This window comes from Idiomarina sp. T82-3 (assembly GCF_001577655.1).
In the GTDB taxonomy this organism is placed as follows: Bacteria; Pseudomonadota; Gammaproteobacteria; order Enterobacterales; family Alteromonadaceae; genus Idiomarina; species Idiomarina baltica.
The window spans coordinates 1-57671 of the sequence record NZ_LSBQ01000016.1 but is presented as its reverse complement, the minus strand read 5'-3'; the positions used below and the strand labels follow the sequence as shown (position 1 = coordinate 57671).

Here is a 57671-nt window from a genome sequence, read left to right as displayed (position 1 = left end):
TTGGACTTGAATCGGCGCGCTAGATGCCCGCGAATCAAGGTAGTCAATCGCACGCTGCATGAGCTCTCTTCCTAAGCCTAATTGTCGCGCGTCTGCGGTCGTGAGAACGCGACCAATTTTTGATACGGGACTCACGTCAGAGGCTTTAAAAATGCGTGCGTAAGCAAGCATCTTGCCTTGATTGTTGCGAGCAAAAAGATGCTCGGCATCAAAGTCAGTTCCGTCAGCATCTAAATATGGACAGTTTTGCTCTACAACAAAAACGTCTTGGCGAATGCGCAGAATTTCATATAGCTGATGGGTGTTTAATTCTTCAAAAGTTCTTAAAAACCAGTTCATGTCCCTACTTTTTTAATGTCACGTTTAATCGGAATCACATTTTGCTGATGTTCATGGGAGAACAATGCCAATAATTCGGCGACGGGTTTTCGTGCATCACCCTTTTGGCTAATATTGCGAGCTACTTTAAGACTACTAATTTTTGCTCGCTCGTACAATGCGCGTGTAAGCGGCGTATCATGATTACTAATTAGTACAGGAATATGACGTTTGCAAGCGGCCCGTATGGCATGCCGAGCGAGTTCACTTTGCTCATCTAAACTAAAGCCACCCGTCGCATAACTTGTGAAATTGCTTGCTTGTACAAGTGGTGCATAAGGAGGATCGCAGTAGATAACATCGCCTTTTCGGGCTCTCCTGAACACTTGTTCAAAAGAGCTGCAGACGAATTTAGCACGCTTTGCCTTTTCTGCAAAAACTTCGATTTCCGCCTCTGGAAAATAGGGCTTACGATAATCGCCAAATGGGACATTAAAAATACCGCGACTATTGTAACGACAAAGGCCGTTGTAACCATGCCGGTTGAGATATAAAAAGAGTAGTGAACGGTAGTAAGGATCATTGCTTTCGTTAAACGACTTACGGAGCGCGTAGTATGCGTCTGATTGATTATTACGTGCGGTAAAAAGTCTACGCGCATCGGCAATAAACGTCTTAGGACGGCGCTTTACAAATTGATACAAGGTGATGAGATCGGGGTTGATATCGTTCAGCAAATAGCGATCATAATCAGTATTTAGGAACACTGATCCTGCACCCACAAAAGGTTCAATTAACTTACGCCCCTCGGGCAAACAAGCTTTTATGGGCTCGACAAGGCCGTACTTGCCTCCTGCCCATTTTAAAAATGCCCGATTTCGTTTCATTAGCCGGCCTTTAGTGGATTGAACGGCTAGTGTACCCGAAAGCTAAAGATATGAAAATTACTCTCCACCGACGGAAACCTGTTCTCGTTGAACTGCCGCAAATGACTTAGGCCAAGGACCGCCGGCTTTTAATGCCTCGGGGAGTGATTCTGCATAAGCGCGTGCCGCCGCGATAGTGTCATAGCTGCCAATAATGACGACATAGCTGTTGTCCTTTTGACGTTGATATACGCGTGCGGTTTGTTCAAGATCGTGATGCTTGATAAATTCGGTCAGTGTGGGCTTATTGCTGGCGATAGTTATTTGTACTGCGTAATTTGTTGCAGGCTGCTGACGAATCCACTGGCTATCGGTTAATTGACTGGGTTCACTGCCAGAGGCCGTGTCGGAGTCCGCAACTGCAACAGGGACGCGCTTATCGTTAAATAATGCTATCTCGACCTCGCGTGGGTCGGCGTCCGCGGCCGCGACACGATTAAGTGAATGCAGTGCAGCACGATAGGAGGCAGCTAGCTCAGCCGGAACAAAATCAAACTGATTGACCTCAATAGGTTCAAATTCTACCGTCGCGTTGGCAGTATTGATATCGGTGTAAGCCTCAGGTTTTGCTTGTTCATTGGTTTTAGCTTCAGCTTCAGTAATTGATGACTCTGCCGAACTGGTTGGCCCAAATGCAGTCATAATAGCTTCATGTTTTAGTGCGGCAAGACCCAATAAAGCGAGTATGGTACTGGCTAATAAAATCTTAAAGAGTGGCGTGCTCGGTTTCGCTTTTACAGATTCAAGGTTGCTTTCGGCGTGTTCTAAAGAGGCTGAGAAGGTCTCTTCTTCTTGCGTTTCTGGCTCCACATAACGTTGAGCTTGCGTCATGAGTTTGAGCTGCAGGCGCTGCTGAATTTCACCTGGATAACCATTGATGGTGGCTAAAAACTGTTGGACTTTGTCGAGACTCCACAGCGGGCGCTGACGTTCGGGCAAAAGTGCTTGAACAAAGCGCATCTGCTCCTCTTTGCCGAGCGGCGGTACTTCCACTAACTCGGGACGTTTAACACGTAATTGTGGGGGCGGGGTTTGTTGAAACACCCAACGCGATTCTGCCGAAATGATAATGCTAACACGTTGCCCTAATGCACATAGTTGATTGACAGTATTAACGCATTCAGCCAAAAAACTGTCAGGCATCAGTTCGCCATTGTCGATAACAATAACGGCATGATTTAAGGGGCGTTGACGCTGTATTTCGCGGCTTAACGTATCGTCATTTAAACTAATGGTACCAAATAATTGGTTGAGAATTTGTGCCCGTAATCGCTCGACCGATGACCGCTCAGAGACTTGCACCCATGCACATTCTGCATAATTAGAGGCTTGCTCAATAAATAGCTCACTAATGGTCGATTTCCCGCTACCCTGTGGACCGTGAAGTAAGACCAGCGTGTCACTGTGTTGACAGTGTTCATGCAACCGATCAATAACGGCCTGCTGAGAGGGTTTTGATTTTACAGGTGCTGCGACAATATGTGTTGAGTAGGCGTGAGCCGGCATAATTTGCTTCCTATGTGATGCGTGTTAGCAACATTCAGTCAGCACAGCGGCAATTTCCTCATCAGTTGTTGCGTTCGTTACTTCCGCTCGGCCAATGCCGACGGGTAATACGAAGTTAATCCGATTGTCTTTGACTTTCTTATCGCGTTGCATGTAACTCAACCAGTTTGCCAAAGGCATATGTGGCGCTTTTATCGGCAACTTCAATGCTGACAAAAGATTCAGAACGCGACGGAAATCTGACGAGGACATCCGCTGTGTTTTCTCTGAAAGCTTTGATGCAATAATAGTGCCAGCTGCCACCGCCTCACCATGAGTCCATGTGCCGTATTCAGTCGCTGCTTCAATCGCATGACCGAATGTGTGACCTAAATTTAACCATGCACGAATGCCTGATTCGCGTTCATCTTGAGCAACAATTTCGGCTTTTATTTGGCAGCTCTTCTGAATAGCATACTGAAGCGTTTGCTCGTCTCGTTGCGATAGTTTGTCGGTATGTTTCTCTAGCCAGCAAAAAAATTCAGCGTCATAAATGATGCCGTATTTAACAATCTCGGCTAAGCCACTGCGATAGTCACGTTCGTTCAGCGTCATTAAACAGTTGAGATCAATGACGACGGCTTTGGGTTGATAGAAGGCGCCGATAAGATTTTTGCCTTGAGGATGATTGATCGCGGTTTTTCCGCCAACTGAAGAGTCAACTTGTGCAAGCAAAGTCGTTGGAATCTGATAGAAATCAACTCCGCGATGATAGGTTGCGGCGACAAAACCTGCTAGATCACCGACTACACCCCCACCGAGAGCAATAATTGCACAATCCCGACTAAACCCTTCTTCAATCAATCTATTTGTAATAGATTCGAATGATTTGAGACTTTTGTACTGTTCGCCATCTTCCATATTAAACAGGACAACACGGTGACCTGAAAGCGACTCTCTTAGTTGTGAGAAGTAGAGTTCTGATACGGTAGAGTTGCTGACCACAAGTATATTCTGCTTTAAATCAGGCAATAGGCTGGTCAAGCATTGTAAGTTATTTGAGGCAACATGAATGAGGTAGCTGCGTTCGCCCAATTCGACATGTATATTGGCCATAACACAGCTCCCTAGAGAGATTAACCTAGACCGTTAACCCCGAGTTTATCAATGATTTCATTGACTACGACTTTGGCGCTTTGTTCGTCAGTGCGTACAACAATGTCCGCTATTTCTTCATATAGCGGATTGCGTACTTCTGCTAAATCTTCGAGCACCTTCCGTGGATCGTCTGCCTCAGCAATGAGAGGACGACGCTTATCACGTTGTGTGCGCGCCAATTGTTTATCGATAGTCGTTTCGAGGTAAACCACAACGCCACGAGCGGAGAGACGGTTACGGCTCTCTTTGCTCATTACCGAGCCTCCACCTGTCGCCAAAACGATCCCCATATGCTCAGTCAACTCTTCGATAACTTTTTCTTCACGCGCACGAAAGCCTTCTTCACCTTCCAGCTCAAAAACCCAGCTGATGTCAGCGCCGGTGCGTCGTTCAATTTCTGTATCTGAATCGTAGAAATCTAAATGAAGTTGTCTGGCAATTTGACGACCAATCGTACTTTTGCCGGCGCCCATTGGGCCGACAAGAAAAATATTACGTTTCTCAGCCATATTCCTGCTTACATCACTGTTAAATTAGCTGTAAATCACGAATCCGGAGTGTCTGGAGACGTCCCCCAACTCAACGAAAAGAAGCGGGATTATCTCAATTAGATTGCATTTTAGCAAATTTATTCCGATTCACTTAACAGCGTGGGTGTAACGAAAATAACCAGTTCACGTTTTTCTGATTGTTCACGCTGATTTTTAAAAAGATTACCGACAAACGGCAACGACGACAATATGGGGACGCCTGTATCGTCCTTCAACTCATATTGCTGAAAAATTCCACCTAAAACTATAGTTTCTCCACTTTTTACCAAAACGCGTGTGGCCATTTCTTGAGTATCAATGGCCACAGCAGGTCCTGTCGGTGTTGATACCGTATCGCCACGCGTATTCTGTGTAATAGTTAAATCTAGCATGACATAGTCGTTAGACGTAATTTGTGGTGTTACGCGTAAACCCATGACTGCCTTTTTAAATTTGACCGCAGTCGCCCCCGATGCGGCACTCTCTACGTAGGGGATCTCAGTTCCTTGCTCTATATAAGCAGGCTGTTGATTAGAGGTAAATATTTTTGGGCGCGCGATAATTTCAGCCTCGTTATCTTGCTCCATCGCGGACAACTCCAAATCCAATAGTAGGCCTTCCGAGAGTTTACCGACGTTTGCTTTCAAGCGTCCTGCGGCTGGCACGGCCGGCAACTCAACTCGCATACCGTCTATTACATCTGCAATGACTTGATCGTCGTTGCGTGGGGTCAGATCGCCCCAGCGCACTCCGAACTGTTCAATGGCGTTACTTTTCATGGTCACCATTCGCGCTTCGATCATTACTTGTTTAACAGGTATATCAAGTTGTGTGATGAGTTGCTTTATCCCGCTGACGTTGTGAGGTGTTTCTTTTAGAATAAGAGTGTTGGTTCGAGCATCAATAGATACCGCCCCCTGATCTGAGAGCAAGCGCTGCTCGCTTTGTGACAATAATGCCGCTATATCTTCGGCTTTGGCATGATTGAGCGGAATTAAAAGTGGCAATGTGACAGATGTATTTGCCTGTTCGTCAGTTGGAGAAGTTTGAGATCGTGTCACCCGAATGAGGTTATCCGTCATCCGTAGCGTTAAGCCATAGCTGTCGGCAAGCTCACGCATTAATTTGAGTGCATCAACATGACTGACGGATAAGCTGACCGTCTCGTCAATTGCCTTATCAGCGATCAGGTTTAAGTCGACTTTATCAGCAATAATTTCGAAGGCGGTCACTAAATCGACATTTTTTAGGCTCAACGTGATTTTAGGCAATTCATCTGCCACAGCGCTGGTCACATTGAGTTGCCATAACATGTAAAAAAACAACACGCTCGCAGGTGTCAGAAAGCGATTGCATTTGTGTGTTTGACCTTGTTTTGAAGTGTTGTAACAACGCACGGAAATGACTCCAATTGTTTGAAGGTGACGGACTCGCGAGAAATCGCCGTAATCATCGTGGTTGGTGAGCTAAAGTAGTCGCCAACCTTGGCCGTTAGCCATTGCTTATCACTACCTTGAAAGTAAGCTGAGAAGTTGCCTTCAGTGGCGAGGGTGGCAAGAAGTTGGTAATCGTGCCAGTCACCGAGTAATTTGCCCGCAGGCGATAAGTCACATGGCTTTTGGCTTCGCGGCGCGATAGAGAGTGCAAGCATGGGTAGGCCATTTTCAACAAAGCTAAGTATCAGCTCATTCTTATCATCTGTGTGCCGAGTCATAATGAGACTGTCTAGTACAAATGGATGCTTATCTTGGCTTGGCCATGAGGTAGATACATCAGCCCACCACTCAATTAATTGTTTCGACTGACCGCGTAACTTAATCCGCAGTTTTACATCCGATGCTATGGGGATCTGCTGGGTTAGCGAATAACGTTGAGCTGCCGCTAAGGCGAGGGTCAGCCAACGCGCTATTGGGCGTCGCTCTACTGACGGTTGATGAGCGATGAAGGTGAGTTTACTTTTCTCTGTCTGTTGCCAAAGTATCTGAGTTTCATGGCGAGTCTCCCGTTGGTTAGATTCGAAATACCATGAAGCTAAGATAAAGCTTGCTGGTACAGGTACCAATGTTAAACATAGCGCTAAATAGAAACCTAATGTACTTTTCATCGGCACTTCTACTATGGTTTATAAACATCGAGTTGTGCATGGTTATGAGCTTTTAATTGCAGTTGTACGCTCTGCGTTCCATCGTGCCGCAAACGCTCACTCAATTGTGTCAGCTCAGCGGGGCTATGGTATGTACCACTTAATGATAGTTGGGAAGATGTCCAATGAGCGCGGTCGATGTTTAACCCCGTCAAATTACTCAACTCTAAAGTTAATATCTGGCTAACTTGGTTGACTTGTTGTTGGATAGCGGATGAATCTTGCTGGTAACGTGTTGCCGCTGATAACTGATTTTGTTGGGCTGTTTGCCATTGAGTCACGCGTGAATGGACTACATCTAAGTTGTGAAGGGTAAACTGACTGTATAAGGGGTCCACCACGGCGGTGATATTAAGTAGGCTAAATAGGCTTAAAAGAACAACGGCGATAAGACGTTGTCGCTGATTTCTGCGCCTGTTAGCCGAGCGCCAGTCACTGAGGTTTAACCACGCCATGGGAAAAAGCCTCTCAGAGCTGCACCGATTAACGCGGGTGACGCCTCGCTTGCAAATGACTGTGTCGCTGAGCACAGGTTCTGCCAAAGTCCCGAGAAATTAAATAATCGTGCTTTTAAAATGTCATCCTCTTCCGTACTTAGGTAACTCATCACCACTGAATCAAGCTCTTCGATGTTGATGGCCTCAAGGAGTGAAATTGAGTGTAAAGACACTAGAACACCTCGTGTCACTCGTAGCACAATATACAGATGTTGTTCGCGAAAAATGATGGTCCACTGTGTTGCCGGTTTTGCGAGTCTCGCGTAGGCGGGCAGGCCCGGAAGGAAGTAGTTAGTACAGCGTACCCATGCCTGAGGTGCAGGCTCCAATACACGGGGTTTCAGTGGTAGCTTTTCGGTCAGTCGCTCGATAGCGTCCTCATGACCATTGATTTGTTGGCTACCGAGCATCGGGACGATGTGACTGTCCTGATAGAGGTTGCTTGGCTGTGAGCTGATTTCTGTCTGCAAGTATACAAACTGACACGGGATTAAGAGGCTTAAACGGGACTTATAGTATCGCCAGTTCATTTGATCAATTGCGTCAGTTAGGTAATGTTTGGTCGCGAGTTGTCCCTTTTTTATTTCTAGCGTCAATAGCCTTATGTCATTGTTTTCAATCATTGCAGCGGATAAATAAGGCTTCATTTATTTACACCATCTTGGGTTATAAAATTTTGTCTTGGGTTGAGGGTTGCAAGCGTAGTGTTTAGTTTGAAAATCAGCCATAATAGTTAGTTATACAAAGGTGTCAGATATTCAACAACGTCACAGAAGTGGGGTAGGTTTTTGAGGTTTTTAAAGCGATTCGCGTGGATAGTCGCCGCTTTGGGCGTATTGGGGATCTTGACCGTGGGAGGGCTCTATCTTTATGTTAAGCCCGAGCTCCCGAGTGTTGAAACGCTAAGGGATGTCAAGTTACAAACGCCAATGCAGGTATTCACCAAAGATGGGCAGATGATCTCGCAGTTTGGTGAAAAACGCCGAATTCCTGTTAAGCTTGAGGATGTCCCACAGACCATGGTTGATGCTTTTCTCGCAACTGAGGATAGCCGTTTCTACCAACACTTTGGCGTTGATCCTATCGGTGTCGTGAGAGCTTTTGGTGTCCTTATTACGACGGGTGAAGTGAAAGAAGGTGCCAGCACCATCACCATGCAGTTGGCGCGAAACTTTTTCCTAAGTTTTGACCGAGCTTGGATGCGTAAGATAAAAGAAACATTTATTGCTTTGCATATCGAGCAGCTACTGACAAAAGACGAAATTCTAGAGCTTTACCTAAATAAAATCGCCTTTGGTCATCGCGCTTATGGCGTGGGTGCCGCTGCCCAAGTTTATTACGGTAAACCTTTAAATGAGTTGAGTTTGGCACAGATCGCAACTATCGCAGGGTTGCCCAAAGCGCCATCTAATTTAAACCCGATTAGTAATCCACAAGCTTCTAAAGCACGCCGTCGTGTAGTATTACTGCGGATGCTGGATGAGAAGAAAATCACCCAAGCACAATTTGATGATGCTGTGAACGCACCTGTAACCGCGCGTCGTCATGGTGCTGAAGTAACAGTGAACGCTCCTTACCTTGCTGAAATTGTGCGCCAAGATATGGTCGAGCGGTTTGGTGAAGAGGAGGCCTACAATGGCGGCTACAACGTTTATACGACTGTCCGTAGCGATGTCCAGCAAGCCGCTCAACAGGCTATTTGGAATAACCTACATGGTTATGATGAGCGTCATGGCTATCGGGGACCTGTCAGCGTACTTTGGAACGAAAAAGAGGGTAAACCGGCATTATCGCAGGCCGAGGTTATTGACTATTTAGCGCGTGTCGATCGCATTGGCGCTGTCGTTCCCGCAGTAGTTATGGGCGTTGATGAACAATCAGCGCAAATCCTAATCAAAGGTGATGAACAAGCAACGACCTTAAACTGGGATGCGATGAAGTGGGCGCGTCCGTATCTTAATGAGGAGCGCCAAGGTGAGGCGCCTAAGTCTGCTACAGATATTATGCAGCCGGGACACGTTATCTATGTGCGTTCGGTGGGTGATGAGCATCAACTTCGATTAGCACAAGTGCCGGAACCAAGTTCTGCGATTGTTTCCTTAAAGCCGCAAGATGGTGCCGTAGAGGCAGTAGTTGGAGGCTATAGCTTTAATCTCAGCCAATATAATCGCGCCTTACAAGCAGCGCGACAAGTAGGCTCAAATATCAAGCCCCTGATTTACTCGGCAGCCTTCGAGCAAGGTTTTACCTTGGCTACCTTGGTGAATGACGCACCTATTAATCAGTGGAATCCGGGCGCGGGTATCGCCTGGCGTCCTAAAAACTCTCCGGACGTCTATGAAGGCCCTATTCGCCTTCGCAAGGCATTAGCTAAGTCAAAAAACGTGGTCTCTGTTCGCCTAATACGGGAACTTGGCGTTAAAACCGCCGCCGATCATATCGCGAAGTTTGGTATTCCACGCGATACGATTCCAGAAAATGAATCTATCTCGCTGGGCTCGTTATCTATGACACCAATGGAAGTTGCGCGTGCCTATGCGACTTTCGCTAATGGCGGTTTCTTGATCAACCCCTACATTATCGAGCGAATAGAAGACGGTGATGGAAAGGTGGTCTACGAAGCACAACCGAAGCTAGCTTGTGAAGACTGTGAGAATGGAGCGCCCCGTATAATTTCTGAGCAGAACGCTTTTTTGGTTGCCCAAGCGATGAATTCAGCGGTATGGGGTGGAGGCAGTTGGGCTCATAAAACAGGCTGGAATGGTACTTCATGGCGCATCCAACGTTCTAAACCTATCGTTAATGTCACGGGACGATCGATTACAGGTAAAACCGGTACCACCAATGATGTTAAAGACACCTGGTTCTCTGGCTTTACGACGGGGTTAGTGACGACCACATGGGTGGGCTTTGACGATGTATCACGCGAGTTGGGTCGGACTACGATGAACCCGTTGCTGAGTAGTAAAGAACAACCAATCTCAGGAGGTGAAGCGGGTGCGAAAACCGCATTGCCAGGGTGGATCTTATTCATGGAAAAAGCGGTCGGCAAATTTCCAGCCGATGACTTTACCATTCCACCCAACGTGGTGAGTGTGAGAATTGATATGGAAACGGGTAAGTTATCGCATCGAAACGACTACACGAGCCGCTTCGAGTATTTTATCAGTGGCACCGAGCCAACTGAATATGCTCAAGATGAGCGCGATAACAAAGATATCTTTAATAACGAAGACGGGTTGTTCTAACCCGTCACCGTTAGTTTTGCCAGTAATTGGTTGAGATCAGATTGTACGCCGCCGGCTGTGACGTGCTTACCTGCGCCTGGGCCGCTAATAACCAGTGGCATTTCTGAATACCAATCGGTGTATATCACAAAGATATTCTCGCCAGGGATCAGGTTGGCCAGCATATCGCCTGCTGGAATATATTCGACACCTATTTTCGCACTGACCCGCCCTTCTTCAGAGACCGAGAAGCTGGCGAGTAAGCGCGGCACATTACCGTCTTTGGCTGCTTCCTTAAGCATGGTATCCATTGGCTCGTCTAACTCGTGAGCTCGTTGTAAAAACTCACTGGCAGAGATATCGCGAAGACTTTCAGGCACCAAACTGCTCACGCTGATATCTTCCCAATCAAGTTTAAGACCAATTTCGCGAGCTAAGATTAATAGCTTACGTACCAGATCCTGACAGGATAAATCCTCACGTGGGTCGGGCTCTGAATAGCCGCGCTTTTTAGCTTCTAATACTAAATCACTGAATTTAACACCGTCCGTGAAGTTCTCGAATAGCCAAGACATGGTGCCGGAAAAAATCCCCGAAATGCTACGAATTTCATCGCCGGAGCCCCGTAAATCGTTAATCGCGTAGTTAAGTGGCAATCCTGCACCGACCGTGGTGTTATAAAGCCACTCACGTTTATACTCATGCTGGATCGTGCGAATTTCACGGTATAAAGATTCCTCAGCTGAGCCAGCGCGCTTATTCGCACTAATAATGTGCAACCCATTGGCAAATAAGCTGGGATAGAGTTGCGCAACGGCTTTAGCATCGGTTAGGTCAATCATAACCAATTCATCGTAAGGTGCATTGGGCAACTCTCGAAGCAGCTCGGTTAGTACGTATGGGCGTGATAAACGGTCAAACCCTGCTTGCCACTCATTCAATTCGACGCCACTATAGTCAAGCCAGAGCTTCTTAGAGTTAGCGATACCTATTACTCGGACATCCATTACTTGGTTAATGCGGTCGCGCTGTTGACGGAATAAGTCCAACCAAGCTGTACCAATGTTACCGCGACCAATGACTAGCACGCCTAAGCTGCGGCGATAGTTAAATAACTGGCTATGAAGCCGGTTGAGTAAACGGTTATCAAGCTTTTGTTCTAATATGGCGACCGCAGAACACCCGTCTTCGCTGACCGCAAAGCGACGCACCTTCTGTTCGCCTAACTGTAGTTTGAAGGTATTATATTGATCCGTCTCTTGAATGCGATTACCAACCAGTGCCACCATTGAATAGCCGTGGATTTGCGTGACTGCATTACCCGCATTGATGCGGTCGAGCCAGTGGCTGATGTAGTTCAAGTGGTTTTGGTGGAAAACCAAGTATTGCTGATGTTTTTCGGGTTCGGTCCAGCTTACCAATGGCGTTAAATCCAGCGCGTCAAGTTGTTTGACGAGCTCGCGGTCGTTGAGTTCGACCTTAAACAATACAACTTCGGACAAAGATGTGAATACTTTACCCTTAGGTTCTGTATGTTCGAAATTGCCAATACGGGTCTGCTGATTTTCAACTTTTAGGCTTGAGCGCACCGAAATGACCATACGATCGCGGTCAACAGGTTGGAATGTGCGAGGGTGTAGCACCGGGCTGCCTAATCGAGCCAGCTCTTCTGCTTCGCTCCAATCTAAGGTCGACAAACTGACGACACGTTCTATCTTACGCGGATCGGCTGAATAAACACCGGCGACGTCTTTCCAAATAGTGACTTGCTTTGAATTAAGTAAGCTACCAACCAAAGTCGCAGAATAGTCACTGCCGTTACGACCTAGTGTGAGGCTCTCACCGTTTAAACCGCGTGCAATAAAGCCCGTAACAATAAATCGTGTGCCGGGAAAAGGTGCTACGCGATTTAATAAATTATGGCGCGACTCTAACTCCTGAATAACGGGCTCAGGGGCGTCTTCAGCCTTTAGGAAGTCACGTGCATCAATATGGTCTGCTTTAGTACCTTGTTTCCTTAATAATGCCGCAAGGAGTCGAGCTGACCAAAGTTCACCGTAAGACAGTAGTTCTGCCTCGTGTTCGATAATTTCTTTACCCGCAACGAAGTCGCGGAAGCGTTGAAAATCCACAGTCGACTGCTCAAGGATAGGTGCCGCAAACTCGCTACCGAGAAGTTCGTGGATTAATCCTTGTTGGAACCGCTCCAGTTGGTCGAGTAAAATATCAGCCGTATCGCCAGACTCCTTTTGAGCTTTAATAATTGCTAAAATACGGTTAGTGGTATCACCCGCCGCCGAGACCACCACAACATCGCTTGCGCCTGCATATTCGGTTACAATGCGTGCCACGCGACGATAACAAAAAGCGTCAGCCAAACTACTGCCGCCAAACTTATGCACTTGAACGTTATCGGCTACCGTCCGAATCTGATCTAAGCTCGGCTCTGCGGTCATTGGCGATACCTCTCAAATAAATGAATTAACTGATGTAATGACTAAGGCTAAAACATCAAACGCCAAATGTCAGCAAATTTTAGCCATCTAGACGGATAAAATTTGACCTTCATCTGGGATTGAGTAAAATTCAATATAACTTATATGGTTTTTGACTAAGGCAGGACTCTCACGATGAAGTGGAATGGTGATTATATCTACCCCTATGCAGAGCACGGGCGTAAAAGCGAACAGGTAAAAAAGGTAACCGTATCAATACCGACTCGCGTGCTTAAAGTACTCACCGATGAGCGAACTCGCCGTCAAGTTAAGAACTTACGTCATGCTACGAACAGCGAACTACTCTGCGAAGCCTTTTTACACGCTTTTACGGGCCAACCGTTGCCGACGGATACCGATTTAGAAAAGACCAATCCAAATAAAATACCTAAGGCAGTACGCGAAGAATTAGAAGCACGAGGGCTTCCAATTCCTGCAGATGATGAACTCGATACGCCTTAATCTTGCATATAGTTTTCAGGTAGCGGGATTTTGGCAACACCAGAATCGACCGCTGCCTCTGCCACTGCCTTAGCTACGCGCTGACACAAGCGAGGGTCCATGGGTTTAGGAATGATGTAATCAGCGCCGAAAGTGAGTTCATCAATACCGGCTGCTTTTTTGACCTCATCAGGCACTTCCTCTTTTGCGAGCTGGCGGATGGCTTCAACCGCTGCAATTTTCATCTCATCGTTAATTGCGGTTGCACGCACATCTAAAGCGCCGCGAAACATGAACGGAAAGCACAACACATTGTTGACTTGGTTAGGGTAGTCAGAACGACCAGTGCCGATAATAATGTCGTCGCGAGTTTGCTGAGCTAATTCGGGCTTAATTTCTGGATCCGGGTTAGAGCAAGCGAACACGATCGGCTTATCAGCCATCAGTTTAAGCGTTTCTGGCGAGAGTAGGTCAGGTCCTGAAACACCGAGAAACAGGTCGGCCCCTTCAATGACTTCTTCGAGCGTCCGTTTGTCAGTGTTGTTTGCGAAGAGCGCTTTATATTCGTTGAGATCCTCGCGGCGAGTATGGATGACACCTTTGGAATCCAACATGTAAATATGTTCGCGTTGCGCACCACATTTGATAAGTAGCTCCATACAGGCGATGGCGGCGGCCCCCGCACCCATGCAAACAATATGGGCATCTTTAAGGGACTTACCTTGGATTTCAAGTGCATTCAACATGCCTGCAGCGGTCACAATAGCCGTGCCGTGTTGGTCATCATGAAACACAGGTACGTTACATTTTTCAATAAGCGCTTGCTCGATTTCGAAACACTCAGGCGCCTTGATATCCTCAAGATTAATACCACCAAATGTGTCGGCTATATTCGCCACTGTATTAATGAAATCTTGAGTAGTGCGATGGGAGACTTCAATATCGATGGAGTCTAATCCTGCAAACCGCTTAAATAACAGTGCTTTCCCTTCCATCACGGGCTTTGATGCCAGCGGCCCCAAGTTACCCAAACCAAGAATCGCGGTACCATTAGAAATAACAGCGACCATATTGCCTTTCGCCGTATATTTATAGGCATTGTCGGGATCTTCAGCTATGGCTCTCACTGGTTCCGCAACACCCGGACTGTAGGCAAGCGCTAAGTCTTTCGCAGAGTCAGCTGGCTTGGTGAGTTCAACTGAAATCTTACCTGGTGTGGGGTATTGGTGATAATCCAACGCTTTTTGGCGGAAATCTGACATTTAGGCAACCTGAAAAAATGAATAAAGGATGATGTATTAGGATAAAGGCAATTAGGAAAATAACAAATCTTACCTGCTTATGTGGACTCACTCAGATCATGCTAACTTTTGATGTGTTTAAAAACACACCAGTCAACTTTTCTTTAACAATGGTGTCTCTGAGCAGAGTAGATATGAAAAAAGGCGCCATTTGGCGCCTTTTTTGTAAAAATGGGCTGAAAAGCTCATTTTTATACGTTTTGCGTACCGGCAATTATTTTTTGCCCAAAGTACCAAAACGTTTCTTGAATTTGTCGACACGACCACCTGTGTCCATTACACGTTGCTTACCAGTGTAGAATGGGTGGCACTCTGAACATACGTCGATGTGTAGATCTTCTACGCGAGTAGAGCGAGTTTCAAATTCGTTACCGCACGAGCAAGTTACTTTGATTGCTTCGTACTTAGGATGAATACCTTGTTTCATGGGAATACCTCGAGTTAGGCCACATCGCTATCCAGTCGCCTCGTCTGCGCAGGACACCATGTGTAAAAAAACAACAATGTTTAAGAGCGCGGCATTTTATGCGATCTTCACTGATCATTCAAGAGGCTTATTACGCTTGTTTTATCGCTCATTGCGTTTCAGAATAGCGCTATGATAGACAGCCCTCACTACATTGAAGTGGCGTTACCGTTGCCGTTGCGGCGCAGCTTCACTTACCAATATGATTTGTCGGAACCGGCAGTGCTCGGTGCGCGTGTGCGGGTGCCTTTTGGTCAACGGCAATTGGTCGGCATTATAACGCAACTTAATGTTGCAGCGCCGAGCACGTTTGAAGCCAAGTCAGTGCTGGCACAACTAGATACCACCGCGGTATGGAAAGCCGAGCTGTGGCAACTTTTAAATTGGGCGTCAGATTACTATCAGCATAGTCTGGGTGATGTATTTGCTAATGCTTTACCCATATTGTTGAGACAGGGGAAACCCATCGGCTATGCGCCCGTTACTTATTATGAGTTGGCGCAGGATGCACCGAGTTCGAGTGATACTGCGCTTGACCGAGCGCCCAAGCAGAAGCAGTTACTCGGGCTATTAAGACAAGGTCGAGTCAGCGCAGCGCAACTTAAGCAGGCTCAGATTAGTACCACAGTCAGTAGCGCTGCTTGCGATAAAGGCTGGGTTAGACGCATTGAAGAAAGGCCTGAGCTTAATGCAGAACAACATTGGCAGATGGCGCTCAGCGAAGAACCACTCGCGGTTAACCAAGAACAAGCGGTTGCGCTTAGCGCAATTAAGCAAATATCTGGTCATGCAAGCTTTCTACTCGAGGGTGTAACCGGGAGTGGCAAAACCGAGGTGTATTTACAAGCTATCGAGCATGTCTTAGCAGCAGGTCGGCAAGTGCTAGTCTTAGTACCTGAAATTGGCTTGACGATGCAAACGATTAAGCGCTTTCGGCAACGTTTTGATGTTCCAGTCGAGGTCTTACACTCTAACCTTAATGATACAGAACGTCTTCATGCTTGGCTCAACAGTCGATCGAATCGGGCAGGCATTGTCATTGGCACACGCTCAGCCATTTTCACTCCGTTCGCTGATTTAGGCATGATCGTCGTCGATGAAGAGCACGACTTGTCCTATAAGCAGCAGGATGGATTTCGTTATCACGCTCGCGATATTGCGATTAAACGTGCGCAATTACTTGATATTCCGATCATTCTAGGCAGTGCTACGCCTGCGCTCGAGACCCTTAATAATGCCGTTAATCAGCGCTTTCACTGGTTGCAACTAACTCAACGCGCCGGTGTTGCAGAAAGCGTTGAGCATGAACTTATAGACTTGAAAGGTCTACCGATGCAGGCGGGCTTGTCGGAACCCTTGCTACAACAAATAGAACAGGAGCTAAGTAAGCATAACCAGGTGCTACTGTTTTTAAATAGGCGTGGCTTCGCACCTGCGCTGATGTGTCATGAGTGTGGGTGGATTGCTCAGTGTAAACGTTGCGATGCGTATTATACGTTGCACCAAGCACAACGGCGCCTACATTGTCACCATTGCGATAGCCAACGGCCTGTCCCAAAGCAGTGTGAGCAATGTGGCTCAACGCATTTAATATCGCATGGTGTGGGTACCGAACAACTCGAAGATTTTCTTAATCAACGATTTCCCGAGCACAGCGTTTTGCGGATAGACCGGGACTCTACACGACGCAAAGGCGAGTTAGACGCACACTTAAAATCGGCCTCCGAGCATAAACATCACATTTTGGTGGGTACCCAGATGCTCGCCAAGGGGCACCATTTCCCCAATGTGACTTTAGTCGCGCTGTTGGATGTCGATGGCGCTTTGTATAGCGCTGATTTTCGCGCGCCAGAGCGGTTGGCTCAGCTGTTTACACAAGTATCGGGTCGCGCGGGTCGAGCTCACAAACGCGGCCGAGTCGTGCTACAAACGCATCATCCCGAGCACGACTTAGTGCAAGATTTGCTAAATAATGGATACCAACACTTTGCGCTAACCGCTTTGGCTGAACGGCAGGCGACAGCGCTTCCCCCGTTCAAGCATTGGGCGCTGGTGCGGGCCGAAAGTACCGACAAAGCGCAAGTTGTCGAGGCATTGAATCATATGGCTGCTTGCTTACCCGAGGTTGCGGGCGTCATGGGCGTCGGTCCGATTCCCGCGTTAATGGAAAAACGAGCAGGTCGTTATCGTTATCAATGGATACTGCAGACGACATCGCGTAAACAACGCTATCAAGTCGTTAAATATTTACTCAGCCAGTGGGAAAACCTCAGTATTCTCAACCGTATACGATGGTCGTTGGACATTGATCCACAAGACTTCACATAAACGCGCAAAAACAGGTAAACTAACCCTCTTATTGTGAATCACTTTTTCTTTCCTTTTTAACGTTAATACAGGTAGTCGTGTCGATGAAAGAGCAACTTGAACAGTTAATTACTGATGCTGTGGGCCAATTAAAAGCTGACGGTATTCTTCCTACGGATCTAACCGTGAAGATTCAGTTGGACCGACCACGAGATAAGTCACACGGCGACTTTGCGTCCAATCTGGCGTTGATGCTGGCAAAGCCTGCAAAAATGAATCCGCGTCAATTAGCGGAAAAGGTTATTGAAGCGATTCCGGCGAACACGCTGATTGCCAAAACCGATATCGCTGGACCTGGCTTTATTAACTTTACGATCGCACAGGACCAGTTAAAGAGTCAGTTAACCACCATGCTGAGTAGTGCTGATCTCGGTATTCAGCGTGCTGAAAAGCCAATGACCATTGTTATTGATTATTCATCACCTAACCTAGCGAAAGAAATGCACGTAGGTCATTTGCGCTCGGCGATTATTGGCGATGCGGTATCGCGTACCGCCGAAATGTTGGGCCATAAGGTGATTCGCCAAAACCACGTAGGTGATTGGGGCACTCAGTTCGGGATGTTGCTGGCGCACATGGAAGAGCTGGATAGCGAAGCGGCTAACTATGAGCTCAGTAATTTAGAAACTTTTTATAAAGCTGCCAAAAAGCGCTTCGACGAAAGCGAAGATTTTGCCGAGCGGGCACGTGAATTAGTCGTCAAGCTACAGTCAGGTGATGACTATTGCTTGAAGCTGTGGAATCAATTTATAGATGTGTCGCTGACGCACTGTCAGGAAGTGTATGATCGTTTGGGTGTGAAGTTAACCCGTGACGATGTGATGGCCGAAAGTGCTTATAACGACCGTCTGCCCGGTGTTATCGAACATCTCAAAGAGCAAGGGCTGTTAGTAGAAGACCAAGGTGCGCAGTGCGTATTTTTAGACGAGTTTAAAGGTAAAGAAGGTGAACCCCTTCCAATTATTGTGCAGAAAAAGGGCGGCGGTTATTTGTATGCGACCACTGACCTTGCTGCAATCCAGTATCGTCAAAAAGAACTCGGTGGCGACTACCTGATGTATTTTGTCGATGCGCGTCAATCTTTGCACTTCGAACAGATCTTTACCTTAGCGCGTAAAGCCAAGTTCATTGAGGGTGATATTAAAACTCAGCATTATGGATTCGGCACTGTTATGGGTAAGGACGGGCGTCCTTATAAGAGTCGCGACGGTGGTGTGACTAAACTTGCTGATTTATTGGATGAAGCTGAGCGCAGAGCACTCGAACTGTTACAGCAGAAGAACTCTGACCTGACTGCTGAGCAGCAAGAGGCGGTCGCGAAAGTGGTCGGTATTAGCTCAGTTAAATATGCCGACTTATCAAAAAACAGAACATCGGATTATATTTTCGATTGGGATTTAATGCTCACGTTTGAGGGCAATACAGCGCCTTATCTACTTTATGCATTTACTCGCGTGAATAGTATTTTCGATAAGTTAGGTGAACGTTCGTTTGATATGGACGCTGACTGGCTGCTCGAAGATGAGCGTGAGCTTGCGCTCGCAAATCAACTGATTCGGTTTGAGGAAGTGGTGAACCGTGTATTCGATAAAGCCATGCCGCACTTCTTATGTGGTTACTTGTTTGAACTCGCAGGTTACTTCTCGAGCTTCTATGAAGCCTGCCCTATCCTCAACCAAGAGGACGAGGCGGTGCGTAATAGTCGTCTTAAACTAGCCCGTTTAACGGCTAATACGCTTGAAAAAGGCTTAGCATTATTGGGTATACCGACGTTAGAAAAGATGTAAGTCATGGATTACGCTAATCGTAAACCCAAACCTAAAAAGAAGTCTGGCAAATCGTCCGGTCAACGGGGTAAACCGTCGGCTCGCGGTGCTGCCGCTAAGCAACCCAAACAAGTTCCGTGGGTTGCAATTGTGCTTGTCTTGGCTTTAATGGCCGCATTTATTTACGGTTTGCTGAGTATTAATGGTGATGGTGATAAGTTGCCAGCGAAACAAACAGACCAACAGGCGGCTGACGAGTTACCCCCAAAGCCAAAGGAAAAGTGGCAATATATTCAGGAACTAGAAAGTAAACAGGTTGAAGTCGATGTGCCTGAGCGCGAACTCGGACCTCCCAAACTGATGCAGTGTGGGTCATTTAGAAAGCAATCTGACGCCGAACGTCTAAGGGCTGAAATTGCAATGGCCGGCTTAGAGAGTCAAGTACGAAGCTCTGAGGGTAAAAACGGTCTTTGGTATCGCGTGATTCTTGGGCCTTACGAGACCAAGCGCGCGGCTGAAAGAGAGCGGCATAAATTGCAACGAGCTAAGATTTACGGTTGCGCGATTTGGAACTGGAACCTCGACTAAACTCGTTAAAACTGCAAAGGCATCGTTGGATGCCTTGAAATCTTATCAATACACCCTCAAATAGCTAATAATCGCATTGCAACATCGCTTGCAGTTCACCGTATTAGCTAGAGAGGGTTTTGTTTTGACCACGATAGTATCCGTAAGACGGGGCGACAAAGTCGCTATTGGTGGTGATGGCCAAGTCTCGCTTGGTAACACCGTCATGAAAGGTAACGCTAAAAAAGTACGCCGCCTTTACCACGATCAAGTATTAGCCGGTTTTGCTGGCGGAACCGCAGATGCATTTACATTATTTGAGCGTTTTGAATCAAAGCTAGAGCAACATCAGGGTAACTTGATGCGAGCTGCCGTAGAACTCGCGAAAGATTGGCGAACAGACCGCGCTTTACGACGCTTAGAGGCATTGCTCGCAGTTGCCGATAAAGAAACGTCGCTCATCATTACCGGTAATGGTGACGTAGTTCAGCCCGAAAACGACCTGATTGCTATCGGTTCCGGGGGGCCGTATGCTCAAGCAGCGGCAACGGCCATGTTGGAGACGACCGAGTTATCGGCGCGCGATATCGTAGAAAAGGCACTCACCATTGCAGGCGACATTTGTGTTTACACGAATGGCTACCAGACCATCGAAGAACAGCAGTCAATCGCTGCCTCAAAAAATAAGTAGGGGATAAAAGATGTCAGATATGACCCCAAGAGAAATTGTAGACGAACTCAATCGTCACATCATCGGTCAAGATAAAGCTAAACGAGCGGTAGCCGTAGCGCTTAGAAATCGCTGGCGCCGGATGCAGTTAGATGATGATTTGCGTAATGAAGTAACGCCTAAAAATATTCTAATGATTGGCCCAACGGGCGTGGGTAAAACTGAGATTGCACGTCGCTTGGCTAAGCTCGCACGCGCACCTTTTATTAAAGTAGAAGCAACCAAATTTACTGAAGTGGGCTACGTTGGTAAAGAAATTGAATCCATTATCAAGGATTTGACCGATGTAGCAGTGAAGCAAAAGCGCGAAGAAATGATGCAAAAAGTGCGTTATCGCGCAGAGGAAGCTGCCGAAGACCGCATTTTAGATGTGCTACTACCGCCTGCGCGTACCTCAGGAGGCTGGGGTGCAGAAGAAGATAAAGGCAATGATGAGCAACGTCACTCACGGCAAGTGTTCCGTAAAAAATTACGCGAAGGTAGCTTAGACGATAAAGAGATCGAAATTGATTTGGCGATGCCGCAAATGGGCGTTGAGATCATGGCGCCGCCAGGCATGGAAGAAATGACGTCACAGCTACAAAACATGTTCCAGAACATGGGCAATGACAAGACCAAGAAGCGCAAAATAAAGATCAAAGATGCGTTTAAGCAATTAATCGATGAAGAAGCAGCTAAGTTGCTTAATCCGGACGAGGTCAAGGAAGCGGCAATTGAATCTGTCGAGCAGAACGGTATTGTCTTCCTCGATGAGATCGACAAGATCTGTAAGCGTGGTGACAGTAGTGGCCCTGATGTTTCGAGAGAAGGCGTACAACGCGACCTGTTGCCGTTGGTGGAAGGTACGACGGTCAATACCAAGCATGGCATGATCCGTACTGATCATATCCTATTCATTGCATCAGGCGCCTTCCAGATGAGCAAGCCATCGGATCTAATTCCAGAGCTACAAGGTCGTCTACCAATTCGTGTTGAGTTGGATGCACTGACCAGTGGTGACTTTGTACGCATTTTGACAGAGCCGAATGCTTCACTAACGACTCAGTATAAGGCCTTGTTGAATACCGAGGGTGTTGAAATTGGCTTTACAGACGATGGCATTCAACGGATTGCAGAAATCGCCTTCCATGTGAATGAGACCACCGAAAACATCGGCGCACGTCGATTACACACAGTGCTAGAGCGTCTGATGGAGGAAATCTCCTTTAATGCTACTGATCATAGCGGTGAAAGCATTAGCGTTGACGCTTCGTATGTCGATAAACACATTGGTGAGTTATCGCAAGACGAAGACCTAAGCCGCTTTATTCTATAAGTGGTGCCTTTATGCCGTTGCCAAAGATGCTGGCAACGGCTCTCTTCCTAGTTTGAGTTCGTTCTCGATGAGCTGCTCTGCCAACTCAAGCTTAATGGGCGGTGAGTAGAAATAGCCCTGCATCATGTCGCACCCAAGCTGTTGCAGAATATCTTGTTGGTCTTGTGTTTCGATACCTTCTGCTATGACACGTTTACCAAGACCATGAGCCAAGCGAATCATTGCTTTTAATATTGTCGCATCGGTGCGATTAACCTGCAGCTCGCTGACAAAACTTCGATCAATTTTAATCTTATTAATGGGTAAAGAGCGCAAGTAGGCAAGTGAGCTATGACCTGTGCCGAAGTCATCTATAGCGACTTTAAAGCCGAGGTCTTTAAGTCGACGAATGACATCCATGCCATTACTTAAATCGGACATTGCGACAGTCTCGGTAATTTCTAACTCGAGATAACTGGCATCTAATTGGTAATTGTCGACTAATCCAGTGAGGTGTTCGACGAGTTTAGACTGTTGGAACTGTTGTGCCGATAAGTTCACCGCGATAGGCCACACGTGACTAAAACGTTTGTTCCAATCTGCGAGTATTTCGGCAGCGCGTTCAAGTACCCAATTATCAAGCAACTCGGTTAGGCCTAACTGTTCGATGTGCGGAATAAACTCAGCTGGCGAGAGCAAGCCTCGTTCGGGGTGCTGCCAACGGATTAGTGCCTCAAAGCCACATAATTGCTGGTAGTCGAAATCAAACTGAGGCTGAAGATAAATAACAAATTCGTTATTTTTAAACGCCTTTCTTAGAATCGGCTCCATATCAATAAGTTGAGAGAACGCGTCATCCATCCCGCGCTCATAAAAAGTAATATTGGAGGCGTTTTGGCGCTTCGCATCGGTTAGGGCTAGTGTTGCTTTGTTCAATAAAATTTCAGCATTTACACCGTGTTGAGGGTAGCGTGAAATTCCCACGCCAACCGACAGCGTGATCTGTCGCTGATTCACCTCGATAGGCCGAGACAACTCGTGCTGGAGCTCTGTGGCAAGTTCAATGATATGACGACGACTTTTTAAGTGATCGAAGATGATTGCAAATACGTCGCCACTAATTCGAGCTACGGTAACGGGTTTACGCTTAAATTGTTGTAAGCGTCGGGCAATTTCTTTTAATACTTGATCGCCCCCCCGAATACCCAACCGTTCGTTGACGGACTTAAACCGTGAAACGCCAAGTAACATCACGGATAGGTGACGGTTATTTGAACGGCAGTAGTCGACTAAAACGGGGATTTTACTGACTAATTGATGACGGTTAGCGACACCGGTTAAGGCGTCGTGTGTGTGTAAATATTCGGCGCGCTGCACAGCATAAAACGAGGTCGAACGCTCCGATTCCAACAGCCAGATTACGATACCGACCATTATGATAGTCAGGAATACGATGGTAAATAAGCCCTGAGTGCTGATAACCCAATCTAAATAAATGGTATTAGTGAATAACAACACCGCCGACAAAATAAGATTTTTGATTGCTAAAAATGTAAATGCGGAGGCGACAATTTTGGGACCTAAGCCAGGTGGGATGCGCAAAAACATGAAGAGCGCAATACCTAAGAACAATAGGGCCGGCACGATAAAGCGTGGCAATTCAGATTCAAATAATGACAACTCACCGGTTTGATTTGAGAACATCCAGGCAATTGTGGCTGAGGCAGCTAACGTAGTTATAAGGAGGAGTAAATGCCGAGTTGTTTGGCTTAGGTGACGTTCCTTAATGGCGTTGTAGGCGCCGAGAGCAATATAGGTGAGTGCCAAGTAGTGAAGAAAAATCGATCCTGTATAAAGACTCTGTGTAATCCACTCAGGATAGTTTGTCCCGATGAGTGCGCTCGATGTTAGAACAGCGCGAATAAGCTCGCTTGCACCATAGCTCAAGCATGCGACCGACCAATCCCCGAGGTATGCTTGCTGATACGATTTAAGATAAAACCGCAGTAAGCCAGCGAATCCCAGCAACATCAGAGTTTGAATGACATGAGTTAATGTTTCGATCGCCAAAGAGGTGACCAAATCGAGATCAGGCATCAGAAAACAGTAATAATTATTGTTATATTTATATTAGATTACGCGCCATTGGTGGGATAATTCAAGTATAACCGTTCAAAGATTTTAACAAAGCGGCTATTGAGCATTTTTAAAACCACAAATTACCGTTATACTTACCTGAATTCGCACTGTCTAACGCAGGATACAGTCATGGAATACAATACCTCAGAACTTTGTGATTTATACCCCGATATGGTCGATGTCGTTGAACCGATGTTTGAATCCTATGGCGGGCGCTCTTCATTTGGCGGACAACTCGTCATCGTTAAATGCCATGAAGACAAAGGGCTGATTGAAGAGACCCTGAACCAAGATGGTGGGGGCAAAGTGTTATTGATTGATGGCGGTGGATCTGTGCGCCGCGCTTTGATCGACCTCGCCATTGCAGAGCAAGCGTTGGATAATGACTGGGAAGGTATCATTTGTTATGGCTCAGTGCGTGATGTTGACTCACTTGAAGAACTGGATATGGGCATTTTGGGTGTTGCCTCGATTCCCGTAGGTGCGTCAAGCGAAGGAATTGGTGAAATAGATATTCCAGTGAATTTTGGCGGAGTAACGTTTTTACCAGAAGATCATATTTACGTGGATAGCACCGGCGTTATTTTATCTCCTGAGCCACTTGATATCGAATAATGCAAAAGCCTGAGTTTTTAATTACTGACGATTTAAGCCGCTACGTTAAACTTCGGCCACATGAAACAAAAGTCGGGCAGGCCATGAATGGTCTGCCTTCGGGGTCTTACTCTGAGGCGTTAGACAAAGCGTGGGAATTAGGACAACGCGTTGCACTTGTAGGTGTGCCTGAGAGTATCGGTGTTAAAGGAAACCTCGGTCGCCCCGGTGCAGAGGGTGGCTGGCAGGCTTTCCTAGGTAGCTTTGCGAACTTGCAACATACGGGCTTACTTTCCACGCACGAATTGCTACTTGTCGGATCCGTCGACTGCAGCGATCTTATGAGTCAGGCAGAACCCTTAGACGCCAATAATGAACATGACTTACAAACGATTCGACAGCTTGTTGAACGTGTTGATGCGCGCGTTCGCGAAGTGGTTGAGCCGTTATTCGTACGCGGATTTGAAGTTGTTTTAGTCGGTGGTGGACACAATAACGCGTACCCGTTACTTAAAAGTCTCTCGACTGCTAAGCAGCAGCCTTGTGGGGCTATTAACCTCGATCCCCATGCGGACTTTAGAGCTCGTGAGGGTCGGCACAGTGGTAATGGTTTTAGTTACGCCTATGTCGATGGGGCTTTATCGCACTATCATGTTGTGGGCTTACACCAAGCCAAAAATTCAGCCTCAAGCCTGCGACAAATGGCTGATGCCGGTATGCGCTATCATGCGATCCACAGTATTATCGGGCGTCCTTTTGCGGAGGTCATGGATGAAGTCGCAGCTAAGTCAGTCAGTTGGCAACGTCCACTGGGTATCGAGGTCGATGTTGATTGTTTAACAGGCGTTCCCGCCAGCGCAGTTAATTATAGTGGCTTGAGCCTTGCGCAAGGATTTAGTTTCGTGAAACGTTTGGCCGAGCTCGAAGATGCTGCCTACCTGCACCTTGCTGAAGCAGCACCTTCATTATGCCCCACCGGTTTTGACGAGGGTCAAAAGCAAACGGGGCAAGTGTTAACTGAGCTCGTTATTGCTTATATGCTGGGACGTGAACGACGCCGTCGTACCAACGCTTAATCAGTGGATTCACGCCGAACTGATAAGTCAGTTCGGCGGCATCCTGAATGTCCCATAAAGCTAAATCAGCTTTCATACCTGCTTTGACTTCACCGACCTGTCCATGCATACCAAGCGCTTTAGCTGCGTTAACCGTGACGCCGCGCAAACACTCTTCTGGCGTTAACTTAAAGAAAGTCGCCGCCATTTGTAGCATCAGTTGCAAGTTGTGAATCGGCGACGATCCAGGATTAGCATCGGTAGCAATCGCCATCGGCACTCGGTGCTTACGCAGCAGTTCAATCGGCGGCACTTGGTCATCTCGCAGAAAGTAAAACGCTCCAGGCAGCAGCACTGCGACGGTACCGGACGTTGCCATGGCTTGAACACCTGCTTCGTCGAGTTGCTCTAAATGATCGGCCGAAAGCGCTTTAAATTGTGCTGCGAGCTGAGCACCTTGTTGATTCGTGATTTGCTCGGCGTGTAATTTGACGGGCAAACCTAAGGATTGAGCCGCTTCAAATACGCGTTTTGTTTGCGCAGGTGAGAAACCAATTGATTCACAGAACGCATCAACGGCATCCACCAGTCCCTCATCAGCAAGCGTTGGGAGAATACGTTCTACTATTTCGTCGATATAGCCGTCGGCGTTATTTGTGAATTCGGGTGGAATCGCGTGAGCCGCCAGCAACGTGGTTTTCACTCGTACGGGTAATTGTTCGCCGACTGCGCGCGCCACTCGTAATTGCTTACGCTCGGTCTCGAGGTCAAGGCCATAGCCCGATTTAATCTCAAGAGTTGTTACACCCTGTGCGATAAGTGCTTTAGCTCGCTTTAGTGCCAGTTGTAATAGCTCATCATAGCTTGCCTCTCGGGTTGCTCGCACGGTCGCGGCTATCCCTCCACCAGCTTGTGCTATCTCAGCGTAAGTAGCGCCATGCAGCCGCTGAGCAAACTCGTTAGCACGCGAGCCAGCCCAGACCAAGTGAGTATGGCAATCAACTAACCCCGGCGTCATTAAACCACCTTGGCCGTCAATCACTTCCGCGGTGGGTGTGGACGGGGCATCAAACGCAGGTCCTGCCCACTCGATGTGGGTGCCGTTAACAATCACGATGGCATCTTCAATCAGTCCATAGTCGGACAGTTCAGCATCTAAAGTAACTAGTTGAATATTTTCGATTCGTTGCATGATGTAAGGCTCTTAGGATTCTGTTTGGCTAGATGTGTTAACTAGATTAGCAAATACAGGTTGTATAGACAAATGATCTGATCTAAACTTTTTGTCATGTTCAACGCTTATGCCGCTGGGTGTCCTATGGCCAAGTTTTCCAATATAAAGCAATTCATTTACGACAAAATCGAGACCGGCGAGTGGCCGGAGAATCACCCCGTTAGTTCTGAAAACGTTCTTGCCGAACAGTTTTCTGTCAGCCGCATGACCGCTCGTCGCGCCTTGCAGGAATTAGCAGATGAGGGACTTGTGATTCGAACGCAAGGCGCTGGCACGTTTGTGGCACCGATTAAATCGCAAACATCGTTCATGGCGATTAAGAACATTGCTGATGAAGTGCGCGACCGAGGTCACGAATACCGCGCTAAGGTCCATCATTTACGAATTCAGGATGCGTCGAGTCAAGTCGCCGAGGCGTTACAAATTGAACCGGGCAGCGAAGTCTTGCACTCCACTATTACGCACTTGGAAAACGACTTACCGGTGCAGTTAGAGGAGCGCTATGTAAATCCCAAACTGGTGCCCGACTACTTAAAGCAGGATTACACCAAAGTGACGCCCCACGAATATTTATGCGTGGTTACGCCGCTGACTGAAGCGAGTCACCAGATTGAAGCGATTCATCCGATTTCGTCGGTATGTCAGTTGCTGCAAGTGAGTCGTGACGAACCGTGTTTAAGAATTATACGTCGGACATGGAGTTCCGGCGGCGTCGTGAGCTACGCCATCCTGACTCACCCAGGCTCGCGATTCAAATTGGGCGGACATATGAACTTTGATGCGCCAAAACTAGATTAAAAAAGGAGTTAATAATGTCATTTACCCGTTTAGATAAGTCGCGCGTTATCCGCGCTGATCGCGGCGCAGAATTAACCTGCGCAAATTGGCAAATTGAAGCTGCCAAGCGCATGTTAATGAATAACCTTGATGAAGAGGTGGCAGAGCACCCGCAAGCGCTCGTCGTATACGGAGGTATTGGTCGTGCAGCACGCAGCTGGGAGTGTTTTGATAAAATCGTTGAAACGCTTGAACGGTTAAAACCGAACGAGTCACTATTAGTCCAATCTGGCAAACCAGTCGGTGTATTTCCGACTCATGAGAACGCGCCGCGTGTGCTGATTGCTAACTCTAATTTGGTACCCGAATGGGCGAATTGGGAGCACTTTAACGAACTCGATAAAAAGGGTCTGATGATGTACGGTCAGATGACCGCTGGTTCTTGGATCTATATAGGTTCACAAGGCATTGTTCAAGGCACCTATGAAACCTTTGGTGCGGTAGCGCGCAAACACTTTGAGGGTGATGCAACCGGGAAATGGATTCTAACCGGTGGCCTCGGCGGCATGGGTGGTGCTCAACCACTGGCCGCAACGATGGCGGGCTTTTGTATGCTCGCGGTTGAGTGTGATGAAAGCCGCATCGACTTTAGACTTCGCACACGTTACGTGGACCACAAAGCGACCAGTTTGGATGAAGCGCTGGAATTAATGAACAACGCTATGGCGGAAGGTAAGGCCATTTCGGTTGGATTACTCGGGAACGCCGCTGACGTGTACGAAGAACTAAAACAACGGAACGTAACGCCCGATGTGGTGACTGACCAAACCTCAGCGCATGATCCCTTGCATGGTTATCTACCTCAGGGTTGGACACTCGAAAAATATCAGGCTGAGCAAGATAACGATCCACAGGCGACTGTGCTTGCAGCCAAACGCTCAATGGCAGTGCAAGTGAAAGCAATGTTGCACTTCCAGCAACAAGGCGCTGCCGTACTGGATTACGGCAACAATATTCGCCAGATGGCTCAAGATGAGGGTGTTGCTAACGCCTTTGATTTCCCAGGCTTCGTACCAGCCTATATTCGTCCGTTATTCTGCGAGGGTATTGGTCCGTTCCGTTGGGTTGCGCTTTCAGGCGATCCAGAAGACATTTACAAAACCGACGCTAAGGTCAAAGAGCTGATTCCTGATAACCCACATCTGCATAACTGGCTGGATATGGCGAAAGAACGCATTAGTTTCCAAGGCTTGCCTTCACGTATTTGCTGGATTGGTCTGAAGGACCGTGCCCGTATTGCGAAAGCGTTTAACGAAATGGTGCGTGACGGTGAATTAAAAGCGCCTATCGTCATTGGTCGTGACCATCTCGACAGCGGCTCGGTTGCGAGCCCTAACCGTGAAACTGAAAGTATGGCGGACGGCTCCGATGCTGTATCTGATTGGCCGCTACTGAACGCACTCTTGAACACCGCAGGCGGCGCGACTTGGGTCAGCTTACACCACGGCGGCGGCGTGGGAATGGGTTATTCCCAGCACGCGGGTGTGGTTATCGTTGCCGATGGCACCGACGAAGCTGAGCAACGTTTGGGCCGTGTGTTGTGGAATGACCCGGGCACCGGGGTGATGCGCCATGCGGATGCTGGCTACGATATCGCGAAGAACTGTGCGCAAGAACAGGGGCTTGATTTGCCCATGCTCGAGAAATAAGGAGTAACAATGAGCCAATTTCCATTAAACCCTGGTCAGCTTACATTGGCTGACCTCCGTGCGTGGTACTTCGAACCACAGCAGCTTGAGCTCGCGGAATCCGCTATCGAAGATATTGAGCGATCGGCAGCGACTGTACAAAAAGTATTGGATAAAGGGCGCGTTGTTTACGGTATTAATACCGGCTTCGGCTTGCTCGCCAATACACGCATTCCACCCGAAAAGTTAACCGACTTACAGCGCCGTATTGTGCTGTCACATTCGGTCGGTACGGGTGAGCTTATGGACGATGAAGTCGTCCGTCTAATGCTATTGCTAAAAATAAACTCGTTGGCGCGCGGCTTCTCGGGTATTCGCCTAAAAGTTATCAATGCCCTTACTGCGCTGCTGAACCATCAGGTCTATCCGTGTATTCCGAGCAAAGGTTCGGTTGGAGCATCCGGTGATCTCGCGCCTCTGGCACACATGGTGCTGCCGTTGTTAGGAGAGGGCGAGGTGCGTGTTAATGGTGAACGTATGCCCGCCAAAGAAGGCTTGGCAAAAGCTGGTTTAGAGCCGTTCGAGCTGGCGCCAAAAGAAGGCCTTGCGTTGTTGAACGGTACGCAGGCATCCACCGCATTGGCATTGGCTGGATTGTTTAAAGTGGAGCGTGTATTCCATAGCTCGATTCTGGTAGGCGCCTTGTCAGTGGAGGCAGCGATGGGGTCACGCGCACCGTTTGACGCGCGTATTCACCAAGTCCGCGGACAAGTCGGACAGCAACAAGTGGCGGCTGCATTCCGTGATATCCTGACTGATAGCTCTGAGATTGCTAAAGATCACGAAAATTGTGAGAAGGTTCAAGACCCTTACTCGTTGCGTTGCCAACCTCAGGTGATGGGTGCGGTTTATGATCAATTGAAGCACGCGGCGACGATTTTAGAACGTGAAGCGAACGGCGTGACCGATAACCCACTCGTGTTTAGTGAGCAGGAAGATATTATCTCGGGTGGGAATTTCCACGCTGAGCCCGTGGCTATGGCGGCAGATATTATCTCTATCGCGGCGAGTGAGATCGGTGCAATGTCGGAACGTCGTGGCGCGCTATTGATTGACAAACATCTGAGCAACTTGCCTGCGTTCCTAGTCGAGGAAGGTGGCGTGAACTCGGGCTTTATGATGGTGCAAGTGACTGCGGCAGCGCTTGCCTCAGAAAACAAAACCTTAGCTCATCCAGCGTCGATTGACAGTCTGCCAACCTCAGCGAATCAAGAAGATCATGTTTCGATGGCAACCTTTGCAGCGCGTAAAATCAGTGATATTGCTGACAATATCGCCGATATTGTTGCTATCGAGTGGCTGGAGGCTGCGCAAGGCTTAAACTTTAGAAGGCCATTAAAAGCCAGTGCAAAATTAGAAGAAGTGTTCGCTATCTTACGCGAACAGGTCGACTACTATGCGGAAGATCGCTATTTTGCACCGGATATCAAAGCAGCGAGTGATTTGATTAAGTCGGGTCGCTTAGGCGTGACGCTAGCGGACATAACGCCCGCTTAATCACGTTTAGCCAACACGACAAAACGGCCTGTAAATTCAGCCACAGGCCGTTCATCATCCATGATCTGGGCCTTCATCATCATACGCGCGTTCTTGCCCTCTTTTAGCGCTGAGAAATCACCTGTTACGTCACTCAAATAAGCGACCGCTCGAGGCTCTCGTGTGACCGGTTTATGATAGTGAATATTACCATCTCCTAGTACAACCGATCCTTCGAGTTCTCTCTCTAAAAGTTGCAGATGCAACAGCCCCCAACACGTTAATGTGCCGAGCGAGTAGATGCTACCAGCAAACATCGTACCGTGTACGTTGATGTTACGTGACAGTTGAGCACGCGTTTCGAACATGCGTCCGGTGTATTGATGAATTTTGATCCCCATCGCGTCAGATATAGGAATCTCTTTTGTCCATGTATTTTGTAGTTCTTCACACCATTCAGGGCGATAGATAATACGGTTTTGTTCACTGAACGACTTCTTCAGTTGGTGTTCTGCCATCGGATTTTTGACGGTATCCGCTTCCTCCACCACCTGGTAACCACATCTTTTATAAAAACCAATGGTTGTATCACGTGAATTAATAATGACGTGAGTGGCACCTTCGGCGCGAGCTGCGCTTTCGAGTGCAAAAATAATCGCAACACCATGACCTTCGCCTCGATATTCAGGCGCGGTGGCCATGAAGCGAATTTGCGCTTCCTCTGGGCTATTAAAATGTAAACGTCCGACCGCAACCGGCTCACCTGCTTCGTTGACGACCATGCGGTGCAAACCGACCTGATCGTACTCATCTTGCTCAGAACCTAGCGGGCGCTGAAAGGGTTCACGCAATACGCGCCATCGGAGATGAAAGTATTTTTCAAAGTCGGTGTCGGTAGTCGGGGTTATCACTTTATACATATTAATCTACTCGTAGTTCAAAGGTGACAGGTCCGTCATTTACCAAACTGACTTGCATATCGGCACCAAATTGACCGGTTTCTACATGCACACCCTGTGATTGGATATGGTCGCAAAATACATGGTACAACGTCTGTGCTTCGGATGGGTGAGCTGCGCTCGAAAAACTGGGACGGCGCCCTTTACGAGTATCGGCAGCGAGCGTAAATTGCGACACAACTAGAGTCGGATAGCCCTTGTCGACGAGGCTTTGATTCATTTTGCCTTCAGCATCAGTAAACACGCGGTAGTGGATAATACGCTCGGCAAGACGTTTGGCTTTTTGCTCGTTATCACCCTGCTCAACACCCAGTAATATCAATAACCCAGCGTCGATTCCGCCAACCTTGTTATTATCGACATCTACCTGAGCACGGCTTACGCGCTGAATTAAACCTATCATGCTATCTACTCTTGCTTGTGAAAAAGTATATGGTTGTCGATTCTATCGCACAGATCAATCTGACTGCGTACGCTTTTTATGGATTAAACGATATTCCTCCAGACTCACTGTCATCTCTGCACCTGCTAAGACAATCAACCATGACAAATAGATCCAAACGATGAGTATAGGCACCGTGGCAAGCGCACCATAAATCGCCTGATAGGTTGGAAAGTGGGTGATGTAAAGCGAGAATAATTGTTTACTGACCTCGAATAGAATGGCTGAAAAGGCGGCACCAAAAGCCGCATAGCGGAATTTAACGGGTCGATTAGGCACGAGTTGGTAAAGTAGTACAAAGGCGATGAAACTAGTCACGACCGGTACTGCGGACAGCAAAAAACTACGAATCCCCGAAACATACGTTTCTGCAAACTGAGACAGCGAGACTAAGTAAGACGTTGCCGCCAAACCCGTACCAATAAGAACAGGTCCGAGTGTCAAAATCATCCAATAAATGGCAAAAGATACTGTCCAACGTCGGCTGCTGGTATCGCGCCAGATATTATTTAACGCAGAATCTATCGCCGAAATAAGGGCGACAGCCACAAAAAATAAAAATGCGATACCGACGGCAGTCATCTGTGATGCATTACCAACAAACTCATCGATATATTCTTTCAGCTGCTCGCCTGAAGTGGGCAGCAGGTTAGCAAACAGCGCACTCTCTATGTTGTTTTTGAGATCATCGAAGACTGGAAAGGCGGAAAACACAGTGAATGTGACCACTAACAATGGCACTAGGGACAATAAACTGACATAGGTGAGATGGCCGGCGGTCACGTTAATTGAGTCGGACTGACTGCGAAGTGCGACATGCCGAGAAAATTTAAAACCGTGTTTAAGCCAAAGTTTCCAGTTCATATTGGTCAAAATTACATATCTCTGCGTACGATGAATGAGTCTTATATTGATGGAGAACGCACAAGATGGCAATTGTAGTCTTTGGTGCCGCAGGTGGTCTCGGGCTTTCATTAACGAAAGCGCTTAAGCAAAAGTTCAACGATAGCACCATTATCGCAGTATCGCGTCAGCCAATTAACCAACGCGTCGCCGGTGTACATTACACGACGATAGAGGATTACACCGCTGAACCCTTAGAACAGTGGGTCACTGAATTTAATCAGCGCGGTGAAGTGCTTGAGGGCGTTGTTTCGACGGTAGGCATGCTGCATGACGATGATACGTTCCCAGAAAAGCAGCTCGACGATTTAAATGAAGCAAACTTGAGTAAGCTCTTTAGCGTTAATGCTGTCATGCCGTTAATGATTCTTAAAGCGTGCAAACCGCTGTTGGACAAGAAGAAGAGTCGTTTTTTCATTCAACTGTCAGCGAAAGTTGGTAGCATCGAGGATAATTATTTGGGCGGTTGGTACAGCTACCGGGCCAGTAAAGCGGCTTTAAACATGTTACTCAAAACTGCATCAATTGAACTTAAACGCTCACATAAATCCTTTGTGGTTGCCGCAATCCACCCAGGCACGACAGATACCGATCTCTCGAAACCATTTCAAAAGCGTGTGCCCGAAGACAAACTTTATTCGCCTGAACTTTCGGCGGATCGCATTGTTAAGGTGATTCAGGGGCTCACGGCTGAAGACTCCGGTGGCTTATTTCATTGGGATGGCAAACGACTGCCCTATTAAGACTTGTATTCATTGTGCAACCAATGCATTAATATGAGGTCGTACGGGGGGATTTCATTTATCTCGACAGGGGGTTTTATGCGTTACATTTTAGCTGTTTTGATTCCACCGCTCGCGGTGTTGACGACCGGACGGATCTTTCAATTCCTATTTAACGTGATACTCACAGCTTTAGGCATTGTGCTATTTGTTTTTTCATTTGGCGCTTTAGGTTTAGTTTATATCCTTGCGATCATTCACGCGATTTTGGTCGTACGTAGTTACAACCAAGATAAACGAGATGAACGACTGGTTCGCGCCGTAAGGGGAGACTAATGAAAAAGCTGGCGTTAAGTATTTTTACGTTGTTGTTCTTAGTGGGTTGTCAAAGCGCCTACTATGGAGCGATGGAGAAATTGGGCATCGAGAAGCGCGATATTTTGGTCGATCGTGTTGACGACGCCAAAGAGGCACAAAGCGATGCTCAAGAAGAGTTCAAATCGGCTCTCGAGCGCTTGGATGCGCTGCTGCAATTTGACGGTGGTGAACTCGAAGAACGCTACAACGCACTGCGTGACGATTATGAGGCAAGTAAGTCTGCGGCTGAGCGTGTCAACGAACGTATCGAAGAAGTCGACGACGTGGCTCAAGATTTGTTTGATGAATGGAGCGAGGAGCTAGAGCTTTACAGTAATGATGCCATGCGCCGCGAGAGTGAGCGACGTCTGCGTGAGACAGAACGTCATTATGGTGAACTCATTCGCGTGATGGAACGAGCGGCTGGAAAGATGGACCCTGTGTTACAAAAGATGCAAGACAATGTGTTGTATCTCAAACACAACCTGAACGCGCGCGCTATCGACGCAATTCGCGGTGAATTTAGTCGTTTACAGACCGATATCTCAGACCTAATTGATGAGATGGAGTCTGCCATTGATGAGTCTAATCGCTTTATTGAAAGCATGAACAGCGGTGCTTAACCCACTTTTACAGGAGTTTTCATGAGTATTTTGTTTATCGGCGGCAGTCGTCGTAAAGAGTCAATTAATGCAAAATTAAAGCATCGTTTGGTGCAGGTTGCCGAAAAGCACACGTTTGATTTTGAGTTACTCGATGCTGACGCATTAGACGCGCCGATCTATCACGGCGACCACGAGCAGGCAGAAGGTGTTCCTAAGGCAATGCAACAGCTGGCAAAGGCTGTTGCGGCGGCTGATAAAGTTGTGCTTGTCAGCCCAGAATATAACGCCTCTGTTTCGCCACTGATTAAAAACGCGATTGATTGGACGTCGCGCGTTGACGGCCAGGTATGGAAAGGCAAAAAAGTGTTACTGGCAGCTGCCTCACCCGGTGGACTGGGTGGTATCCGTGGTCTCAGCCATTTGCGCGATATCCTGGGTAATGTTCAGGCGTGGACTGCTCCTCTTTTTGCCTGCTGTCCTAATGCTAATGATGAGACCATCGCGGCAATGGACGAAGATTTCCTATCGACTTTCCTTAGTCAGGGTGACTAATGAGCCTCTCGGATATTTTGGTGTTTGAGCACATGGCGCCCTTCACTTGGAAGGGCATTGCCACCGCGATTGCCAGTGAAGGGCGTAAGCGCCGCGCAGATAGTAATGAGCCTTAGGCTTTTAGTCCGTTGATATACGTATTTATGGCTGCTTCACCATACTCGACAAGAGGGAAGTAGCCATCATCCATTAACCAGTTGTAAATCAGCCCATCGACTAAGCCAAATAATCCGATAACCGCAATGCGTGGGCTCACTTGGGGTGGCAACTGACCCTCGTTAACCGCTTTCTCGAATAACGCTTCGACATCACAGATACAGTCATTGCGGCCACTTAAATGGCGTAATTTGATTGGGTTGACTTCGTCAATGTATTCGCACTTATGCATGAGAATGTTTGCCAATGCCTGCACCCGTGGATCGGTGGCAACACGGTTTAAAAACTCATTGGTGCGTTCCTGTATCTCGACCAGGGCATCGAACTCAGGTTGTTGTGCAATTTGCTCGCGCATCTCATCAATGGGCAAACGCACACGCTCCATTAACGACTCAATCAACGCCATTTTATTACTAAAATGGTGGTAAATAGCGCCTCGAGTGACACCCGCAGCCTCGGCGACCTGTGCCATTGACGTATGGGTGACACCTCGCTCACTAAATACACGCTCTGCCGCATCGAGCAGCTGTGAGCGAGTCGCGAGCGCATCTTCTTTTGTACGCCTAACCAAATTACACCTCATCAAATTAGAATACAGTTTAATTATAGCGATTTTCTGCTTATCATGCATTATTGTATGTATATTTTGTATACATGTTCATATTTGACAACTGAGTCATTTCGATAGACTCTGAAAGGGCATTTGGAGCAGAACAAGTCTAGTAGTGGCGATGTTACGTATAATTACTGTGTATACATTAATGGACAAGCAAGGAGACAGTGCATGAAAAACGAGATCGATTTTCGTCTTATTTTAGATGCTTATGAAAAGATCCATGAGCATGGCGAGGCAAAGCAAGGCAAGCACGTCCTTGATGGTATTACTGCGTATACTGACCATGATGGTTACACCGTATTTTTGGAAGGCCACGGCGTAAAACTGACGCTAGAGTTTCATAACAAATACCGGTTAGATTACGACAATGGCAAGCAGTTCGACCAATTCATTCGTGCGCTTAAAAATATCAGTGAAGGCTACGAAACCCCAGGTTTGGAGCGTGGATGAGTAATAAGTCGTATACCGTTTTAGAAGAAGTCGCTCATGCGCTAACGCATGGTATAGGCGCGGTACTGAGCATCGTTGGGCTGGTGGTGATGCTGGTTTGGTCTGTCGCCTACGGCGATACTTGGCATGTGGTGGCAGCGAGTATTTATGGGGCTAGCCTCATTCTGCTCTACACCGCCTCAACGCTTTATCACGCCTTTCCTTGGCCGCGTATTAAGGCTGTATTCCAACAGTTAGACCACGCCGCTATATTTGTACTTATTGCAGGCACCTACACACCTTTTGCACTGATTAATTTACGCGGCCCATGGGGCTGGACATTGCTCGGTGTAGCGTGGGGTATTGCACTGATTGGCGTGGTACTTGAGCTGGGCGTGAAAAAGCCACCTAAATGGCTGTCATTGAGTTTATACCTGGGCATGGGCTGGATGGCGTTGATTGCCATCAAACCGATGCTGGATAATGTCGATACGGGTGGTTTGTTATTGCTGCTAGCCGGTGGTTTAGCCTATACCTTAGGCGTTGTGTTTTATGTGCGTAAGCAGATGCCCTATCACCATGCGATTTGGCACTTATTTGTGCTAGCGGGGAGCATTCTACACTTTTTCTCGATTTTCTATTATGTGTTGCCGCAGCCAGAGTTAATAGCAGCACAATGACTTTTATATCACCCATAAAAAAACCCGCCGGTTGGCGGGTTTTTTGTGTGTCATCACATAGACACTTAGCTTTTCGGCTCGCGACTCGCACGCTTACGCTCGTTCTCTGTGAGCGCGCGTTTACGAATACGGATAGATACCGGCGTTACCTCGACCAGCTCGTCATCGTTAATGAACTCAAGCGCTTGCTCAAGTGTATAACGGATCGGTGGGCTCAAGGTTTGTGCATCATCAGTACCTGAGGCACGTACGTTAGTCAGCTGCTTACCTTTCAAACAGTTAACAGTCAGGTCATTTGAACGGTTATGAATACCGATGATTTGACCTTCGTATACTTCGTCACCGTGTGATGCGAACAACTTGCCACGCTCTTGCAAGTTGAACAGCGCATAAGTCAGTGCTTTACCCTGTGCGTTTGAAATCAATACGCCGTTCACACGTTGACCGATAGTACCGCCTTTATGCGGACCGTAGTGATCAAAGGTGTGGTACATCAAACCGGTACCTGAAGTCAGGGTCATGAACTCGGTTTGGAAGCCAATCAAGCCACGGCTAGGTACTTCAAAGTCGATACGTACACGGCCTTTACCATCTGGGTTCATGTCAGTCATCTCGGCTTTACGTAAGCCAAGTTTTTCCATGACAGCACCTTGGTGTTGGTCTTCGATATCAACCGTCAGTGTTTCGTACGGTTCCATCTTCTGACCATCTTCATGCTTGATGATAACTTCTGGACGCGATACTGCGAGCTCGAAGCCTTCACGACGCATGTTTTCGATTAAAACACCCAAGTGTAATTCACCACGACCTGATACACGGAATTTATCCGGGTTATCAGTCTCTTCAACACGCAGCGCAACGTTGTGAACCAACTCTTGCTGCAAACGTTCAAGGATCTGGCGAGAAGTAACGAATTTACCTTCTTTACCTGCGAACGGAGAGGTGTTGACCTGGAAGGTCATTGTTACCGTTGGCTCGTCAACCGTCAGCGGTTTAAGCGGGTTTGGTTTACCCACAGCGCATACTGTGTCAGAGATTTTTAATTCACCTAAACCCGTAATCGCACAGATATCACCTGCGTGCGCAGCTTGCGCATCGATACGGTCTAAACCAAGGTAGTTAAATACCTGGCCAACTTTACCATTGCGTGTTTCGCCGTCGGCACCCACGATAGTCACTTGTTGGTTAACCTTAACGCTACCTTGAGTAACACGGCCGATACCGATAACACCTAAGTAGCTTGAGTAGTCCAACTGAGAAATCTGCATTTGCAGATCGCCTTCAGGATCCGCATCTGGATGACTGACTTGGTCAACGATAGTTTCGAACAATGGCGTCATATCGCCGCCCGATTGTTCTGCATCCAGACTTGCCCAACCATTTAATGCTGATGCGTAGATAACAGGGAAGTCTAACTGCTCATCGGTCGCACCAAGGTTGTCGAACAAATCAAACACTTGATCCATGACCCAGTCAGGACGCGCGCCTGGACGGTCAATTTTATTAATAACGACGATTGGATTAAGCCCGTGAGCAAACGCTTTTTGCGTTACAAAGCGTGTTTGCGGCATTGGACCATCAACAGCGTCAACGAGAAGCAAAACTGAGTCAGCCATTGACATGACACGCTCAACCTCACCACCGAAATCGGCGTGGCCAGGGGTATCTAGAATGTTGATGCGGTAGTCTTGCCAGTTGATCGCTGTGTTTTTAGCGAGGATGGTAATACCGCGCTCTTTTTCTAGATCGTTTGAGTCCATGATGCGCTCTTCAAGCTCACCACGGCTTTCTAACGTGCCAGATTGTTGAAGCAGCTTGTCGACCAATGTGGTTTTACCATGGTCAACGTGCGCAATAATCGCAATGTTGCGAAGTTTATTAATATCAAATGCCTGAGTTGTCATTAAGAACAGCCTATTGATGTCGGAAAGTGAACAACGTTGTCTAAACCGACAAGGGGTTGATGAAAATAGCGGCGTATTCTACCTGTTTGCTAACGATATAAAAAGGGGCTGTTGAATTTTTCATCAGAATGACATGAATCAATAGGAATTAATGCTTATTTGCACCAAAATAGTCTACAATGAACCAAATTGGTGCAATTTTCAGTTGTTTTCAACGTTTCAACGGAACTCAATTTATTAAAAAACTTTAAAAACAATGAGTTATATATTTGGCACGTGGATTGCAATCCAATATGCATCCTAAGAGGTACACAACAATAGCTGTATAAAACTGGATTTAATCAGTTATTGATATATGTTTATTTTGACTTTTGATATTCAAGATTCCGCTGGAGGAAAACATGTCAGCAAGTAAGATTTTCGACGCCATTAAAGAGCATGACGTCAAATTCGTCGACTTACGCTTTACCGATACCAAAGGTAAAGAACAGCACGTCACAATCCCGGTGTCGCAAATCGACGACGATTTCTTCGAAGAAGGTAAAATGTTCGACGGTTCTTCAATCGCTGGCTGGAAAGGTATTAACGAGTCAGACATGGTGTTGATGCCAGACGCAGAGTCGTTGGTACTCGACCCGTTCACCGACGAAATGACACTGAACGTACGCTGTGACATTTTAGAACCTGATACCATGCAAGGCTACAGCCGCGATCCTCGTTCTATCGCGAAACGCGCAGAAGAGTTCTTGCAAGCATCAGGCGTGGCTGACAGCGCATTCTTTGGTCCTGAACCAGAGTTCTTCTTATTTAATGATGTGCGTTTCCACACCGACATGAGCGGTTCGTTCTACAAGATCGATGCCGAGGAAGCGAAGTGGAACTCGGGTCGTGAATACTCAGAAGGTAACTTGGCGCACCGTCCGGGCGTAAAAGGCGGTTACTTCCCAGTGCCTCCGGTTGACTCTGCGCATGATATTCGTGGCACCATGAGCTTGGTGATGGAAGACATGGGCTTGGTTGTTGAAGCTCACCACCACGAAGTGGCGACAGCGGGTCAGAACGAAGTGGCAACTCAGTTCAACAGTCTGACTAAGAAAGCCGACGAAATTCAAATCTACAAATATGTTGTGCACAACGTAGCGCACTCCTATGGCATGACCGCTACCTTTATGCCTAAGCCATTGGTCGGTGATAACGGCTCGGGTATGCACGTTCATATGTCACTTGCGAAAGATGGTCAAAACCTGTTTGCTGGCGACCAGTACGCAGGTTTGAGCGAAACCGCGTTATATTATATCGGCGGTATCATTAAGCACGCACGTGCAATTAACGCGTTTACTAACCCATCGACTAACTCGTACAAACGTTTGGTACCTGGGTTTGAGGCGCCTGTTATGTTGGCTTACTCAGCGCGTAACCGTTCTGCATCGATTCGCATTCCATTGGTATCGAGTGCTAAAGCGCGTCGTATCGAAGTGCGCTTCCCTGACCCAAGCGCGAACCCATACTTGTGCTTCACCGCACTATTAATGGCGGGCTTGGACGGTATCCGTAACAAGATCCACCCTGGCGATGCGATGGACAAAGACTTGTACAACTTGCCACCGGAAGAAGCGAAAGATATCCCAACAGTATGTCATTCACTTGAAATGGCACTGGACGCACTGGATAAAGACCGTGACTTCCTCAAGCAAGGCGGTGTGATGGATGACGACATGATCGACGCATACATCGGCCTCAAGTACAACGAAGTAGAAACATTGAAGAAAACAACACACCCTGTTGAATTCGATATGTACTACAGCGTTTAAATTAAGACGGTTGCAAGAGGGGAGGCAAAGCCTCCCTTTTTAAGCCGTGTATATGCACCAAATTAGTGCAGGCTATTGTGGAGTGTATTTGAGTGAATCTGGCGTCCATATTGAATCAGCTACTGACCGGTGTGGTCATTGTCGACGATCAATGGATCGTGCGTTACGTCAACGCTGCAGCTGAATCGATTTTTGACCATAGCGCCAAGCGTCTTATTGGTGAGTCTTTTGCTGAGGCATACTACGAGAGCGACCTACCATTAAGTACACTGCAGAATTGTTTGTCCGAAGACCAAACCGTGGTGAACTCCGAAGCCAGCTTCTTTCTTCATTCGGGGCAAAGGGTGACTACTGAAGTCAGTATTCAGTCATTGCATGATAATGCAAAAAAGCACTGGCTTATCGAGCTCAAGCAGGTCGACTTACAACGCCAGATTTCACGTGAAACACAGCAACAACAGCAGCTATTTGCTACACAGTCATTGTTACGTGGGATGGCGCATGAAATTAAAAACCCATTAGGGGGCCTGCGGGGCGCTGCGCAATTGCTGGCACTCGAATTGCCAGATGAAGAATTAAAAGAGTATACCGACCTTATTGTGACGCAAGCCGATAGGTTACGTACTTTGATTGATCGCATGATGGGCCCGGTACAAGCCGAGCAAAAACGTGAAACCAACCTGCATGAGCTACTCGAACGCGTGGCCAAAACCGTGCGTTACGAATACGGCGAACGTCTTAGCATAAAACGTGACTATGATCCTTCATTGCCTGAACTGTGGGCAATGGCTGAATCCTGTGAACAAGTTTTCTTAAATATCGCGCAAAATGCGGCTCAAGCACTGAATGGTGAGGGACAAATTACTTTTAAATCGCGCATTGAACATCAACTGACGTTATTGGGGCGTCGTTATCGTCAATGTGCAGTGATCAGTATTATCGATGATGGTCCGGGTATCGATGATGCAATTAAGGCGAGTTTATTTTACCCAATGGTGAGCGGTCGAGCCGAAGGCACGGGTTTGGGGCTATCCATGGCGCATAGTTTAATTCATCAACACCAAGGCAAAATCGAGGTCGACTCCGAGCCGGGAAACACGGTGTTTAGGATATACCTCCCGTATCAACGACAAGTCACTGAGGAGGCGAATCTATGAGCCAAGCGCAACACCTATGGATTCTAGACGATGACCCCTCTATTCGATGGGTACTTCATAAAGCATTTGAACGCTCGGGTTATCAAGTGCAAGTCTTTGAGCGGGCCGATGAACTTACGCGAGCGCTTGATTCGAAAGTGCCCGATACCATCATTAGTGATATTCGTATGCCGGGCACCGATGGCTTAGCCTTGCTAAAGCAAATAAAACAACGAGACCCTGATTTACCCATCGTGATTATGACCGCTCATTCAGATCTGGATACCGCAGTGAGTGCTTTTAAAGGCGGTGCCTTCGAGTACTTGGCCAAGCCCTTTGATATCGAGGAAGCTCGCAACGTGGTTGCGAAAGCAATGGCGCATCGCAGTAAGCCTGAGGTGAGGGTCAGTGCGCAGCAAGCGAATAATGATATTATTGGCGAGTCAGCCCCCATGCAAGATGTATTTCGTGCCATTGGTCGGCTGTCGGCTTCGAGCGTAAGCGTATTGATTACGGGTGAGACGGGCACGGGTAAAGAGCGCGTTGCGCGTGCATTGCATAAACATAGTCCACGATCAGATAAACCGTTTATTGCATTGAATATGGCAGCCATTCCAGCCGACTTGGTTGAATCCGAGCTGTTCGGTCACGAGCGAGGCGCATTTACCGGGGCTGATAAAAAGCGCGATGGACGGTTTTTACAAGCCGATGGTGGGACGCTATTTTTAGATGAAATTGGCGATATGCCACTTTCGGTGCAAACGCGCTTATTGCGTGTGTTAGCCGAAGGCCAGTTTTATCCAGTCGGTGCGCATCAGCCGGTACAGGTTAACGTGCGGGTCATCGCCGCTACCCACCGAGATTTAAAAGAGGCTGTTGCAAACAACGAATTCCGTGAGGACTTATATCATCGACTCAATGTCATTCAACTGCGGTTGCCGGCATTACGTGAACGCAAGCAGGATATACCTCTACTGGCTCGGCATTTCTTAAAGCAGTCTGCCATTGGGCTCGAAGTGAGCGAGAAACAGTTATCAGACGCAGCGTTGGCGCAACTTGAAGCATACGGGTGGCCGGGTAATGTAAGGCAGCTCGAAAATGTGTGTCGTTGGCTTACGGTGATGGCGCCCGCACAACAAGTCAGCCCCGATGAACTGCCCCATGAGCTTCTAGAACAGAGCGAACAGCTGGAAAACGGTCAATCGACAGGGAATTGGCGCGAGCTACTGGCACACGAGTTGCGCGCACAAACCCATAACTATGATAATATGACACCTATTATACAGGATGTTGAGCGCATCGCCTTGCGCATTGCACTGGAGAAGTGCGACGGACACAAGCAAAAAGCCGCACATTGGCTTGGCTGGGGGCGCAATACGCTAACGCGCAAGCTCAAGTTATTGAGCAAGTAAATCTTTGTAAAGAGAGTCGCGTTACGCTGTGCTATTTTAGAAGATGGTCTTTACACTTTAAACGGGACTCAATTGACCATGACACATTCTGTTCTACTCATTGATGACGACCATGAAATGTCAGCGATGCTGACCGAGCTCTTTAAACGAGAGGCGGTCGAGCTGACCGTAGTTGATGATGGCGTTAAAGGGCTGGATGCCGCTTTAAACGGGGACTTCGAGCTGATCTTGTTAGACGTCATGCTGCCCGGTATTGATGGTATGCAGTTATTACAACGCTTACGTCAGCAACATCGTGATACCGCAGTACTGATGTTAACCGCACGCGGAGATGATGATGACCGTGTAATGGGGCTCGAGCTCGGTGCAGACGACTATTTACCCAAACCATTTAATCCGCGTGAGTTAATAGCACGCGTACGAGCGCTACTACGCCGAACGGCTAATACCATGATGCAAAACGAGGTATTAACGGTGAGTGGCTTTACACTCGATCCGAGTAAGGCAGAAGTCACCTGCGACCGCCAGCCGTTGGTCATGACACCGACAGAGTTTGATATTCTGCGTTGTTTGATGCAGCAAGCGGGTCAAATGGTGAGTAAAGACCAACTCTCGGTGGCTGCGCTGGGCCGTAAGATGGGGCCTTTTGACCGTAGTCTCGACGTACATATCAGCAACATTCGTAAAAAGCTACCGGCTAATCCTGAGCGCATTCAAACCGTTCGTGGTCGGGGATATCGTCTCGTCAACGAATAATGAAGCCGCACCGTAAACGCCCGATCCGCTGGTACCAATCGCTTACGCTGCGGTTGCTCCTGCTGTTTTGGGCGTTACTGTTTTTAACCGCCAGCAGCGGTTACTTGCTTGCGGTCTGGAATAAAGTCACACCCGAAGTTAAACCTATCGCGGAACCCATTCGGCGTACCTTAGCGCCGTTGCTCGAAAATGAGCTGACCTATCTTTCTTTGCAGCCTGGACGTTTATTGACAGGTGATTATCGCGTTGCAGCCCGAGTACTCGCGCAAGGTCAGCAAAAGTTGATGATGGATGAGTTCTTATCGCAACGTTATCGGCAAACCATGTTGCGCTTTTTAAACTACGATGAGCCGATGCAAATGCCACTCGAAGATCGTTTGTTGATAGGTCCTTTCGAGTTTAAAGGCAATAAGCTTCTAATCACTCGTCCACTAAAAGCGTCGGAGTGGACTGATCGTGAAGAAGCAGAGCAAGAGTTGATGCGGGCGCGCAGTTGGACGTTGGTGGGCGGTAGTTTAGCGATTGCGATTTTGTTGGGTATCTGGCTGATTCGACCGATAAAACGCATGATCCGAGCTACCCGTGAGGTTGCTCAAGGTAGTGCTGAGCCTGAGTTAGGCCAGTTGCCTCGACGTAAAGATGAAGTCGGCGAGCTGGCACGCGCCCTAGCGCAGACAGCGCGCGATCTTGCTATTTCTCGTGATGCGCAACGGCGCTTATTAAGTGATGTGTCACACGAACTGCGTTCGCCGATGGCACGGATGCAAGTCGCCCTCGATCTCAGCGAAGATGAGCATCAAGATGATGCACATTGGCAACAGTTGCGTCGCGATAGTGAGCGCTTGAATCAAATCATTGAACGTATCTTATCGCTCTCGAAACTTGAGAACGGCTTAATCAGCTTAAATACGCATACTGTTGATCTGCGCAAGTTGGTGCAACGGCTTGTCGACGACACCTTGTACAGTCATCCTGAGTATAAAGATCGGCTCGTTATTCGCGAGGGCGATTGGCGCGAACTCGAGAGCGATGATGAGCTGATCCGGTTAGTGTTAGAAAATATTATGCGGAATGCCCTGCACTACACCGACAAAGCGGTCGAGTTTGGCTGCGAAAAGCATGGTAAGTGGTTGCAGCTTTATGTGCGTGACCATGGGCCTGGCGTTGATGAAGAAACAATTGAGAAGCTATTTGAGCCGTTTTACCGCGGCGACCCGTCGCGTAAGCATCAGGCGGGTGTCGGTTTAGGCTTAGCGTTAAGTCAGCGCTCAGCGTTGGTTCTAGGCGGTCAACTGCGTGCACGCAATCATCCACAAGGAGGACTAGAAGTTATCTTGGATTTACCGTTAGACTAGGGCTTAATCATAGCGACGGGAATCAAAGCGGATGATCCGACCGGCGGATAATGAGCCCAAGTGGCTCGAATTTTATCACCAACATATCGCTCCTTTCTGGGCGGATTCAGTTGAGCACATTTATTTAGACGCAACGGATGGCCTGCGCCTTTTTTATGCCTATCATAAAGTCAGCGATACAGCGCCACTACTGGTGATTTCAACGGGTCGTATTGAGGCGGCGATTAAATACCAAGAAGTGATTTGGGAACTGGCACAACAAGGTATTTCCTGTGCTGTCATCGATCATCGCGGGCAAGGTTTATCAGGGCGCATGACGAAGAATAGCCATCAGGGCCATGTCGCAGACTTCCGTGATTTTATTGATGACTTTAGCGTATTCATGAATGATATCGACGAGCGCTTTCCTAGAGCGTCTCGCTATGCACTTGGGCACTCGATGGGCGGAGCGATTTTATCCTGGGCGTGTTGCGAGCAGGATTTTAAATTTAAGCATTTGTTTTTGACGGCACCGATGTTCGGCATCAGAACAGCCGGTATTCCAGCAGCGATTGCGCGTGCGATTGCTGGCGCAGGTCGCTGGTTAAACGAGACTAGTGCACCGGATAACCCGTGGTATTTCTTAGGTATGAAGGACTATATTGCGATTCCTTTTGCTGAGAATGTGTTGACCCACAGTGAGCAACGTTACCAAGTATTTCGCGAAGCCTATGAAAGCGAGCCCCGGGTTAAACTCGGCGGACCGACGTTTGCTTGGTTACATGAAGCACTGACGACTTGTAAACAATTGCAGGGCATGGGGAGCCAACTCAAAGTAACGGCGACATTGTTCAATGCGGGCGCCGATGTGGTGGTGAGTAAAAAAGCGCAACAGCGTTTTGCTAACAGTGCGGGCGCCAACGTTGAGTTTTGCTCGATCAAAGGAGCGAAACACGAATTAATGATGGAGAGCGACGATTATCGACAGCCCATCATGGATTCGATCTATGCCAGACTCAAGTCGAGCGACGCTCAGTAATTGAACCCTCAACATAGGCAATAATTTCGGGATCCATGTGAACAATAATGTCGGCACTCGGGAACGCCTTCATCAGTGCACTTTCGACCTCATCAGAAATCGCATGGGCTTTGAGAAGAGATAAGTGATTATCGAGTTCAATGTGGAGTTGAATAAAACGTGTTGAACCCGCCTCACGAGTACGCAGGCCGTGGATCCCTAAAACACCGTCAATGGCTAGCGCTGTATCCACCACTTTCTTTTGTAAGTTTTCGGGCAGTTCGCGATCCATCAACGAGTTAAATGCCTCAGTGCCGATGCGAATCGCCCCCCAGATTAGATACAACGCAATTAAAATGGCAAACACGCCATCCGCCCAGTGCATGCCAAATTGGCTCAGTACCAGCGCAACTAAAACCGCCGCGTTGAGTAAGATATCAGACTGATAATGCAAATGATCGGCTTTAACTGCTTGCGAGTCGGTGACGCGGATGGCTATCCGTTGAATCACCAGTAATACCATGGTGATGACGATGGCTGCCACGCTGACCCAAATACCCGTTTCTACATTGGGTAGTTTTGAATCGTCCATCCATTGTTGCGCACTGTGAAAAATAAGTAGCATGCCTGAGCCAGCGACAAAAGCACTCTGCGCTAACGCGGCAAGGGATTCGGCTTTACCGTGGCCGAATCGGTGCTCATCATCTGCGGGTTGCAAAGAGTAACGGATCGCGAAAAAACTAAAAATCGAGGCACCACTATCGAGCAACGAATCAGTTAACGAGGCGAGCATACTCGCCGACTCAGTATCAAACCAAGCGTAGAGTTTCATGGCTATCAGCAAAGCGGCCGTGGTGACCGATGAAGCACTGGCGAGCTTTACCCAAAAAGCGTATTGATGCTTATAACTCGTTGGAGAATTCAATTCGATACACACCTCGTATTAAGATAATGGTATTCTAGCGTTTTTTAAGTAGCTGATAAAATCACTATGTTGCATTTGGTCTTATTTGAACCGGAAATACCGCCGAACACGGGTAATGTTATTCGCTTGGCAGCGAATACGGGCATGCAATTGCATCTTATCGAACCATTGGGTTTCGACTTAGATGAGAAGAAAGTGCGCCGTGCTGGCTTGGACTACCACGCCCTTACCCAAGTGAAAATCCATAAAAATTGGTCGGACTTTCTAGAAAACGTGGATTATAACCGCATTTTTGCGTGCACGACGAAAGGCTCAACACGTTACACCGAGGTCGCGTACGAGGAAAATGATGTACTGTTGTTTGGTCCCGAAACGCGGGGGTTGCCGATGGACGTGTTACAGACATTTCCGCAAGAAAATTGGTTACGTCTACCAATGGTGCCAGATAGCCGGAGCTTAAACTTATCAAATTCAGTCGCGATTTTTACGTATGAAGCCTGGCGTCAGTTGGGTTTTAAGGGCGCGGTATAGCGTTTTTAATTGCTTTATCAAACAGACTGCGCAGTAGCTGACCTTGTGCGTTGTCTTTGAATGCTAAATAGAGTGGCACTTCGTCACTCAACGCGTAACGTTCATACGGCGTCTCCATCCAGTCTGGTAAGTTGGCCGCGTAATCGACAACACCTGCAACGCGGCCCATATCCAATAGTGCAAAGCAGTCTAATGATGTATTCGCGGTGTAAATATTGGCATTTGAGGGTAGCAACGAGTGTTGATAGTCGCCACCCGCAACGCACAAACTTACATTCTTGTGGTCAAGCGTATCGTCTATCGCTGCTTGAGTTTTGCTAAATAAATATACAGGCGCACTACGAGCAAAGGCATGCTCTGTTTTGATAAAGCGTTGATCAATCTGTTCTTCTCGGATTCCAACGAGAACTTGTGCTTTCCCGGAGTCAACGAGTTGCTTAGCGCGCGGCCAGTTCGATGTTTCGGTTTCAACCTGTTCAGCCCAATCGGCAGTTAGTTCAATGAACCGTTGCCACAAGCTTCCTTCACCGTCCATCTCGGTTTGCCGGGGCATTAACGCACTAGCACCAATTAATGGATTTGGAATACGAACGGGCGTGATGGGACGCGCGATTTTTGATTGATACGTTTCTCGCAATGCCGTGATCCTACCGGTCGCTTGCATTAGTTTTAGAGTGCTTAATAAGTCAGGAATGAGATCTGCGTGCTTCTTATGTAGATAGTGATAGCCTTGATAGCGCTTAATTTCGTAAACAATCAAATCATCGCGGTCATGTAGCGCGGAACCACGATACTGAAAATCAGCCATCAGCGCTGCTTCAACGCGGCCCGCATCCATTAGCTTGATTACCTGCTCTAATTTGATGGGCTTTGCAATCGGAATATCCAGTTGGTAAGAATCAACCACTTCATCACCGGCGCGTAAACCACTTAAGTAAGCCAAATTACTTAACTTATCGGGCGTACAGACACCACACTGTGAAGGGTCGGCGATAAGAAGCAAGGAAAACTCATAGATCGGGAAATCGACACGAATGAGATTGGTGAGTTGCTCAGATAGTCCAGGAATGCGCCCTAACTCACCAGCAATGATCCCCTCGGAAGCCAGCTGTTCGCCGCGTAGGCGCGGCAAAGACTCATAGCGTAGTTTAATATTAAGTTCAGCATAGGCTTCTTCTAATATCGACTGAACGAGCTCCGGCAATGGACCGTCTTGCGGCGCTCGAAAGACGAGCGTTTGGGTTGTTTGCTCATCGTCTAATTTTAAGTCAGTCGATAGGTTGCTTGATGATTGCTGCGCATAAGGCTGCCCACTTACAAAAAAAAGCGTAGAAAAAACGATAGCGCGAAACAAGTTAATCACCAGAACACAGAACCTTGGTCAATTTGACCTCAGAAGTATATCAATTGCAGGGTATTATGCACAGCATTTACAAAAATCCAACACCCGCAGGGTGATTGAATTTATTCTTCTTATTGAGGTCAGAGCAGATGGGGTCGATGTTGATAAAACTGAGAGCGATTTTTATCCATTGACCCGTTATACTAGGATTCATTAACCCGCAACTTTGCAGTAATCAGAAGGGTGTCTCATGAATAAAGGATGGATCGCATCAAGCCTCAGCATCGTGCTTGCAGGACTGATGACCAGTGCGGTATCCGCACAAGAACAGCCAACCATCAAAGATGATGGTTACCGCCACTTAATGTTGGCAGGGGGCGGTTTAACGCTCTGCACGAGCATGGCGTCCGATAGCTGTAACGAAACCGACTGGATTGATAGCAAGACAATGCGTACTAATCGGTATATCGACTTGTCGGAGAAGTCAATCAAGACGGCTGTTTCAGATGAATACTGGACCGGCTTTCGTGAAGAGGCTCGAAAGAAGGTCGACGAAGCGTTAAAGCTCATTTATGACCGTATGAACGAGGAAATCATCACAGAACGCGTGTTCATGCGTGAATTTACTCGTCGTGCCACATTAAAAACGTACAATTCATTATCTGAAGCTGAGTGGAACAAGCTGGTCGACTTACTCGAAATGCCAGTCCCTGCTGAGCTCGATGAAAAGATTAATTTAAATGAGTCGCAGAACAAGCCTGCGATCGATATCTATCGCCAGTTCGTTGAGATGGCGAAGACCACACGCTTTGATGACAGTAAAAAGCCGACCATTTTCTTCACTACCTCTTCATCGCGCGACCCTTACAACGAAGTCGATTACTACATGGACTTGTTCAGTCAGTTGGGAGCTGAGCCGCATTGGTTCCCGGTTGATGCGGCTTTAATTAAAGCGCAACAAGAGGGCCGTTGTGACGAATTGGCTGACGTGCAAGAGGAAGTGCTCGGTGCATATGCGCGAGACCGTGTGTATCGCGACCGCTATCAGCAGCAAGTTGAGTTTTGTAAAGCGCCCAAAGAAGCCTTAAAGATGGTGCGCCAAGCCAATGCGATCTTTATCAATGATGGTGATGCCAACCTTACTCGCTCGACCTTTATCAACGAAGATAATCAGCCATCTGACTTGTTACGCGACATCGTTAGCTTCGTGCAATCAAAGCGTTTAGTGGTAGGTGGTAACGGCGCGGGTGCTGTTGCGCTGACATCTAAACCGATGATTTCTAACGGCACCACCGAATCAGCGATAAAAGACGGCGCCTTTGCTTCTGAGCCACCGCCGTTTGGTTGTGATTTGGATGCAACCTGTCCCACCAATACCAACCCAGACACGCTGACGTTTCATCCATTGGGCGGTTTAGGGCTGTTTCACTTTGGTATTTTGGATAGCGACTTCTCTGATAAAGGTCGTTATGGTCGCTTGATCCGTCTCGCGGGCGATAGTGGTACACCGCTTTCGCTAGGGATTGATGAGAATACCGCCATGAAAGTGAACCTTGAGAAAGGCCTATTTGATATTGTCGGCGAGCGAGGCGTGTTCTTTGTAGAAAACGCACAATCGGTGCCTACGGCGGTCGCAAGTACCTTCCATTATTTAGTTGCTGGCGCGTCCGGTATGATGAATCCGTATGGCTTACAAACCGCGGAATTCTCGGACCAGTCAGGTATTGTAAAAGAGAACCCAACCACCAATTTCTTAACCGACCGCGGTTTAGTTGATTCGATTCGCGTGTTGTGTGGTGAAGAACGCAACGAAGTAACGCTTCTGAATAAAGACTATCGCTTGATCGCGCGTATCAACGACGCAAGCCGTACCGCTGAAGCCGGTGGTGAATGCCAAGTGATTAACGGTAAAATCGGTATTGCTTATCAGCCCGAAGAAAAACTGTAAGTAGCACCTAGTTACTAAAAAGCTCGCCCCGTTGACACGGAAGCGAGCTTTTTTTATACGCTGCCTTTTAGTGGCGTAGCGCGTTACGCTACACCGTATTGAGCGCGATACGCTTCAACTGCAGGTAAGTGCGCTTTAAACTGCTCGTCGTCCTTAAGATATTCAATCACATCGTTCAGTGAGACAATCGCAATCACTTGCGCATTAAAGTCTCGTTCAACTTCCTGAATCGCGGATAGCTCGCCTTTGCCTTTTTCTTGACGATCTAAGGCAATCAACACACCCGCGAGCTGTGCACCGTTTTGCTCAACAATATCCATGGATTCACGAATTGCCGTGCCCGCGGTGATCACATCATCGACCAACATCACGCGCCCCTCAAGAGCTGAACCGACTAAGTTGCCCCCTTCGCCGTGGTCCTTTTTCTCTTTACGATTAAAGCAGTAAGGGGTATCGGTCTGAAAATGATCAAACAAGGCTACGGCCGTCGCGCTGGCGATAGGAATACCCTTGTAGGCTGGACCGAACAACACATCAAAGTCGATGCCTGAGTCTTTTAACGCCGCTGCGTAAAAGCGCCCTAACTTCGCTAAGTCAGAACCCTTATTAAACAAGCCGGCATTAAAAAAGTAAGGACTGGTGCGACCGGATTTCAGCGTAAACTCACCAAATTTTAGTACACCGCGCTCAATCGCAAACTCGATAAACTCTTTTTGATAGGTTTTCATGCTGATCCCTTATGCCAATGCTGCTTTTTGGATATCGATCAATTCTTTAATGCTGACACGCGCAATGTCGACTAGGCTTTGCATCTCGTCGTAACTAAACGCCTCACCCTCAGCGGTGCCTTGGATCTCAATGAACTTACCCGCTTCCGTCATCACAACGTTCATGTCAGTCTCGGCTTGAGAATCTTCAATATACTCTAAGTCGCTCACTGCATCGCCATCAACAATACCGACAGAAATCGCCGCAACCATTTCTTTTAACGGATTGACCTTAACCATTTTGTTAGCGCGCATGTAGTTCAGCGCATCAACCAACGCCACGCAAGCACCGGTAATTGAGGCGGTACGCGTACCACCGTCGGCCTGCAATACGTCGCAGTCGAGCGTAATGGTGTTCTCGCCGAGCGCCTTAAGGTCGATGCAAGCACGCAAAGAACGCGCGATTAACCGCTGGATTTCCATCGTGCGGCCACCTTGCTTGCCACGCGCCGCTTCGCGCTGCGAGCGAGTGTGGGTAGAGCGTGGGAGCATGCTGTATTCAGCGGTCACCCAACCTTGTCCCTGACCTTTTAAAAAGCGTGGCACACCGGCTTCAACCGTGGCATTACACAACACCTTAGTATCGCCGAATTCAATCAGAACTGAACCCTCGGCATGTTTGGTGAAGTTACGCGTGATGGTGACCGGGCGAATTTGTTGGGCAGTACGACCACTTGGACGCATGGCATCTCCTTTATTTGATAGTAAACGGGGATAAGTAAAACGAATTAGCCGTTAGTGTAGCAAATTTGACCGTTGAATGGATCGCGAATCGTTCTGTAACGTATTAAACTAACGCAAGCTGAAAATACGTGGTAATCACTGAACGGGAGGCCGTATGTCGCGTTCAAAAGACGAAGAATTTGAATTGTTCCGCCAAGAAATGAACGACGTAACACCCTTGGTGGGTGAGGAAGTTGCAGACATTCGCACTGCTTTTGAGCCGACATTGGCACAAAAGGAGCGGCGCCGTGCGGCTGAAGCCGAAGAACAAGAAAACGTTAACTTTTTATCGACCGAGTATGTTGAGTTGGTGGAGCCAGAGGAATGCATTGAATTTCGGCGCGATGGCGTGCAAGAAGGCGTGTACAAACGGCTTAAACAAGGCCGTTACACCATGGAAGCGAGTCTCAATTTGCACCAGCATACGCTGCGCGAGGCGCGCACCGCAGTATTTAACTTTATTCAGGACTGCCATAACGCCGGTATACGCACGGCACTGATTATTCACGGACAAGGTAAACACAGTAAACCGCATCCCGCGCTGATAAAAAGCTATGTGAATAAGTGGCTGCGTGAAATGCCGCCCGTACTCGCGTTTCATAGCGCACAGCGCCACCATGGTGGACGCGGCGCGGTGTATATCATGATGAAGAAGAACGCGGAACAAAAACAAAAGAACCGCGAAAAACACGCGAAAAAATAACCGTAAAACGAGTGGTCGTTAGAGACGACCACTCAGTATTAATCCGGCAAAGAAGCCCGTTAGGCCGCCACCAAGTCCAAGCGCTAACCCCAAATAGCAGCTCAGTGACCGACCACCGGAGCATACCAAACGCTGCACTCGGCGTTGATAGGTTAGAATACCCAGCAATAGCACTAGATAACTGAGTGTCGGCAGTAACCAGCCGGGATCGACCTCGTAACTTAGAATAAACAAGCTACCGACAACGATCATGAATACTGCAGCCTGATTACGCATTCGCACCAACTGTTGGCGAATAGCGTCGGTAGCTGCCATCTTCTGCGCGCGATGAGAGCCGATAAACAAACCCGCCAAACCACCGAGAATAGTGACCGCCATGGCACCTAATAACGCTAACCACTTCACGCTTGTGGCAACACCAGAGGTCAACGAAAAGCCCGCCGCAGCGGCAGGTGCACTGCCCACCATCGCGCCTGTCGTCAGTAACGTCGAAATACTGATGGACGGTGCCGAAAGCAACGCCGCTTTACCCACACGGCTTAGTAATTGTTGAGCTAACTGCTTGCGAGCGCGAGACAAACGCTGGCGCACCGCCTCGGGGGTGATCCCCAGCAAGTCGGCTACATGCTCAGCCGACTGCTGTTCGCGGTAATACAGCAGTACGACATCGCGGCTTTGCTCTGGCAACTTATCCAACGCATGATAAATAATCGCCTGCTGCTGTTGCTCACTGAGCGACGCCTCGGGTGATTCATCGCTCAGTACCGCACCCAGCTCCTCATCGAGATTATCCCTATAGTCGGTGCGACGCACATGCTCTTTACTTAACCACTGATAAGCACAATGCCGCGTGATTTGTCGTAGCCAGGGCAAAAAGCTACGCGTCTTGCGCAGCGTATTCATTTTTTGCCAGACAATGAGATAAGCCTCTTGCGCCACCTCTTCTGAGGCCCGGATATCTTTAACAATGGCCAAGGCAATACTCGCCACTAAGCTTTGTGTATGTGTGACTACCTCGGCGAACGCCTGCGAATTCCCTTGGCGCGCTTGCTCTATCGAAGCGTTAAGCGCCGCATACTGTGCAGTTTGATTAGTCATGGCAGCGCTCCTCGATGAAGTGATTAACGGCCGATAAAAAGGCCTCGGGTTGATCCCACATAATAAAATGGCGTGACTCAGCAAACTCTAGCAAGTTGATGGCATTATCACCAGCGATCTGCTGTTGATAGGCATTAAGCGCCGTTTGCTTTTGCTCGGCAGTTGAGAAGCCACCGGTCGCCGCCATTTGTAACGTCGGTACGTTGAGGTCAGCGACCTCAGCGCGTAAATCTGTGGTCATCAGCTCATACATCGCGCGGCCCACCGTGGCAGGATCCGACGTTTTTGCCATCGCGACCACGCGCGCTTGATTCTCCTCAGATGAGGTTTGGCGTGATGCCCCCATTTGCACTTGCATCGCCATTTGTTCGGGGGTGAGTTGTTGATACACCGCCAGCATTTGCTGTGCTTGCGGCTCAACCGCTTGAGCGGTTAACGCCGTGTTACCACTGACCAGCGCCGAGAAAAACGGCACACCATCAACCGCGATAAGACATTCCAACGCCTGAGGTTGCTGGCTTGCCAGTTGATAGCCTAAAAACGCGCCCAAACTATGCCCAATGACCACCGCATCGCCAGCGGTGTTCTCCTGCAAATAACGTTCTAGCGCAGCACCTGCGTTTTCAGTAAATGCCTCGCGTAATTGAGGGTTGCCTGGATGCGCGCCAAAGCCAGCAAATGCCAGCGTGTGCACCTCATAATGCTGCGCCAACGCCGCTTCAGTTTGCTGCCAAACACGCTCATCGGACATTAAACCCGGGATAAGCACCACCGGCTGACCCTGACCCGAAACCTGCGCATGTAGCACGGTGTTTTGTGAATGCGAGGGTAGGCTGAAAAGGCCAAACGACACGCCTAATAACAAGATAAAAAATTGGTTTTTCAAAGACATAATACGTTCCTATTGAGTCACTTTTAATAAAGGTTGCTCAATAAGGTCAGACTCGCACAGAAAAGTGTGACATCTTTTTTGTACTATTACTTCATATTGCCTCTTTGCGCAGGTAATATTTGGCTTATACGCTTAACGCACACATTGTTTTCGGCAGGTTGAAGGAAAGACCTCCCGACAAAAAAGTAGGATACGCCATGATTCAAAGTATGACCGGTTACGCTCGTTACGAGCACAAAGCAGAATGGGGTAGCGCCGTGTGGGAAATCCGCTCGGTTAACCAACGCTATTTAGAAACCTACTTTCGACTGCCCGAGAGCGTGCGCGCCCTCGAGAACAACCTGCGAGAGCTATTCCGCAAGCAATTACAGCGCGGCAAAGTCGAATGTCGCTTGCACCTGCACATGGATGAGAGCAAGCAAAGCGAGTTAGTGATTAACGAAGCACTTGCCGAGAGTGTGATTAATCAAGCCAAATGGGTCAACCGCCAAGTTCACAACGCACAAATTAACGCACTCGACGTGTTGAAATGGCCTGGCGTAGTCAGCAGTGACGACCAAGATATCGACGAGCTCCAAAAAGAACTGTTCGACGCCGTAAAACCCGCGCTTAACGAATTTATCGAAAACCGAGCCAGTGAAGGCGAAGCCATTAACACCATGCTTCAGCAACGCTTAGACGGCATCATCGAACACGTCGCCTTTGTACGTGAACGCATGCCAGAAGTCGTTAAATGGCAACGTGAGCGCTTACTAACCCGCTTTGAAGAAGCCAAAGTCGAACTCGAACCACAACGCCTCGAAGCCGAAATGGTCATGCTGGCGCAAAAAGTCGACGTCGCCGAAGAACTCGACCGCCTCGACGCCCACGTCGCCGAAGCCCGCAAGATCCTGAGAAAGGGCGGCGCCTGCGGCCGACGCCTCGACTTTATGATGCAAGAGTTCAACCGCGAAGCGAACACCCTCGCCTCGAAATCCATCAACGCCGAAATCACCGCCGCCGCAGTCGAACTAAAGGTGTTGATCGAGCAGATGCGTGAGCAGATCCAAAACATCGAATGATATTCGCCTTATTTCATTTTCATTCAAAACGTCTTTATATATAAGGCCTTTGGCTGAGTAGCTTTTCGTTTTAGTTCGTTATTTTTCGGCCTAAATCAGTTTTAATTGGTGGGTAATGTGGTGGGTGTGCTAGTATCCTAATAACTTGGAGTGGTGGGTAACTAAAAATTTCCTTTAGGAATTAGCACAATGGGTAATTTCAAAGATACGAAGCTAAAGGCGCTAGCTAAGAAGAAGATTGGGCGTCACCACGATGGTGATGGCTTATATTTTGTTGTTCCGAAGTCGGTGAGAAAGAATGAAGATGGGAGTGGCAAAGTAGAGGCGCCAGGAAAGCCATACTGGATGCTTCGGTTCACTTACAATAAAAAGCGTCATGAAATGACGCTTGGTCGTTACCCTGACTTATCGGCCGCTGAGGCCAGACTGGAAGCTGCTCTTAAGAAGCGGCAGGTTAGAGAAGGCCAAAATCCGATCGCTCTAAAGAAGCGTGCTGAAGAAGAGGAAATTAAAACGGTAAATGACCTGTTCAAAGATTGGCACGAAGAAAATAAAAGCCGTTTGAAGCATTGGAAAATTCCCGAGAGGGTCTATAAAAAGGATATCTCACCTCATATTGGAGCACTAAACGTTGACCAAGTTACTGCCCGTGATATCCGCCGAGTAATTAAGACAATCAATGACTCTGGGCGTCCGACTATCTCGAACGATGCACTCTTGTACTGTAAGCAGCTATTCAACCACGGCATCAAGATCGATGTGATAGGAGCTAATCCAGCGAGTGCATTCCAGGTGACAGACGCAGGTGGAATCGAGAAGAGCCGAGATAGAGCATTGACACTAGAGGAAGTTAGGTTAGCTTTTAAGACTTTCCGCGAGAATCAGCATATCTTTACCCGCGACAATTACCTAGCGTGTGCTTTGTTGGTCTTGTTGGGAGTTCGTAAGTCTGAGTTATGTGAAGCTAGGTGGAATGAATTTGATCTCGATAAGGCGGTCTGGGAGCTGCCTAAACAGAGAAGTAAGTCGGGGGTAGGTCTAACCATTCCCTTACCAGTGTCAACAACGGGTGAAAACTGATCCACTTTTGTCCTAAAATCAACGGAGTAAAAGTGATCCACCCTTAGCTAATTTTATACTTCAGACGCCGGCTAC

The 57671-nt window shown here is 47.9% G+C and carries 54 protein-coding genes (1 of these 54 running past the window's edge); 29 read left to right on the top strand and 25 right to left on the bottom strand.

The features are described from left to right. The 9 genes from AWU56_RS09965 to AWU56_RS09925 all read right to left on the bottom strand — a co-directional run. Positions 1-339, bottom strand: partial view of a GNAT family N-acetyltransferase gene (locus AWU56_RS09965; protein ID WP_286682420.1) — the 5' portion only. It extends 117 nt beyond the left edge of the window; the window shows 339 of its 456 coding nt (coding positions 1-339); the start codon lies at positions 337-339; its stop codon lies beyond the left edge, outside the window. Continuing rightward, a complete protein-coding gene (locus tag AWU56_RS09960; RefSeq protein WP_286682419.1) occupies positions 336-1205 on the bottom strand; it encodes a Dam family site-specific DNA-(adenine-N6)-methyltransferase in 870 nt (289 codons plus the stop codon). Before AWU56_RS09960 ends, AWU56_RS09965 begins: the two co-directional genes overlap by 4 nt. Positions 1206-1262: 57 nt before the next feature. After that, positions 1263-2750: an AAA family ATPase gene (locus tag AWU56_RS09955; RefSeq protein WP_286682418.1), complete on the bottom strand. Its 1488-nt coding sequence runs from the start codon at positions 2748-2750 to the stop codon at positions 1263-1265. Positions 2751-2774: 24 nt separating this feature from the next. Beyond that, positions 2775-3845, bottom strand: a complete 1071-nt coding sequence (gene aroB, locus AWU56_RS09950; protein WP_286682417.1) for a 3-dehydroquinate synthase — start codon at positions 3843-3845, stop codon at positions 2775-2777. 20 nt (positions 3846-3865) lie between these two features. Continuing rightward, positions 3866-4396: a shikimate kinase AroK gene (gene aroK / locus AWU56_RS09945; protein WP_272978369.1), complete on the bottom strand. Its 531-nt coding sequence runs from the start codon at positions 4394-4396 to the stop codon at positions 3866-3868. Positions 4397-4515: 119 nt separating this feature from the next. Next, positions 4516-5700 carry a type IV pilus secretin PilQ gene (gene pilQ, locus AWU56_RS09940; protein ID WP_286682416.1) on the bottom strand — a complete coding sequence of 395 codons (1185 nt, stop codon included), beginning with the start codon at positions 5698-5700 and terminating at the stop codon, positions 4516-4518. Between the two features lie 56 nt (positions 5701-5756). Beyond that, the gene (locus AWU56_RS09935) at positions 5757-6521 is read right to left on the bottom strand and encodes a hypothetical protein (protein ID WP_286682415.1); all 765 of its coding nucleotides are present in this window, start codon (positions 6519-6521) and stop codon (positions 5757-5759) included. An 11-nt stretch (positions 6522-6532) separates the two neighbouring features. Further along, a complete protein-coding gene (locus AWU56_RS09930; RefSeq protein WP_286682414.1) occupies positions 6533-7015 on the bottom strand; it encodes a hypothetical protein in 483 nt (160 codons plus the stop codon). After that, positions 7003-7704: a hypothetical protein gene (locus AWU56_RS09925; RefSeq protein WP_286682413.1), complete on the bottom strand. Its 702-nt coding sequence runs from the start codon at positions 7702-7704 to the stop codon at positions 7003-7005. Before AWU56_RS09925 ends, AWU56_RS09930 begins: the two co-directional genes overlap by 13 nt. Before the next feature lie 141 nt (positions 7705-7845). Here AWU56_RS09925 and AWU56_RS09920 point away from each other — a divergent pair, with 141 nt between their 5' ends. Continuing rightward, positions 7846-10305: a penicillin-binding protein 1A gene (locus AWU56_RS09920; protein ID WP_286682412.1), complete on the top strand. Its 2460-nt coding sequence runs from the start codon at positions 7846-7848 to the stop codon at positions 10303-10305. On the opposite strand, the gene AWU56_RS09915 is transcribed toward AWU56_RS09920, so the two are convergent. Beyond that, on the bottom strand, positions 10302-12740 hold the full coding sequence (locus AWU56_RS09915; protein ID WP_272978372.1) for a bifunctional aspartate kinase/homoserine dehydrogenase II: 2439 nt from the start codon (positions 12738-12740) through the stop codon (positions 10302-10304). The two genes, AWU56_RS09920 and AWU56_RS09915, sit on opposite strands and share 4 nt — an antisense overlap. A gap of 174 nt (positions 12741-12914) precedes the next feature. Between AWU56_RS09915 and metJ the strand changes: the two genes are divergently transcribed. Beyond that, on the top strand, positions 12915-13241 hold the full coding sequence (metJ, locus tag AWU56_RS09910) for a met regulon transcriptional regulator MetJ (RefSeq protein WP_006954594.1): 327 nt from the start codon (positions 12915-12917) through the stop codon (positions 13239-13241). On the opposite strand, the gene AWU56_RS09905 is transcribed toward metJ, so the two are convergent. Both AWU56_RS09905 and rpmE read right to left on the bottom strand, forming a co-directional pair. Beyond that, the gene (locus AWU56_RS09905) at positions 13238-14482 is read right to left on the bottom strand and encodes a malic enzyme-like NAD(P)-binding protein (RefSeq protein ID WP_272978373.1); all 1245 of its coding nucleotides are present in this window, start codon (positions 14480-14482) and stop codon (positions 13238-13240) included. The genes metJ and AWU56_RS09905 overlap by 4 nt on opposite strands. A gap of 253 nt (positions 14483-14735) precedes the next feature. After that, positions 14736-14948: a 50S ribosomal protein L31 gene (rpmE, locus tag AWU56_RS09900; RefSeq protein ID WP_006954592.1), complete on the bottom strand. Its 213-nt coding sequence runs from the start codon at positions 14946-14948 to the stop codon at positions 14736-14738. 171 nt (positions 14949-15119) lie between these two features. Between rpmE and priA the strand changes: the two genes are divergently transcribed. The 5 genes from priA (at position 15120) to hslU (ending at position 21732) form a co-directional block, all read left to right on the top strand. Then, the gene (priA, locus tag AWU56_RS09895; RefSeq protein WP_286682411.1) at positions 15120-17315 is read left to right on the top strand and encodes a primosomal protein N'; all 2196 of its coding nucleotides are present in this window, start codon (positions 15120-15122) and stop codon (positions 17313-17315) included. Between the two features lie 83 nt (positions 17316-17398). Continuing rightward, positions 17399-19141, top strand: a complete 1743-nt coding sequence (argS, locus tag AWU56_RS09890) for an arginine--tRNA ligase (RefSeq protein WP_272978375.1) — start codon at positions 17399-17401, stop codon at positions 19139-19141. A gap of 3 nt (positions 19142-19144) precedes the next feature. Next, positions 19145-19708, top strand: coding sequence for an SPOR domain-containing protein (locus tag AWU56_RS09885; RefSeq protein WP_286682410.1), 564 nt, complete (start codon positions 19145-19147; stop codon positions 19706-19708). Positions 19709-19832: 124 nt separating this feature from the next. Further along, positions 19833-20378: an ATP-dependent protease subunit HslV gene (gene hslV / locus AWU56_RS09880; RefSeq protein ID WP_040487670.1), complete on the top strand. Its 546-nt coding sequence runs from the start codon at positions 19833-19835 to the stop codon at positions 20376-20378. Positions 20379-20388: 10 nt separating this feature from the next. Next, a complete protein-coding gene (hslU, locus tag AWU56_RS09875) occupies positions 20389-21732 on the top strand; it encodes an ATP-dependent protease ATPase subunit HslU (protein WP_006954587.1) in 1344 nt (447 codons plus the stop codon). A 9-nt stretch (positions 21733-21741) separates the two neighbouring features. Here the strand turns inward: hslU and AWU56_RS09870 are convergent, their stop codons facing one another. After that, positions 21742-23808 carry a putative bifunctional diguanylate cyclase/phosphodiesterase gene (locus AWU56_RS09870; RefSeq protein WP_286682409.1) on the bottom strand — a complete coding sequence of 689 codons (2067 nt, stop codon included), beginning with the start codon at positions 23806-23808 and terminating at the stop codon, positions 21742-21744. Between the two features lie 171 nt (positions 23809-23979). Between AWU56_RS09870 and rraA the strand changes: the two genes are divergently transcribed. Next, positions 23980-24465: a ribonuclease E activity regulator RraA gene (rraA, locus tag AWU56_RS09865; RefSeq protein WP_006954585.1), complete on the top strand. Its 486-nt coding sequence runs from the start codon at positions 23980-23982 to the stop codon at positions 24463-24465. Next, positions 24465-25520 carry a formimidoylglutamase gene (locus AWU56_RS09860; RefSeq protein ID WP_006954584.1) on the top strand — a complete coding sequence of 352 codons (1056 nt, stop codon included), beginning with the start codon at positions 24465-24467 and terminating at the stop codon, positions 25518-25520. Before rraA ends, AWU56_RS09860 begins: the two co-directional genes overlap by 1 nt. Here the strand turns inward: AWU56_RS09860 and hutI are convergent. Continuing rightward, positions 25471-26691: an imidazolonepropionase gene (gene hutI / locus AWU56_RS09855; protein WP_272977706.1), complete on the bottom strand. Its 1221-nt coding sequence runs from the start codon at positions 26689-26691 to the stop codon at positions 25471-25473. The two genes, AWU56_RS09860 and hutI, sit on opposite strands and share 50 nt — an antisense overlap. A 126-nt stretch (positions 26692-26817) precedes the next feature. Here hutI and hutC point away from each other — a divergent pair, with 126 nt between their 5' ends. The 3 genes from hutC to hutH are packed head-to-tail and all read left to right on the top strand — an operon-like array spanning position 26818 to position 30755. Next, complete coding sequence (gene hutC, locus AWU56_RS09850; RefSeq protein ID WP_272977705.1) at positions 26818-27531, top strand: histidine utilization transcriptional repressor HutC; 714 nt, start codon at positions 26818-26820, stop codon at positions 27529-27531. A 14-nt stretch (positions 27532-27545) separates the two neighbouring features. After that, a complete protein-coding gene (gene hutU / locus AWU56_RS09845; RefSeq protein WP_286682408.1) occupies positions 27546-29219 on the top strand; it encodes a urocanate hydratase in 1674 nt (557 codons plus the stop codon). A 9-nt stretch (positions 29220-29228) separates the two neighbouring features. Next, positions 29229-30755 (top strand): histidine ammonia-lyase, encoded by a 1527-nt coding sequence (gene hutH, locus AWU56_RS09840; protein WP_286682407.1) that lies wholly within the window; start codon positions 29229-29231, stop codon positions 30753-30755. Here hutH and AWU56_RS09835 read toward each other — a convergent pair. From AWU56_RS09835 to AWU56_RS09825, 3 genes are read right to left on the bottom strand one after another with little or no spacing between them, the layout of a single operon-like run. Then, positions 30752-31654, bottom strand: coding sequence for a bifunctional GNAT family N-acetyltransferase/hotdog fold thioesterase (locus AWU56_RS09835; RefSeq protein WP_006954579.1), 903 nt, complete (start codon positions 31652-31654; stop codon positions 30752-30754). The genes hutH and AWU56_RS09835 overlap by 4 nt on opposite strands. Before the next feature lies 1 nt (position 31655). Then, positions 31656-32096, bottom strand: a complete 441-nt coding sequence (dtd, locus tag AWU56_RS09830; RefSeq protein ID WP_286682406.1) for a D-aminoacyl-tRNA deacylase — start codon at positions 32094-32096, stop codon at positions 31656-31658. 54 nt (positions 32097-32150) lie between these two features. Continuing rightward, positions 32151-32999 carry a virulence factor BrkB family protein gene (locus AWU56_RS09825; RefSeq protein ID WP_006954577.1) on the bottom strand — a complete coding sequence of 283 codons (849 nt, stop codon included), beginning with the start codon at positions 32997-32999 and terminating at the stop codon, positions 32151-32153. A gap of 65 nt (positions 33000-33064) precedes the next feature. Here AWU56_RS09825 and AWU56_RS09820 point away from each other — a divergent pair, with 65 nt between their 5' ends. The 4 genes from AWU56_RS09820 to AWU56_RS09805 all read left to right on the top strand — a co-directional run bounded on the left by AWU56_RS09820 (position 33065) and on the right by AWU56_RS09805 (position 35274). Further along, a complete protein-coding gene (locus AWU56_RS09820; protein WP_006954576.1) occupies positions 33065-33781 on the top strand; it encodes an SDR family NAD(P)-dependent oxidoreductase in 717 nt (238 codons plus the stop codon). A 78-nt stretch (positions 33782-33859) separates the two neighbouring features. Further along, entirely contained in the window at positions 33860-34096 is a 237-nt protein-coding gene (locus tag AWU56_RS09815; protein ID WP_006954575.1) for a YqaE/Pmp3 family membrane protein, read from the top strand. Beyond that, positions 34096-34740, top strand: a complete 645-nt coding sequence (locus tag AWU56_RS09810) for a DUF2959 domain-containing protein (protein WP_006954574.1) — start codon at positions 34096-34098, stop codon at positions 34738-34740. Before AWU56_RS09815 ends, AWU56_RS09810 begins: the two co-directional genes overlap by 1 nt. Positions 34741-34761: 21 nt before the next feature. Beyond that, positions 34762-35274 (top strand): NADPH-dependent FMN reductase, encoded by a 513-nt coding sequence (locus tag AWU56_RS09805; protein ID WP_006954573.1) that lies wholly within the window; start codon positions 34762-34764, stop codon positions 35272-35274. 112 nt (positions 35275-35386) lie between these two features. Here AWU56_RS09805 and AWU56_RS09800 read toward each other — a convergent pair whose 3' ends face one another. Further along, positions 35387-36001 carry a TetR family transcriptional regulator gene (locus AWU56_RS09800; protein WP_286682405.1) on the bottom strand — a complete coding sequence of 205 codons (615 nt, stop codon included), beginning with the start codon at positions 35999-36001 and terminating at the stop codon, positions 35387-35389. 213 nt (positions 36002-36214) lie between these two features. On the opposite strand from AWU56_RS09800, the gene AWU56_RS09795 reads away from it, so the two are divergent. Both AWU56_RS09795 and trhA read left to right on the top strand, forming a co-directional pair. Next, positions 36215-36496 carry a DUF3081 domain-containing protein gene (locus AWU56_RS09795; RefSeq protein WP_006954570.1) on the top strand — a complete coding sequence of 94 codons (282 nt, stop codon included), beginning with the start codon at positions 36215-36217 and terminating at the stop codon, positions 36494-36496. Next, positions 36493-37155, top strand: a complete 663-nt coding sequence (trhA, locus tag AWU56_RS09790; protein WP_286682404.1) for a PAQR family membrane homeostasis protein TrhA — start codon at positions 36493-36495, stop codon at positions 37153-37155. The genes AWU56_RS09795 and trhA overlap by 4 nt, the downstream gene beginning before the upstream one ends. A gap of 65 nt (positions 37156-37220) precedes the next feature. On the opposite strand, the gene typA is transcribed toward trhA, so the two are convergent. Continuing rightward, the gene (gene typA / locus AWU56_RS09785; protein WP_286682403.1) at positions 37221-39059 is read right to left on the bottom strand and encodes a translational GTPase TypA; all 1839 of its coding nucleotides are present in this window, start codon (positions 39057-39059) and stop codon (positions 37221-37223) included. Between the two features lie 401 nt (positions 39060-39460). Between typA and glnA the strand changes: the two genes are divergently transcribed. From glnA to AWU56_RS09755, 6 genes are all read left to right on the top strand, one after another. Beyond that, entirely contained in the window at positions 39461-40870 is a 1410-nt protein-coding gene (glnA, locus tag AWU56_RS09780) for a glutamate--ammonia ligase (RefSeq protein WP_006954567.1), read from the top strand. A 92-nt stretch (positions 40871-40962) separates the two neighbouring features. After that, positions 40963-42027, top strand: coding sequence for a nitrogen regulation protein NR(II) (glnL, locus tag AWU56_RS09775; RefSeq protein ID WP_286682402.1), 1065 nt, complete (start codon positions 40963-40965; stop codon positions 42025-42027). Further along, positions 42024-43418 carry a nitrogen regulation protein NR(I) gene (gene ntrC, locus AWU56_RS09770; protein ID WP_286682401.1) on the top strand — a complete coding sequence of 465 codons (1395 nt, stop codon included), beginning with the start codon at positions 42024-42026 and terminating at the stop codon, positions 43416-43418. Before glnL ends, ntrC begins: the two co-directional genes overlap by 4 nt. 78 nt (positions 43419-43496) lie before the next feature. Beyond that, the gene (locus AWU56_RS09765; protein WP_006954564.1) at positions 43497-44174 is read left to right on the top strand and encodes a response regulator transcription factor; all 678 of its coding nucleotides are present in this window, start codon (positions 43497-43499) and stop codon (positions 44172-44174) included. Then, a complete protein-coding gene (locus AWU56_RS09760; RefSeq protein ID WP_286682400.1) occupies positions 44174-45529 on the top strand; it encodes a sensor histidine kinase in 1356 nt (451 codons plus the stop codon). The genes AWU56_RS09765 and AWU56_RS09760 overlap by 1 nt, the downstream gene beginning before the upstream one ends. Before the next feature lie 31 nt (positions 45530-45560). Next, positions 45561-46547 (top strand): alpha/beta fold hydrolase, encoded by a 987-nt coding sequence (locus AWU56_RS09755; RefSeq protein ID WP_286682399.1) that lies wholly within the window; start codon positions 45561-45563, stop codon positions 46545-46547. On the opposite strand, the gene fieF is transcribed toward AWU56_RS09755, so the two are convergent. Continuing rightward, on the bottom strand, positions 46525-47451 hold the full coding sequence (gene fieF / locus AWU56_RS09750; protein WP_286682398.1) for a cation efflux pump FieF: 927 nt from the start codon (positions 47449-47451) through the stop codon (positions 46525-46527). The genes AWU56_RS09755 and fieF overlap by 23 nt on opposite strands. 66 nt (positions 47452-47517) lie before the next feature. On the opposite strand from fieF, the gene trmL reads away from it, so the two are divergent. Then, complete coding sequence (gene trmL, locus AWU56_RS09745) at positions 47518-47982, top strand: tRNA (uridine(34)/cytosine(34)/5-carboxymethylaminomethyluridine(34)-2'-O)-methyltransferase TrmL (protein WP_006954560.1); 465 nt, start codon at positions 47518-47520, stop codon at positions 47980-47982. On the opposite strand, the gene AWU56_RS09740 is transcribed toward trmL, so the two are convergent. Next, complete coding sequence (locus AWU56_RS09740) at positions 47966-49345, bottom strand: transporter substrate-binding domain-containing protein (RefSeq protein WP_286682397.1); 1380 nt, start codon at positions 49343-49345, stop codon at positions 47966-47968. The genes trmL and AWU56_RS09740 overlap by 17 nt on opposite strands. Before the next feature lie 229 nt (positions 49346-49574). Here AWU56_RS09740 and AWU56_RS09735 point away from each other — a divergent pair, with 229 nt between their 5' ends. Beyond that, on the top strand, positions 49575-51272 hold the full coding sequence (locus tag AWU56_RS09735) for a cyanophycinase (protein WP_286682396.1): 1698 nt from the start codon (positions 49575-49577) through the stop codon (positions 51270-51272). Positions 51273-51355: 83 nt separating this feature from the next. Here AWU56_RS09735 and pyrE read toward each other — a convergent pair whose 3' ends face one another. Both pyrE and rph read right to left on the bottom strand, forming a co-directional pair. Continuing rightward, entirely contained in the window at positions 51356-52000 is a 645-nt protein-coding gene (gene pyrE / locus AWU56_RS09730; protein ID WP_272977443.1) for an orotate phosphoribosyltransferase, read from the bottom strand. 9 nt (positions 52001-52009) lie between these two features. Next, entirely contained in the window at positions 52010-52723 is a 714-nt protein-coding gene (rph, locus tag AWU56_RS09725; RefSeq protein WP_071462116.1) for a ribonuclease PH, read from the bottom strand. Positions 52724-52877: 154 nt separating this feature from the next. On the opposite strand from rph, the gene smrA reads away from it, so the two are divergent. Further along, the gene (gene smrA / locus AWU56_RS09720) at positions 52878-53465 is read left to right on the top strand and encodes a DNA endonuclease SmrA (RefSeq protein WP_006954555.1); all 588 of its coding nucleotides are present in this window, start codon (positions 52878-52880) and stop codon (positions 53463-53465) included. An 18-nt stretch (positions 53466-53483) separates the two neighbouring features. Here smrA and AWU56_RS09715 read toward each other — a convergent pair whose 3' ends face one another. After that, the gene (locus AWU56_RS09715; RefSeq protein WP_286682395.1) at positions 53484-54563 is read right to left on the bottom strand and encodes a sigma-70 family RNA polymerase sigma factor; all 1080 of its coding nucleotides are present in this window, start codon (positions 54561-54563) and stop codon (positions 53484-53486) included. Beyond that, a complete protein-coding gene (locus AWU56_RS09710) occupies positions 54556-55455 on the bottom strand; it encodes an alpha/beta fold hydrolase (RefSeq protein WP_286682394.1) in 900 nt (299 codons plus the stop codon). The genes AWU56_RS09715 and AWU56_RS09710 overlap by 8 nt, the downstream gene beginning before the upstream one ends. Before the next feature lie 197 nt (positions 55456-55652). On the opposite strand from AWU56_RS09710, the gene AWU56_RS09705 reads away from it, so the two are divergent. Both AWU56_RS09705 and AWU56_RS09700 read left to right on the top strand, forming a co-directional pair. Beyond that, positions 55653-56516, top strand: coding sequence for a YicC/YloC family endoribonuclease (locus AWU56_RS09705; protein ID WP_286682393.1), 864 nt, complete (start codon positions 55653-55655; stop codon positions 56514-56516). A gap of 189 nt (positions 56517-56705) precedes the next feature. Further along, entirely contained in the window at positions 56706-57596 is an 891-nt protein-coding gene (locus AWU56_RS09700) for a tyrosine-type recombinase/integrase (RefSeq protein ID WP_286682392.1), read from the top strand. The last annotated feature ends 75 nt before the right edge of the window (positions 57597-57671 follow it).

Bases quoted from the DNA above. Each gene is read 5' to 3' on its own strand.
- AWU56_RS09930 (WP_286682414.1), bottom strand. From the start codon at position 7,015: ATGGCGTGGTTAAACCTCAGTGACTGGCGCTCGGCTAACAGGCGCAGA.
- aroB (WP_286682417.1), bottom strand. From the start codon at position 3,845: ATGGCCAATATACATGTCGAATTGGGCGAACGCAGCTACCTCATTCAT.
- AWU56_RS09760 (WP_286682400.1), top strand. From the start codon at position 44,174: ATGAAGCCGCACCGTAAACGCCCGATCCGCTGGTACCAATCGCTTACG.
- AWU56_RS09810 (WP_006954574.1), top strand. From the start codon at position 34,096: ATGAAAAAGCTGGCGTTAAGTATTTTTACGTTGTTGTTCTTAGTGGGT.
- AWU56_RS09825 (WP_006954577.1), bottom strand. From the start codon at position 32,999: ATGAACTGGAAACTTTGGCTTAAACACGGTTTTAAATTTTCTCGGCAT.
- AWU56_RS09960 (WP_286682419.1), bottom strand. From the start codon at position 1,205: ATGAAACGAAATCGGGCATTTTTAAAATGGGCAGGAGGCAAGTACGGC.
- AWU56_RS09870 (WP_286682409.1), bottom strand. From the start codon at position 23,808: ATGCCTGATCTCGATTTGGTCACCTCTTTGGCGATCGAAACATTAACT.
- priA (WP_286682411.1), top strand. From the start codon at position 15,120: ATGATAGACAGCCCTCACTACATTGAAGTGGCGTTACCGTTGCCGTTG.
- hutI (WP_272977706.1), bottom strand. From the start codon at position 26,691: ATGCAACGAATCGAAAATATTCAACTAGTTACTTTAGATGCTGAACTG.
- AWU56_RS09710 (WP_286682394.1), bottom strand. From the start codon at position 55,455: ATGTCTTTGAAAAACCAATTTTTTATCTTGTTATTAGGCGTGTCGTTT.
- AWU56_RS09915 (WP_272978372.1), bottom strand. From the start codon at position 12,740: ATGACCGCAGAGCCGAGCTTAGATCAGATTCGGACGGTAGCCGATAAC.
- rraA (WP_006954585.1), top strand. From the start codon at position 23,980: ATGGAATACAATACCTCAGAACTTTGTGATTTATACCCCGATATGGTC.
- rpmE (WP_006954592.1), bottom strand. From the start codon at position 14,948: ATGAAACAAGGTATTCATCCTAAGTACGAAGCAATCAAAGTAACTTGC.
- AWU56_RS09735 (WP_286682396.1), top strand. From the start codon at position 49,575: ATGAATAAAGGATGGATCGCATCAAGCCTCAGCATCGTGCTTGCAGGA.
- pyrE (WP_272977443.1), bottom strand. From the start codon at position 52,000: ATGAAAACCTATCAAAAAGAGTTTATCGAGTTTGCGATTGAGCGCGGT.
- dtd (WP_286682406.1), bottom strand. From the start codon at position 32,096: ATGATAGGTTTAATTCAGCGCGTAAGCCGTGCTCAGGTAGATGTCGAT.
- hutH (WP_286682407.1), top strand. From the start codon at position 29,229: ATGAGCCAATTTCCATTAAACCCTGGTCAGCTTACATTGGCTGACCTC.
- trmL (WP_006954560.1), top strand. From the start codon at position 47,518: ATGTTGCATTTGGTCTTATTTGAACCGGAAATACCGCCGAACACGGGT.
- glnA (WP_006954567.1), top strand. From the start codon at position 39,461: ATGTCAGCAAGTAAGATTTTCGACGCCATTAAAGAGCATGACGTCAAA.
- aroK (WP_272978369.1), bottom strand. From the start codon at position 4,396: ATGGCTGAGAAACGTAATATTTTTCTTGTCGGCCCAATGGGCGCCGGC.
- AWU56_RS09765 (WP_006954564.1), top strand. From the start codon at position 43,497: ATGACACATTCTGTTCTACTCATTGATGACGACCATGAAATGTCAGCG.
- AWU56_RS09705 (WP_286682393.1), top strand. From the start codon at position 55,653: ATGATTCAAAGTATGACCGGTTACGCTCGTTACGAGCACAAAGCAGAA.
- AWU56_RS09815 (WP_006954575.1), top strand. From the start codon at position 33,860: ATGCGTTACATTTTAGCTGTTTTGATTCCACCGCTCGCGGTGTTGACG.
- AWU56_RS09860 (WP_006954584.1), top strand. From the start codon at position 24,465: ATGCAAAAGCCTGAGTTTTTAATTACTGACGATTTAAGCCGCTACGTT.
- AWU56_RS09755 (WP_286682399.1), top strand. From the start codon at position 45,561: ATGATCCGACCGGCGGATAATGAGCCCAAGTGGCTCGAATTTTATCAC.
- rph (WP_071462116.1), bottom strand. From the start codon at position 52,723: ATGCGTCCAAGTGGTCGTACTGCCCAACAAATTCGCCCGGTCACCATC.
- AWU56_RS09925 (WP_286682413.1), bottom strand. From the start codon at position 7,704: ATGAAGCCTTATTTATCCGCTGCAATGATTGAAAACAATGACATAAGG.
- AWU56_RS09835 (WP_006954579.1), bottom strand. From the start codon at position 31,654: ATGTATAAAGTGATAACCCCGACTACCGACACCGACTTTGAAAAATAC.
- ntrC (WP_286682401.1), top strand. From the start codon at position 42,024: ATGAGCCAAGCGCAACACCTATGGATTCTAGACGATGACCCCTCTATT.
- AWU56_RS09715 (WP_286682395.1), bottom strand. From the start codon at position 54,563: ATGACTAATCAAACTGCACAGTATGCGGCGCTTAACGCTTCGATAGAG.
- hutU (WP_286682408.1), top strand. From the start codon at position 27,546: ATGTCATTTACCCGTTTAGATAAGTCGCGCGTTATCCGCGCTGATCGC.
- metJ (WP_006954594.1), top strand. From the start codon at position 12,915: ATGAAGTGGAATGGTGATTATATCTACCCCTATGCAGAGCACGGGCGT.
- AWU56_RS09795 (WP_006954570.1), top strand. From the start codon at position 36,215: ATGAAAAACGAGATCGATTTTCGTCTTATTTTAGATGCTTATGAAAAG.
- AWU56_RS09820 (WP_006954576.1), top strand. From the start codon at position 33,065: ATGGCAATTGTAGTCTTTGGTGCCGCAGGTGGTCTCGGGCTTTCATTA.
- AWU56_RS09905 (WP_272978373.1), bottom strand. From the start codon at position 14,482: ATGTCAGATTTCCGCCAAAAAGCGTTGGATTATCACCAATACCCCACA.
- AWU56_RS09805 (WP_006954573.1), top strand. From the start codon at position 34,762: ATGAGTATTTTGTTTATCGGCGGCAGTCGTCGTAAAGAGTCAATTAAT.
- AWU56_RS09955 (WP_286682418.1), bottom strand. From the start codon at position 2,750: ATGCCGGCTCACGCCTACTCAACACATATTGTCGCAGCACCTGTAAAA.
- argS (WP_272978375.1), top strand. From the start codon at position 17,399: ATGAAAGAGCAACTTGAACAGTTAATTACTGATGCTGTGGGCCAATTA.
- AWU56_RS09885 (WP_286682410.1), top strand. From the start codon at position 19,145: ATGGATTACGCTAATCGTAAACCCAAACCTAAAAAGAAGTCTGGCAAA.
- smrA (WP_006954555.1), top strand. From the start codon at position 52,878: ATGTCGCGTTCAAAAGACGAAGAATTTGAATTGTTCCGCCAAGAAATG.
- hutC (WP_272977705.1), top strand. From the start codon at position 26,818: ATGGCCAAGTTTTCCAATATAAAGCAATTCATTTACGACAAAATCGAG.
- trhA (WP_286682404.1), top strand. From the start codon at position 36,493: ATGAGTAATAAGTCGTATACCGTTTTAGAAGAAGTCGCTCATGCGCTA.
- typA (WP_286682403.1), bottom strand. From the start codon at position 39,059: ATGACAACTCAGGCATTTGATATTAATAAACTTCGCAACATTGCGATT.
- AWU56_RS09935 (WP_286682415.1), bottom strand. From the start codon at position 6,521: ATGAAAAGTACATTAGGTTTCTATTTAGCGCTATGTTTAACATTGGTA.
- AWU56_RS09700 (WP_286682392.1), top strand. From the start codon at position 56,706: ATGGGTAATTTCAAAGATACGAAGCTAAAGGCGCTAGCTAAGAAGAAG.
- hslU (WP_006954587.1), top strand. From the start codon at position 20,389: ATGTCAGATATGACCCCAAGAGAAATTGTAGACGAACTCAATCGTCAC.